Origin of the sequence: Acinetobacter sp. 22301, assembly GCF_052045285.1 — a bacterium.
GTDB lineage: Bacteria > Pseudomonadota > Gammaproteobacteria > Pseudomonadales > Moraxellaceae > Acinetobacter > Acinetobacter pittii.
Genome location: NZ_JBQEOR010000014.1, coordinates 1 through 57,318, shown reverse-complemented (window position 1 = coordinate 57,318; position 57,318 = coordinate 1). Strand labels below are relative to the sequence as shown.

The following is a 57,318-nucleotide window of genomic DNA, read 5'->3' as shown; positions in this document are numbered from 1 at the left end:
ACCGATTTCTTAATCAACCGCTTGCCCATGCTAAATCGGCAATGACTAAGGCAAAAGTACAATGAAAATTAAAATTATTAATCCCAATACTACTCAAAGCATGACTAACAAAATTGCAACATCAGCAAAGATAGTCGCAGGTTCTGATACTCAAATTATTGCAGTGAGTCCTCAAATGGGCCCTGCTACGATTGAAAGTTATTATGATGAAGCACTAAGTGCAGTAGGTGTGCTGGAGGAAATTCGTCAAGGTGAATTTGTAGGTGTAGATGCTTATGTTATTGCCTGTTTTGGTGACCCTGCGCTTTATGCTGCCCGTGAAATGACTTCGGCACCTGTGATTGGGATTGCCGAAGCAGCTATGCGAATTGCAAGTTATGTAAGTACTGGGTTTAGTGTAGTCACAACCTTACAACGCACAGTGAATATGAGCTGGCATTTGGCTCATCGCTATGGGGCTACGCCATTTTGCAAAAATATTCGAGCTTGTGATATTGCAGTTGAAGAGTTGGAGCTTCCTGACTCAGATGCCTATCGAACCATACGAGATGAATGCAAAAAAGCACTCGCTGAAGATAAAAGCGATGCAATTGTTTTAGGATGTGCAGGTATGAGTGATTTGTGTCTAAAGCTACAAAACGAGTTGGGCGTGATTGTTATTGACGGCGTTGCAGTAGCAGTTAAACAAGCTGAAATGTTAGTCCAGTTAAATTTAAAAACCAGCAAAGTTGGTGATTGGGCCTCACCTCCTGTAAAGAGTTACACAGGCATATTGTCAGGATTTGGAATGCGCTAAAGAGCTATTGTTTCAATTCCAACTCAAAACGCTGCGTCGGAATTGAAACGGCTGAAAACCAAAGAATTAAACTTCGGCTAACTCTGGCTGTTGTTCATTTTTATAAAATGGCACATCACCGTTAATAGTTGCACGGTGCATGATGCGATGAGCATCGCCATAATCAAATAATGCTTTATGTTGCGTACAACGGTTATCCCAAATCGCGATATCATCATCTTGCCACTTCCAACGCAAATGAAATTGCTCTTGGGTCGCATGTTCAAACAAGAAATTAAGTAACTGTTCACTTTCTTTTTTAAGTAACTCATTAATGCGAGTGGTAAAACCCTCGCTTACAAACAACAAAGGCTCACCTGTAACCGGATGGGTACGCACCACTGGGTGAACCACTGGTGGATTACGCTTAAATGTTTGCAAAAGCTTTTCACGTTCTTCTTCGTTATGAGCAAAACGTTCAAGCGGAAAAGACTTACGAATATCGTGGGTTGCAGTTAAGCCACGTAGTTTTTGCTGTAACTCAAGCGGAAGCCCTTTAAAAGCTGCTGTGTTGCTCGACCATAATGTATCTCCGCCTACAGGTGGAATTTTAATGGCTTGCAACACACAACCTAAAGGCGGGGTTTTACTAAAAGTCACATCTGTGTGCCAAAGTTCATTGTCACGCAAATCTTGTTTCCAGCTATCGAGTACCATCACTTCAGGTACATCTTCAATTGAAGGATAAATCGGGTGCACATGTAAGCTACCAAAACTGCGTGCCAAGTCTGCTTGTGCTTGCGGTGCTAATTGTTGCTTTCGAAAAAAAATGACCTGATGATCAAGCAAAGCCTGCTGGATTTGTTGCGTTGTCTGTTCATTTAACGCATTCAAATCAATTTCGTGAATAATTGCGCCAATGCTAGGCTTGATCACTTCAATATTTAAGTTTGCTACTACTGTATTCATCTTCTTTACTACAACTGCTGACCATACCAAGGAGAAAACTGTTTTTGTAACCAACGTAAAAACAGCTCAAAACTAACTGCGACAATCGCAATCACAATAATGCCCAGAATCACCGTATCGGTAATTAAGAACTGTGCTGCCGATTGCACCATAAAACCAATACCACGGTCCGCTGCAACCAATTCTGCTGCAACTAATGTTGACCAGCCCACCCCGAGACCAATACGAATACCGGTAATAATATGAGGTAAAGCTGTTGGTAAAATGACATGCCAAAATACTTGTGTCTGACTTGCCCCTAGCGACAATGCTGCACGCTCACGATTAAGTTGATGGCTTAACACACCATGCGCACTACTAATGATGACAGGCGCCAAAATCGAGAAGAAGATCAAAAGTACTTTTGTGGTTTCGCCAATACCGAACCAAATCACGAGTAAGGGTAAATAAGCTAACGGTGGGATTGGACGTAATAATTCAACTAAAGGATCTAGAACAGCGCGAACCCATTTGTTCAGACCCATCCATAAGCCTAGCGGAACTCCAATCACTACGGCAGCAATCAAAGCTAAAAATACACGTGAGATACTGGCTGCCAAGTGTTGCCACAAAGTCGCCTTCATAAAGCCTTCTTGGCTGACCGATATAAATTTTTGCCAGACTGCCTGTGGACTCGGTAAAAACAGTTCAGGTACGATATGCAAAGCAGTAATGAGGAACCAGAGTGCAACCACACTTCCCACACTAATTATGCTAACTGCCAAAGTGCGATGCTTCTCAAAAAATGACGATAGAAATGAAGCATTTTCTGTTTGCACATCTGACTTAAGTTTTAGCTCTGCTTTGTCATATTCATAGACGTTATCTTTAGTGTTCATGTAGGTAACGCCTCCTTACCGCTTTGTTTTTGTGCCCTTAAACTTTCAAATAACTGTTCTCTGAGCTGAATAAATTGAGAGTCCGATTTAATCGAGCGAATAGACTTGCCCTGACGATACCGTTGAGCAAAATCGAGATGTAGAGTTTCTACAATTTTGCCTGGATGTGCCGTCATCAGAACTAACTGATTGCTGAGCAATAATGCTTCTTCAATGTCATGAGTAATCAAAAAGAAGCTTTTATTTTGTTGAATCCATAAATCGAGCACTAATTGCTGCATGTTTTCACGCGTAAAAGCATCTAATGCCGCAAAAGGTTCATCTAATAAAATAAACGGCGCGTGACTGATCAAAGCTCTGGCAATACCAACACGTTGTTTCATACCACCCGAAAGTTCCCAGATATTGGCTTTTTCAACGTGACTTAAACCCACAATTTTTAAAATTGCACTCACTTGTTTCTCAATCTCTGCACGCTTTAAACCTTTTAACTGCAAAGCGAAGCCAACATTATCTGCAACATTCAACCAAGGAAGTAAGGCGTGATCTTGAAATACAACAGCACGAGTTACATCTGGTCCAGTTACGACTTCATGATTTACAAGCACATCACCAGAACTCGGCTTTTGAAACCCTGCCAAGATATTAAGCAAAGTTGTTTTGCCACAACCCGACTCACCTAAAATCACGGTTAAAGAACCTTCTTCAATGGTTAGGTTAATGTCTTGTAAAACTGGCTTTTGCTGTTTAGGAAAAGTCAGATGAATATGTTTGGCTTCAAGTACACTCATGACAACTCCTTAAGGCTGCAAAAATGAAGAATTCACATTGCCTTTATAATCGGCTTTCAGTTGATCGACTTTGCCCTGACCTTTTAAGAATTTCGCTGTATCAAAAATATTTTGCGCAAATTCACCATCTAACGTTTGTTTTTGCTGAGCGTGGTCAAGGTAAATATTTCCACTTAATAAAAGCGGGATATCTTTTGCATCAGAACCTGTGAGCTGCGCAATTTTTTGCACGTTATCAGCATCTTTAACGTAAGCGGCTGGGTCTTGGTTATATTTTTCGAGTTGCTCAAGTGTGGTTTGGACAAAAGCTTTCAAAAAATCAGGATTTTTCTCTGCAAAATCTTTACGTACAACCCATAAGTCATAAGTAGGCGCACCCCATTCACCGACTTGTTTTGAGTCGGTTAAAACCGTACCAGATGCTTTGGCTTTACTTAAAGCAGGTTCCCACACATAGGCAGCATCAATATCACCACGTTCCCAAGCAGCCGAAATTTCAGGTGGACGCAAGTTAATAATTTTTACTTTGTCTTCTGGAATGTTCCAATGTTTAAGTGCAGACAAAAGGCTGTAATGCGTGGTTGAAACAAATGGTACAGCAATGGTTTTGCCAATTAAATCTTGAGGAGTTTTAATACCTGATTTATTACTTACTACTAATGCTTCAGATGCACCAAGTTTTGAAGTAATTAAGAATACCTCAATCGGTAAATTACGGCTTGCCGCGGCAGCAAGTGGGCTTGAACCAATATTACCAAGTACCACATCACCTGAAGCAAGTGCATTGACAACATCTGAACCCGCATCAAATTTTTTCCATTGAATAGTACGTTGACTATGTTTTTCATAGTCTCCATTCGCCTGCGCCACTTTGCTTGGGTCAACCCCAGTTTGATAAGCAATCACAACAGGTTTGTTGTCACGAACTGAAGCACTTGTATTATTGTCTTTTTTATTTTGCCATACGATAAATGCAACAATTGCGACTATAACAATTGCCGTGATAATCAACGGTTTGGTCTTCGTGCTCATAATTTCATGATCTTTCAATAATATAAGCTCATGGTATGCAGCTGGCCTTATAATGAAAAATAAAAAAATATGAGTTGCTTATCTGGTTTTTATAAATAACTTTTCTTCATAAGTTTTTATCTTTTGGTAAAAAGCAAATATCAACCAATCTTACAGATTAGCCATAAAATTAAAATACTTATATATCAATAATTAAAAAGGATATTCAAAAAACACATGATGAGAAAAACCTGACATACCTACTCTAATTATTTTATCCTACTCATTTCGTCATTTTTATTTTTATCTCTATACCCAGAGGTTTGCATCTAATTAATTTTTACTCTTTTATATAAAGTTCAGATTTTATTATCTTTTTATCTTAAAACTTCTGCAAATATTAAGATTTGGATAAATCTTTTTCTGGTTTATACATGACGCAAATTTAATTTTTATTTTTAAGAGGAGAAAAATTCTTTTGTTTAAACATTCTCAAATTTTGAAAAAAACATTAATTACAACGTCTTTAATTACATTCAGCCTCTCAAGTCATGCAGCGCTTACCTTTGGCAATGCTGAAGAAGGTCAGCTTAAAGTAAGTGGTACTGTTCGGGCTAAATATGTTTATGATTTTGACTCTGAACCCTCTGCCAGTAAATTTTCTTTTAATGACGCCGTATTATGGCTAGATTACAACTCCCCGAAATGGATTGGCCGCTTAGATTATCGGGTTTATGAATATTACGGGCATTTAGGCGATGCCAATTGGCTCACCGATGCATGGATGGGTTATAAAATTAATGACAACAGTAAAATTATTGCTGGCTTAAACCCCGTTCCTTTTGGCTTGGGTCGCTTTTGGGGAAATACTTATTATTTAGGCATTGCCAATAGTGCCGGTTGGGAAGATGTACACAACCTTGGGGTGAAATATGATTTCAATGATGGAATCAATGAAGCACAACTCGCCTTTTATCCTACTGATGGTGGCACCTATAGAGGTAAAAGCAAAGACTCGAGTCGATTTAGTATCAACCCTGTCAATGCGGATGACTCAGTACCACAAGGCACCAATACTAAAGAAAAGAACTCCATTGTTGTTCGCGGTGCTCATACCTTTAAAAATGTCTTAGGCCAAGAAAATTTCTCTACCCAACTGGGCGCCTCTGCATGGTACTCCACCATTGAAAATAAACGTTCAGGGCAAGATGGCGATCGCCAAGTTTATTCGGTTTTTAGCAATACCAATTATAACCAATGGAATTTACAGCTTTTGGCTGGTTATCAAGACATTGATAATGCCGACAGTGAATATAAAGATCATCTGACTTTGGGCGGTTTCGATTATTCATTTAACTCCGCAACCAAAGGTCAGATTTACTCAGCCGAGCTCAGCTATTTATTTCCTCAGCAATTTGGCCCAATTACCTCTGTTCGCCCTTATCTAAACTATAGTTCTTATCGAAAAGAACAAGACGGGTTTAAAGACTCCACCCGTTTTATTCCCGGCATTGCCTTTAACTATCAAAAATTGACGGTACAAGCTGAATTGCTGATGGGTAAACACGATCCATATCTAGGAGACAGTGAAGGCCTTGCAGCTGGTGGAAGTAATGATAAATGGAACAAAAAAGCATTTGTGATTTTTGCTTATTACTTCTAATTCTAAAAATAAAGGCCAACAGATGTTGGCCTTTATTTTTATCTAGATATTTATTTTTACTCTAGTCGATTACTGGTGAATTATTGAGAGGAAGTTCTGTTTTATCCTCATCGATAACATCGACATCTTGGGCGGTAGGCTCAAACTTAATCAGTAGTCCAATCACAATTAAAGGAATAAACGCAAAAATAGAAATAATCAGATAAACATCAGTTTTATATCCCGCCATCCAGATTGGTAAAACAAACAAAGCAATTGCTTGAGCAACACCCGTTACTGCACGGTTAAAGCCAACACCAACGCCACGAATCGAAGCAGGATAAGCCATAGTTGGATAAACCATCATTTGTGCCCCTGGCCCAAAGCCTTCGGCAAAAAGCCATAAACCTAGCATGCCAATTGCGGTGTAGAGTAAAAAGCTATTATCCGGTTCACCAATGAATGCCAAGGCAATGAGGGCTATAAACTGGAGTAAAAAGCCTGTAAGCAACACATGACGAGATTTAAATCTGCTAGCAACAAATACGCCTAACAGTCCGCCCGTAAATGCAAACAGTAAATTAAGTCCGAGTGTGGTTGTAATGGTCGTCAAGACATCTGTATGAAAAAAACGCGTTAAAATAGAAGGTAAAAAGAAGGCAATGGTCGTGTACTGAAATGCCACCGAAATGTGAATCACAATTGCCACAATAGTTCTTGGCAAATAGGTTTTATTAAATAAAACCGCAAACCCCTCGCGCTTTTTCTTTTCAGCAGTTCTTTCTACTTTTTCAACTGTAGCAACTGCATGAATTGCATAGGATTCTTGTAGAACTTTAGCTGCACCTTTTAAATCGCCTTGATTTGCAAGCCAAATGGGTGACTCAGTTAAATATTTACCGCGAATAAAAATAATGAGTAACGCTGGCACTGCTCCAAAAATTAAAGATGCTCGCCATAACCAGTTGCTATGCTCAGGAGGTAAAAGAAAGTAAAGCACCAAAACCAGACCAAAACACACCGAAGAAGCGGCGTACCACATTGGGCACCATGCAGCTAAACGGGCTGCCTTGTTGCTCCTACCGTTAAACTTGGAAAACTCAGATAAGTATGACATTGCAACAGGCAGATCAATACCAACACTAATTCCCATAATAAATCGGGCTAAAATCAAAACCCAGACATTTGGTGCAAAGCCTGCGACAATTGCCGCAATGACAAAGAGCACCATGTCTGCCATGAAGACCCGATAACGGCCAATTTTATCTGTCAGCCAACCACCAATCAGGTTACCAACAATAGTTCCGCAGACAATTGCTGAAGCCACCACACCAGTCATCACAGGGCTTAAAGAAAACTCTGAGATAACTTGCTCAATACCAAAGGATAGTGTTGTTAAATCATAGGCATCAATAAACACCCCAATTAGTGCCAACCAAATAACTTTATTCGATTTACCCTTCCCTGCAAATTTTGAAATTAATTGTGAAACATCATCGGGAGATTTAATTTCATAACGATGGTTATGATCGAGTTCTTGTGTGCTCACTTAATAATTCCTGTATTTTAATCACAGAAACAAAATAATGATTATTCGCACTATACAAAAACAAATTAATCTGATGTTTTAATCTCAATTATAGAATTATCTTTTCATTATTAACTCAGCAATAAAATCGATATAAAACACAAAATAAAAGCTGGTATTTAACCAGCTATTTATTTAAAGGTTTTCTAAAATATTAACTCGCCTCAGCAAGTTTTAACTCTTTTAGATTACGATATTTTGCACCGCGGTGATTTTCAGGCAAATATGGCCCAGCACCAAATAGTTTTTCTCTTAATGTTCCTTGTGCATATGAGGTTTGATATACCCCTCGTTTTTGCAACTCTGGCACAATAAATTCAACCACATCGGCAAAGGTTTGATGCGCCAAAATATAGGCAAGGTTAAAGCCATCGACATCTGTATCTTCAACCCATTGCTGTAAAGCATCCGAAACGGTTTCTGCCGAACCCACTAACACAGGTCCATTCCCACCTAAGCTGTTCCAGTTTGCAATTTCTTCAATGGTCCAAACACGTTCTGGGTCCGCATTTACATAAGAATCTAATAAAGATTGAATGGCATTGGTTTGAATATATTCAACTTTATCCGTTGGCTGGTATTGTGAAAAATCTACACCTGACCAGCCAGACAGCAAGGTTAAAGCACCATCATAGCTTCCATAGCTTTGATATTCTTTAAACTTAGCCTGCGCTTTTGCATCGGTTTCATCAGTGACAATCGACAAAAGTGCATAAATTTTAACAGAGTACGGGTCGCGGCCTTCTTGAGCCAGTTTTTGACGAATACCCTGTACCACTTTTTTAGTGGCAATTTTAGACGGCGCCGCTATGAATACGCACTCCGCATTTTGACTAGCAAACTTCTGCCCGCGTGAAGAAGCACCTGCTTGGTAAAGTACTGGTGTTCTTTGCGGTGATGGTTCACAAATATGGATGCCCGGTACAGTAAAGTATTTACCCTCGTGCTGAATTGGATGCACTTTTTTATGGTCAGCAAAGATACCGCTTTCACGGTCACGGAGTACCGAACCTTCTTCCCAAGAACCTTCCCAAAGTTTGTAAAGAACTTCTAAGTATTCATCAGCAATATCATATCGATTATCATGATTAACCTGAGTTTTTAGACCTAAGTTTTTCGAACCACTTTCCAAATAAGACGTCACGATATTCCAACCAACTCGCCCTTTGGTTAAATGGTCTAACGTGCTAATACGTCTAGCAAAAGGATAAGGGTGTTCAAAGGAAATAGAAGTCGTGATACCAAAACCCAAGTGCTTTGTGACTGCTGCCATCGCAGGCACGATCTGTAGCGGATCATTGACTGGAACTTGTACTGCACCTGTTAAGGCATGTTCAGCACTTTGATGATAAACGTCATAAATACCAAGCACATCTGCAATAAAAATACCGTCAAAAAAACCACGCTCAAGAATTTGTGCTAAATCTGTCCAATATTCTAAATCTTTATATTCAACAGATCGATCTTGAGGATGTCGCCATAATCCAGGAGATTGGTGGGCAATACAATTCATTTCAAAAGCATTAAAACTAATTTTCTTAGTCATAAAATATTCGCCAGCATTTTATTTATTTTTATACTAAAGCAATTTTTAGGTTTTCTTTATAATATAAATCCCAAACAAAATATGATTTTATTCTAATAGATTTTTAAAATTTAATTTAAACAATCAAAATAATATTAAGCCGCTAAAAGCAGCAGCTTAATATCTAAAACTATAATTTATTGTTTAGCAACATTCCCTATTCGCCATTGATACGGAGGTAATGTGCCGTTCACACTAAAATCACCTACAATTCTATTTTTAAATACTCTCGGGTTATGTGAAGATAAAGTTCGTACATTACGCCAGTATCGATCTAGGCCTAAATCTTTGTCTGTTGCAGAAGCACCTAAAGCGTCAAATAAAATTGTAGAAGCATTTAAAATTAGATCGGTAATGACCGTTTGAGACTGTGCACTTTCAAGTTCGGCAAGTGCATTTTGCTCTTCTTCAAGCTGCTCATTATTTTGAAATGCAGCCAAGTAAGCACGTTGTAAGCTTTGTGCGACTTTTTCAACAATCGCCCCTGCACTGTAAGCTGCACCACGGATTTGACCTACTACTTGTAAAATTTGCGGATCCTGTTTTACAAATTGAGCATTTGCATGCGTGTAGTTTCGGGTACGTTTAGCAACAGCTTGAGAAACATCATAGGTTGCAGCACGTCCTAGACCTGTAATGATTGCCATTTGGACCAGTTGATAGTAAGCAGCCGAATATTTAAAACGGTCATCGTCAGGTAAAATTTCAGTTTCATCGACCAATACATCATTGAAATATGCTGTACCACTCGCGGTGAGTTGCTGACCATAGCCATTCCAGTCATCAACAATTTCAACACCTTCATCTTCTCGGCGAACAACGACCGAGCCAGATTCACCCTTTAAATCTGTTACACCAACGTCCACCCAGTCTGCATATAGACTCCCTGTGGTGTAATATTTTTTCCCTTTAACGCGAATTTTTCCTTCACTGTCTCGATACAAATGAGTTTCGAACTGATCAATTGACTCTTTCCCGCCTTCAGACCATGCACTACCGACTGTTTCCCCATTTGCAATTCGGCTAAGCCAACGCTGTTGAAACGCTTTGTCTTTACTCACCAACACATCTTCAGTGAAACCAAAATGCACACGCAAAGCTTGCGGTAAGTTTGAGTCAGCTTCTGCAAGTTCAACGAGTAATGCAAATAGTTCAGGAATGGTTGCATCAAAGCCACCATGAGCTTTGGGAAGTCTTAACCGTGTAAAACCAATATCTTTGAGCCACTGAAGTTGTTCATACGGCAAAATATGCTGTTGCTCACGGATTAAAGCCCCTTCTTTAATGCGGGCAAAAGTTGGTCTGAAATTTTTTGCCAATTCATCATAACGCTCAGTTGGCCCTTCACCCCACACGCGAGAAATAATTGAAGCCTGACTAAGTGCTGCATGCGTTAGTGAACCGAGATGATGCTCAAAATTTAAATTTGTCATGTAAGTAAAACCAATATTGCTTTGCTTTTACCATAAAATATTTATTTCACATGAAAACGATTATTTTTTTATAACTGTATTCATTCTTTATATAAGAACCCAAACACAAACATAAAAAGCCCATTTCTCAAGCCCTAAGATAACTCTTTTTGTCTAATGCTCTGCTGGCTTTGCAATAAGGTTTGTATATATTCTGAATAGACAGATAATTTTTCAAAAATATGCTCTGAATAAAACATATCATCAATTAAATGTGTCATTTGAGGCGTCGTAAAAGTGTCACAGAGTCCTACCAATTCAGCATTCATTTGAGCAAATTTCGCGCATAATTTGACATAAGTTTTATCTTTATTTTTGAATAATAATTTCCGCATTTCTAAGCCATTTAGGTTTTTCAAGTCATCATCTTTTGTCGTTTTAATCCAATAAATTTTGACCTTTAAAAATTGCTCCAGTGCTTCTAAATGCTCGATATCTATGTCTAAACTCGTAATTAAAAACACTGTAGAGAGATCACTTCGGCATAGTGCCTTGATGAGGCTTAAATAGATAAATTCAACTTCATTAAGCTCCGCCAGCTCCAAGTCGATATAAATTTTTAAGCTGTCTAAAACATCATCTACTTTGAATAAGGCTTTTTTTTCAGCTTGGTAATATTTATTAAGAATAGAAAGCACAGGCGCAGTTGCAGGCGTTGTATAAATAGCGGCCTTGTTTAAGTTAGCAAAAATAAATGGTGAAAATAGATAGGCCACACTACTTTGCTGTGCCTCAATATGAGATTGAATTAAATATACTGTTTCAGATTTAGAAAAGTCTCTGAGTACTTTCGCTCTAAGTAAGGTTGCTTCAAGGTTCACATACGTCTGTTCTAACTGATCTATTACCAAGGTAGAAATAGATTGATTTTTAATAATTTTATGTAGAACATTCAGTTGAGAAGTAATAAACATTTTTTAACATCCAAGCTATTTTAGAAGCGCTACACTTATACTCAGGTCTTTAAGAAACACGCAGCAACCGGACCCTACACAAAACAACAATGGAAATAGAAAAGAAGAACATAATCATGTGCTTTAAAAAAAATCTAAAGCAGCGTTCACATTGAGTCTTGAAGGTTGGTTTAGGTCGACGGTAAATCCTGTTCATTTTTATTGTGAACTTTAGAGGACTGAATATATAGCTACAGATGATCGAAAAAAAACTATAGCACCCCCTCGAAACAACACTGAACTGTTATAGTTTTATAAAAAATTTCTGTATCTACATATACAAATAGAGCGAGTGCATGATTAAGAAAACTTCTTAAGGTAGGTAGTTTTCATGAGACGATCTATTGCATATCGCCAGATATTTCATCAATGTTTCAATGCAACATGCATTTTTACAAATGCAACATCAAGCATAAACTTTGCTAACAGATTGAAAACAATCAATCGCACTATTCTATTGAAATATCAAGCAATTATATTGCTTTACCCTGTTGGCATTTTACTTGCTAAGAACATTTATCACAGAAGTAAGTTTAATCGCCAGAGTACTTTTTTGCCTGAAAATAAGTATTTAACTCATTTAATCATCATCAGCTAGTTCACAGGGGGAAAGTTTATGAGCCTCGGTCTAACCGCTCTAGAATTAGCGCGAATACAATTTGCTTTCACAGTATCCTTCCATATTATTTTTCCGGCCACTTCCATCGGTCTTGCCTGCTTTTTGGCAGTTTTAGAATGGAAATGGTTAAGAACGCAAAACCCAATTTATAAAGATCTATTTAAATACTGGATTAAGATCTTTGCTGTTGCGTTTGGTATGGGAGTTGTTTCCGGTGTCGTAATGAGCTACCAGTTCGGTACTAACTGGAGTGAATTTTCACGCGTTGCAGGAAGTATTACTGGTCCTTTACTTACCTATGAAGTGTTAAGTGCCTTCTTCTTAGAAGCAGGTTTCTTAGGCATTATGTTATTTGGTTGGGGACGTGTTGGTCCTCGAGCCCATTTCTTCGCAACACTTATGGTGGCCATCGGAACATGTATTTCCATGTTCTGGATTCTATCTTCTAATAGTTGGATGCAGACACCTCAAGGCTTTGCCATCGAAAATGGCATTATTGTGCCAAAAGACTGGTTTGCAATTGTCTTTAACCCATCCTTCCCTTACCGCTTTGCCCACATGGGTGCAGCCGCCTTCTTGGTTTCATCTTTATTGGTCGTAGGAACATCTGCATGGCATTTAGTAAAAGGCCGTCGTGATGAATTGGTGAAAAAATCATTCTCGATGGGTCTCTGGATGGTGCTTGTGACTTCATGTTTACAAGTAGTAATTGGTGATAACCATGGTTTAAACACCCGTGAACATCAACCAGCCAAACTTGCCGCAATGGAAGGTCACTGGGAAACCAATCACAATGAACCTATGCCATTATTGCTATTTGCAATTCCAGATATGAAAGAAGAACGTAACCACTTCGAAGTGGGTGTTCCTTATTTGGGTAGCTTAATTTTAACGCATAGCTTAGATGGCCAAGTGACAGGCTTAAAAGATTTCGCACCTGAAGATCGTCCAAATTCAACGATTGTTTTCTGGAGCTTCCGTGTGATGGTGGGTCTTGGTGTACTCATGGTCACTTTGTCACTCATTGCACTTTGGTTACGTAAGCGTGGAAAACTCTATGAAACTTCGTGGTTCCATAAATTTGCATTGGTGATGGGACCATCTGGTTATGTCGCTATGCTTGCAGGTTGGGTAACTACTGAGGTTGGCCGTCAGCCGTGGGTTGTATACGGCATTATGCGAACTAAAGATGGACTTTCACATACGGTTTCCGCAGATCAGGTCGGACTGAGCCTGTTTATTTTTGTGGTGGTCTATACCATCGTATTTGGTAGCGGTATTTACTACACCTTAAAACTCATTAATAAAGGCCCATCATTTATCGATACACCAAATATCGAATCTGGTGGTGTTGGACACTTTAAAACACCAATGCGCCCACTCAGTGCAGTTGATGAAAATATTGACAGCAACCAAAAATCTGGGGAGAACCGTCATGATTGATCTTTCTTTAATATGGGTCGGTATTATCGGTTTAGGTGTCATGATTTATGTGGTCATGGATGGTTTTGACTTAGGAATCGGGATCATGTTCCCCTTCATTAAGAACAGCCAAGAACGTGATGTGATGATGAATACCGTCGCCCCTGTCTGGGATGGTAACGAAACGTGGATGGTACTCGGAGGTGCTGGTCTATATGCAGCATTTCCACTGGTCTATTCAACAGTTTTATCAGCACTCTACCTGCCTATCATTTTCATGGTCATTGCCTTGATTTTCCGTGGAGTTGCTTTTGAATTCCGTTTTAAAGCTCATCGAACCAAACACCTTTGGGACTTGGCTTTCATTTGGGGTTCAGTTTTAACGAGCTTCCTTCAAGGGATTATTTTGGGTGCTTATATTCAAGGAATCAAGACCGAAAAAGGTATTTTTGCTGGTGGGTCTTTTGATTGGCTTTCCCCGTTTACCATCTTTACAGGTATTGGCGTAGTTGCCATGTATGCCACTTTAGGCTGTGGATGGCTAATTTTAAAAACCGAAAAAGGTTTGCAGCAACGTATGTATGAGCTTATGCCAAAGCTGATCATTGCACTGCTCATTATTTTTGGTGGTGTGAGTTTATATACGCCGTTGACTCATCCTGAAATTGCAGATCGCTGGTTCTCTTTACCAAACCTGTTTTATTTTAGTCCTGTACCTATTTTGGTCTTGTTATTTGTTGGCCTGATTTTATCGGCATGTAAAAAGCAAGATCACGACCTCAAACCATTTGCATATACATTGGCCCTCGTTTTCCTTGCATTTACTGGATTCGTAATTAGTTTATGGCCATATATTATTCCGCCATCAGTCACAATTTGGCAGGCCGCAGCACCACATTCAAGCCAAATGTTTGCTTTGGTTGGTGCACTTATTTTGATTCCAATCATTATTGCTTACACCATTGTGTCTTATTGGGTATTTAGAGACAAAGTTCGTGTAGGTGACGAAGGCTATCATTAAGTATGGAGGGTTTTATGAAAAAGTCATCCGTTAAACTCAATCAAACCCAATGGTTTATTCTGCTATGGATCGGTGGTTTTTTAGCCTTAGCTGTGATTGCGGGATTGTTTAAAGTTATCTTGATTTATGCAGCCCCTTACTTAAAGTAAATCTATTGTTCTAAACAAATGCCGTTTGTAGATTCTGCAAACGGCATTTATTATTGATTAAGTGCTTCTTTCATTTTGTTATTTCGTGCAGCTCATACATGTATAAATCAGAACAACTCGCTCATAGCATTCGCCAACTCATTGAGAGCGGCACTTTAAATGCACATGAAAAATTACCGTCATTGAGAGATCAGGTACAACGCTCTGGCTTTAGTTTAATGACCGTAATGAATGCTTATCAGGAGCTTGAATCACAAGGTCTGATCTATTCAAAAGAAAAATCTGGGTACTTTGTTGCCGAGCAAATTGCACTAAAGCCACTCGAACAATATTCAGTTGTTTCACTGAACTCTAAAATTGAAATTAATTCCTTAGTTTTTAAATATCTTAAGTCAATTCAACATGAATCTGTCGTACCTTTTGGTTCAGCTTTTCCAGACAGTCAGCTTTTAACAGCTCCCAAACTCATTCAAATTATGGGACAGCTTGCGCGGCAAAGACAAAGTTATGACCAAACCACAAGTCTACCACCAGGTAATTTAGCCTTAAGAAAGCTGATTGCTCAGCGCTACTGTATGCAAGGCATACAAACTGACCCAGATGACATTGTCATTACATCGGGAGGTTTAGACGCATTAAACCTTTCGCTGCAAGCCGTTGCTCAACCCGGCGATTATATTTTATTACAGCAAACCGTGTTTTATGGCGCTTGGCAAGCCGCCGAGCGTTTAGGGCTTAAAGTGATTACCATTCCTGAACATCCTCAACATGGTTTTGACTTAGAGGCTTTTGAACAGGTTATTCAAACATATCCAATCAAGGTCTGTTGGCTCATGCTGAATGCCCATAATCCGATTGGTTTTACTGTCAGTGATGACATTAAATATAAAATTGCCAAACTGCTTCACGAACACCAAATTTATTTGATTGAAGATGATGTCTATGAAGAACTTTTTTATGGCGGCCAAAAACCACTTTCAATGAAGTATTTTGATCAACAAAATCTGGTGCTTCACTGCTCGTCTTTTTCTAAAACATTAGGTGCTGGTTTTCGGGTCGGTTGGGTCTATGCGGGTAAATTTTCAGACCATATTCAACACTTGCAACTCATGAGTACCATTTCAGTCAATGCACTCATTCAAAATGCATTAGTCGAATTTTTGTCACATCATCATTATGAAAAGCATTTGCGTACACTTAGACTTTCACTTGAGCGTTATAAAAAGCAGTTTTATCACTATTTAAAGCAGCATTTACCTAGCTCTTGCGAAGTGTATTACTACCCGAGTGGCTATTTTCTATGGGTCAAACTTCCTAGTGCGCTAGACAGTATGCAAGTTTATGAAGAATTGATTCAGCAAGACATTGGTGTTGCGCCAAGCCCTTTGTTTAGTGTTTTACCCGCACAGCAGCATTATTTGAGAATCAATTGCTCTTTTGAATGGGACACTAAAATTCAAAGCGCATTAGATCAGGTTATCAAAACCATTCAACAAAGAGTTGAAGCAAGTCTCTAAAAAAAAGCTTCGACCTAAGCACAATTTTATAGACTTTATTTTGTGGTAACTTTATAGCTCAAATCTATAGTTTTTAGGGAAACAGGTTCAAAGGATTAATATGGAAATTGATGAAGAACTCACCCTGAAAAAAATACAGATTTTTTTAGCTTTCATGCGCTGTGGAAATTTGTCTAAAACAGCCACAGAAATGCAGTTGAGTAATGTCAGTGTTCATAAAGCCTTACATTCTTTAGAAAGTGCTTTACGTTGCCCTCTTTTTAAAAATGAAGGCCGTAACCTCATTCCTTTAAAAAGTGCTTATGTCTTTGAAGAACGGGCACAAAAAATCGTACAAGACATTTTTATTACCGTAAATAAAACCAGAGAAGCCGCAGGCTTTGCAGCCAAGGTTTTACATTTAGGTTCTCTTTATTCTTTAACTGTAAATACGATTCCAAATGTGATTAGCGGCCTTAAAATCAGACGCAGTGAGCTTGATATTCAACTGTTGCTGAGCTCGAATCAGGATTTGGTGAAAAAACTTAAAGCAACTGAGCTGGATGCCATTATCGTGGCTTTAAATGAAACCACTCAAGATGATGACTTTGAAATTTTGCCGATGTTTTCAGATGACATTTTTTTGGCCGTCAATAAAGATTCAAAATATGCCGATTTTAAAGATATTGATTTAAGCCTTTTAAAAGAAGAAACTTTTTTAACTTTAACTAAGGGTTTTGCAACTCATAACGACAGCGACATTATTTTTAAAAAAGCAGGTTTTTCACCAAAAGTTGCTTTACAGGTCAATGATATTTTTACCTTAATTAGTATGGTCAGCTCAGGTGTCGGTTTTGCTCTACTACCCGGTCGTATTTCTGCAGTTTATGAAAGCTCAGTCAAACTCATTCCGCTAAAACAGCAATATCATATGCAGCAAGAAATCGGTTTGGTCTTTCTAAAAAGCAAAGAACGAGACCCAAACTTACTTGCTCTGATTGCTGAATGTCGCATGTTCGCCACTAATTTTAAAAGATAAATATCGGCAACTTATTAAAGAATAATGAGTTGCCGTTATAGGATTTTCAAAAATTTATCCAAAAATCGCATTAACCGTTAAGAAAAATACAGAAGGTCCAAGTAAGCAACCTAGTCCTGTATAGAAGGTTGCAACTAAAGCGCCATAAGGTACCAATCGTACATCTGTACCTGCCAATCCAGCAGCTGTACCACTGGTTGTTCCTGCTAAACCGCCAAATACCATCGCTGAGCGTGGACTTTTTAAGTACATGAATTTAGCAAGCAGCGGCGTACCGACCATAAAGAAAACTGACTTGATTAACCCAATTGCAATAGAAAGTGCGATCACATCAGAGCTCGCGCCAATTGCGGTTCCTGTAATTGGACCGACAATATAAGTCATTGCGCCTGCACCGATCGTTGTCATCGAAATGGGATCTCGATAGCCCATGCTCCATGCAACCAAAACTCCAATTGCAAAAGGCACAACACAACCAAGCATTAATGCAATTAGACCAATTTTGCCTGCTTTCTTCACTTCTTTCACATCAACTTCAAATGCAGTTGAAGCGATAGCTAAATCACGAATCATGGCTCCGCCCAACAGCGCAAAACCAGAAAAAATAGCGATGTCCGAAACACCTTTGGTTCCTTGCGTATAAACTCCTGCAAAGTAAGCAACAACCAAACCTAAAGTAATCGCAATTGCAGAACTTTGTAGTTTCCCTTTCGTCAAATATTTTGAGAGTAGATGGGAAACGAACATCATTAAACCCGTTACTGCAAGAGCAGTAACTAATGCATTTTTTGATAACACAGCAATTATAGCGTCCATCATTTAAATCCTTTTTGATTGAACTTTTTGTAGTTTATGTTTGCTTAGGCTATTTTTTCTTTGGATTCTATCGTCCATTCATAGGTTTCATAGTCGCCACTAATTCTATTTAAATAACGGATGACTAAAACCGTACCGATTAACGATGCAATAGAGACAATCAGTCCTAACATGCCCCCTGATAAAGCGGCAACCACATTTTGACCTGCTGACATCGCAACTACGATCGGAATATACATACCTGACCAATACAAGACGCCAAATTGTGTGACTTGAGGTAAGTAACCTTTTTTTGCCAATAACTCTTTAGATAAGATTAACAGAATCATCGAAATAGCCACTCCACCGACATTGGCTTTAACGCCTAATACCATGCCTAAGGTGTTGCCAAGATAGTCACCTAATAAATGGCAGATCGCTAATATTGCTGTTCCATAAATAATCATTGTAAATCCCTCATATCCTTGGGTTATTACTCAATTTTTAATTTGTATTGTAATTACAAAGAAGCATTATTTTCGTTTTGCATTGCCAATTGAATGCTGTCTAAACGTGTTCCCTGAAATGACAATACAGTTCCTTCTTTAAACGTTCGACGTGCAAGTGTAGTAAGTACCGTTCCCGGCAAAGCTTCTATCTGTAACCTTACACCTCGCTCCCATGCAGCTTGGATGGTGCTTTCCCAATCTACAGTTCGACTCATATTAAAAGCCAAGTCATCACCAATTTGTTCTGGCCTGCCAAGCGTACGAGCCGTTGTTCCACTTAAATAACGTATTTTAGGCTGCTTTAAAGTCACTCCCTCCATAGATGCTGCAAGTTGCTTTGCTTGCTGGCTTAATAATTCACAGTGCGATGGTACCGATACATCTAATTTTTTTGCCACCACGCCTTGTTGCTTTGCCAAAACAGCAACTTGGTTCATGGCTTCAAAGCTTCCTGAAATAACGATCTGGTTATGTGCATTAATATTTGCGACAAAAACCTTTGGCGTTATTTCATAAATCTGTTTGACCCATGCATCGACAGCTGAACGATCTGTACCAATCAGAGCTGTCATGCCATATCCAGCGGGGTAAGCGTTTTGCATAAGTTCACCTCGATAGGCAACCAAACGAACGGCATCCTCAAAGGCTAAAACTTCTGCTACAACCGCAGCCGACCATGCACCAATTGATAGACCAGCCACATAGTCAGGTGTTAAGTTTTCCGCTGTTAATAAAGCTGAACTCACCACACCTGAAATCAGTAAACAAAGCTGTACTGCACGTGTCGATTGCAATTCAGCCGGACTATCTAACATCAAGACATCTTCTTTGAGTGCATCCGATGCACGCTCAAGGTATTCTTTAACCAGAGCGTTTTGAGGTAAGTCGTGCAGCATATTGCTTCGTTGCACACCTTGTCCCGGATATACCCAAATTGAAGCCATGATATCTATTTCCCTAATTCCATGGGTTTTCTACTAAAACAGCACCCTCAGGACGTTTCAATAGAACTTTTCCACTATTCCTGACCCATTCTTTTAAAGCCAACCCACCTTGTGAAAGTTGTAGCTGTACATCCACATTAAGTCCTGCTTGCTGAAAATTTTCGAGTAGCTCAATTGCCTGCATTTTGGCAAAAGGTTTTTCAGCTCGAATCAACAAATCTATGTCACTTTGCTGACTTACTGTTTCAATACCAGTTGCCAGTTCAAATCCGAAACTTCCTGTATATCCCCAACATCCTGAAAAGTTTTTCATGATGCTGGAAATGGTCTGTAAACGTTCTGCCAAGTGCTCAAACTGTTGCGTATCCACGCGAGTCATCGCTTCTGGCTTAAGCTGTCTGCTAATTGCAGATCGTGGCATTTGAGCTGCATAGCGTTGATGACGAAATTGCCCTCTTACACCCACAGCCACCTGATCTACAGGAGTAATTGCCCGTCGAACTACAACAGGATCACCTCGTTGCAATACCTCTTTCACCCAAAATGGAGCATCATCGGCTAAGCAATCGACCGTCATGCCCCACAGTAAATCATGGGCTTCGAGATTAAGTTTCATGACCATTGCTCGCGCAATAATTCACGGACTTTTTTAGACATCTGACGGTTTTGGCCGTGAAGTCTTTGTTCCAATCCTCTCGATTGATCAGCATTAATTTCTTTAAACGCTTGAGCGATCACCTGCTTCGCTGACAAAAGATCATCGGTTGTTGGTTGTTCAGGGTTTTCAACAGATAACAGTTCAGATAACAAACCTAGAGTTGCATAACTTTCAATGTCATAGGCCATTGGAGGAATGCTTGAGGCCAATTGCTCTAACTCATCAACCGATCGCAAGGTAACGCGTGCAGCAGATTCCTTACCCATCGCATGCACCATAACACCTGAATCTTTTAAGGCAATAATACGATTGGCTTGGTATCCATGCGCCAAGAAAGCACCCGACATCGACTTACCAAGCAATAAACTCACAATAGGATGACCTACCAATCTGGCTCTGGCATAACTATCTACTGCACCTGCTAAAGCTTGATGAATACCTAATAATTCTTCACGGCGCCCATAGGCCTGACTTGGCACATCAACCAAGCATAAAATGCCGCGTTTAGTTTCCGAATGAATATCGGCTTGAATCACGTCATCAACTGCTTTTGCCAAACTCCAGCCTTCCAGTAGCCCAACCTCACCTTGTCTCGCGCGTGGGAACAGATTATTGCTGTCTTGAACAACGGCAATCACACGTACTGCTTGCTGGTCAATCTGACCATCAGCTACCCAAACCGAAGCTGGAAAACCTTCAGCTGTCTTAAAGCCCTGTGTAAATGCTTTAAACCAATGTACACCACGTGTAGATGCTTTTAATGTATCAACGGCGATATTCATGCTTACTCTCCTTGATACAAAGCTTGAACTTGTGCTGGGGTAATCTGCTCAGCAGTATCGACTTGTTGTAGCTTCACTAAATAGAATGAATAATTTGAACTACGATGCTGCTGAGGCACGCCTTGAGTTAAATAATCGATGACTTGCTCACGAATTTTCTGGCGATCATCGTCAACATAAGCATCTGCCAAACCACTAGCGTAACGCTGATTACCACCAGCAATACTCCATATAAATGGACGATCTTTGGCGTTATATTCTTGTACACCAGCTTCTTGTTCAATTACTTGCGGGCCATTTAAGCCTAAACGTCCTTCTTTTGTCATTACAATGTAGCTACATAGGCCAGCCGCAATTGACATACCGCCGAAGCACCCTACACTGCCTGCAACTACAGCAATGACGGGTTGATACTGACGTAAGTTCACAATGCCAGCCTGAATTTCAGCAATTGCAGCCAAGCCTAGATTTGCTTCTTGTAAGCGAACGCCACCCGTTTCCAACAATAAAATTGCAGCTGTTGGAATGCCTTTAAGATTGTCTTCAACCGCAAGTTCTAAGGCACCCGCAATTTTGGCACCACCCACCTCACCTAAACTGCCACCTTGAAATAAACCTTCAATAGAAATTAAAACTACTGGCTGTTCTTGAATAGTTCCCTTTGCAATCACTACACCATCATCGGCTTGCGGCACAATATTCTGCTTAACGAGCCAAGGCGACATAATACGGGCAAATGGGTCGAGTAACTCTCGAAAAGTCCCTTCATCTAATAATGCTTTGGCACGTTCTCTTGCGCTGAGTTCAATAAAATCTTGTTTATTTAATAAGCTCTCAATATCAGTCATGAGCAATCTCCTCTAATGCTTGTTCCAGACGTAAGCGAACGACACCGGGAGTTGCACCAAAGTCATGAATATCAATATTGACCGCTGGTGGTATTTGAGCGGTAAAAATCCGTTCAAAAAGATTGTGCCAACGTGCTGCACTGCCATCTACCGAAGTTACTACCTGAATAGAAGTTTTTCCTGTTTCACCAGGTTCCATCAAAATTTCTAAATCGCCCGAGCCAACACATCCTACCAATGCTTTTTTTACAGGTGGCTCTGTCGCCACAAATTCAAAATGAAGTGTTTCCATCATCAAAATCCCTCTTTATTTTTTAAAGATGACTGCTGAGCACGATCTATAAACAAGGTTGCTGCCAACAAATCTGCACCACCACCAGCAGAAGCTTTCATCCGAAGCAGATCAATCTCTAAAAGATGTAAAGCACGTCGACCTTCCAAGCTTGAGCTACCGCCCAAATCGAGAACTTGCTGAGCACCTTGTTGCATACGCTTTAAACCATTTGTTCCAGATCGATAAAGCACACATGTATCGTTCAGATCGGTCATCATGGCAAGTAAGGCATCTAAGCGAGCGAACTCTTCTTTCATAGGTTTACTACGACTTTGGTAAAGCTGCTTTAAACCAAAATTCACAATAGTTGGAAAACCTTGTCGTGCCTGTTCTTTCGCACCTAAGATGCCTAATTTTTTCTGTACTTGTTGACCATGGCTTAAAGCCTGCTTCGGAATAAAGCGATCTTCAAGCTGGGCAATCTGGCCCGCTAACTGGCATAACTCAACAGCCGATAAGTACTGTTGATTCGTGCGCGACAATGCTGCTGCCGTAACCATTAAACCCAAGGCCCAAATTGCACCGCGGTGTGTATTTACGCCATTTGTTGCCAACATCATGGTCTTTTCACCTTGGCGGCCAATTTCTCCAATACCTTCACGTAAGGCTAAACAGACTTTTCCGTGATGTATGGCTGCTTGGGCCATTGCCTCAAACATTGGCCTTAAACTTTTTGCAGAGCGCTCCATTAATTCCAAAGTCAGGTCGTTGTGTGCACCACTGCCACGGCGATCAACCAAGGCGGGCTTCGGCGTTAGATTCACTTCATCAATTAACGCTTCGACCGCCATATCTGCCAAAAGCTGACTATCGCTGAGCGTTTGATATTGAACTTGTGCCATCATTACCAACTCCTGAATTTTGCAGGGGGTTGATATAAGCCATCTGACCATGTCACCAAGTCGGCAATATTTTTTGCAGCTAAAAGTTCACGTGTTGCATCGGTGCGCCGAATACCTAAATCTTCAGGGAATACCACCAAGCCTTCGCTTCTTAAGCGTGCTGTTGTTTTAGGGTCTTGAGTTAAACCAATACTGGTCACACCTGCTACCGCAGCAATCATAGCTTGACGTTCTTCTTGGCTGCTTGCTTTATATAGATAAGCAATGCCTTCTTCGGTGAGTAAATGGGTCACATCATCGCCATAAATCATGATCGGTGCTAAAGGTAGGCCTGCTGTTTTAGCCACATCAATCGCATCAAGACGTTCTACAAAAGTTGGCTTACCACCCTCTTGGAAGGTTTCCACCATTTGAACAACTAACTTTTTACCACGTGCCAAATAGGTCTCTGTTTCACTGGCACCTTGCAAACGCATATCTAACCATGCTGGCGTATCGTGACGACGTCCACGCGGATCATGCCCCATGTTTGGCGCTCCACCAAAACCAGCTAAACGTCCTTTGGTGACAGTTGAAGAATGCCCCATTCCATCAACTTGCAAAGTTGCGCCAATAAACAAGTCAACGGCGTACTGACCTGCAAGCTGACACATCATACGGTTGGAACGTAAAGCGCCATCACGACCTGTAAAGAACACATCAGGACGAGCTGCAACATATTTCTCCATACCGAGTTCGGTACCAAAACAATGCACGCTTTCAACCCAACCTGTTTCAATCGCAGGAATTAAGGTTGGATGTGGATTCAGAGTCCAGTTTCGGCAGATTTTTCCTTTTAAACCTAAAGATTCACCATAGGTCGGTAAAATCAGTTCAATCGCCGCAGTGTTAAAACCAATGCCATGATTTAACGATTGTACATTATGCTTTTCATAAATTCCGCGAATTGCCATCATCGCCATGAGCACATGCACTGGCTTGATATGTTTCGGGTCTCGAGTAAATAACGGTTCGATATAAAATGGCTGATCTGCGACCACCACATAATCCACCCAAGAGGCAGGAATATCGACACGGGGTAACTCTGAGACGTCATCGACCAGTTCATTGACCTGAACAATCACGATACCGTCACTAAAAGCAGCAGGTTCAATAAGGGCTGGAGAGTCTTCGGTACTTGGGCCTGTATAGATATTGCCTTGACGGTCTGCCATAAAGCCCGCTGAGAGCACCACATTTGGAATGAGGTCGACTACCAAACGTGAATATAGTTCGATATAGGTATGAATCGCACCAATCTCTAGTAAACCATCTTCAATTAACTGACTAATACGCAAACTTTGTGGGCCAGCAAAAGAAAAATCGAGTTTACGCGCAATGCCTTTTTCAAACAGATCAAGATGTTCTGAACGCCCTACGCTTGGCATGATCATATGCAAATCATGCAAAATATCTGGATTGGTTTGAGCCAAAGAGCGCGATAAAAAATCAGCCTGCTTTTGGTTATTCCCTTCGAGTACAACTTTGTCACCCGGTGTAATTAAGGTTTCCAAAACTTTAATAATTTCTTGAGTTGGAATCACCACACCATCGGTATATTGGTTTGCCATCTCTAGTTTTAGTTGTTTGGCATGACGCCGCTTTGTCCATAATCGTTCTTTATTCTGAACTGATCCTTCCATGTACTTACCTATAGATCGCAGTTTTGTTCTGAATCTATAAAAACGCTTTATGGAATTTCGATCAATCAACCTACTTCGTTAGTTATTAACTTCAGGTTAACGATTAATTTTATATTCGATGAATTTCTTCAAAAAACCAATCTAGACAGATTTTGACTTTGGGTAAATTTGCGTATTGTGGTCGGTACACCAAATAATAAGAAAAGGGCGATGAGAAGTGAATTTGAGGAAATAATCGTATCAAACGTCCGGTTTGTATATCTTTTTGCACCATAACACTACGCGCTAACGCAACACCATGTCCTTCCATTGCAGCCTGTAAAACTGCAGATGAACTGTTGATTTGCATACCACGGCTAATATTAATGTCATTCAAACCTACACTTTTTAGCCAAGATTGCCACCCCGGAAATTGTTGATGTTTTTCCATCGAAAGATCATGAATTAAAGTGATATTCTTTAGATCGTTCGGCGTTAAAAGCGATGAATGTTCATTTAAAAATGTAGGCGAACATACGGGATAAACCTCTTCATCCATAAGTTTAACGGCTTCTAAACCTTGCCATTGTCCTTGACCATATCTGACACCCACATCGACTTTTTGCTCTAAAAAATCTACGGCTTTAAGGTTAATGTCTAAACGAATATCAATATCTGGATATTGTTTTTGAAAATGATCAATTCTTGGTAATAGCCATTTTTCAGCAAATGCTGGACTGACCGCAATATTAAGCACACCTGATAGAGAATCTTGCTTTAATTTTTCTAAAGCCAAAGTGAGCTTATCAAAACCCGCACGAATATCCGGTAAAACCGATTCAGCCAGTTCAGTAGCGACCAGCCGATTTTTACCGTTAGTTTGCCGATGAAACAACGGAAAGCCTAACCAATCTTCGAGTGTACGTACCAATTGCCCCACTGCGGCCGGAGTAACATTTAACTCTTTTGCTGCAGCAGAAAAACTTTTGTGTCGTGCACTGGCTTCAAAAGCACGAAGTGCATTCAAATAAACTGGTGAATTCATAGCGCTAAAGTTTTTCTTTATTGGGTAAGTAGATTATCTCATTTGTACTTATAAATCTTTATTTCTAAAATACTCTGTAATCTCTTCATAACGATTAAATTTTTACATCTTGAGTAGGCTTGCTCACTCACTTTATTTATTTTGTTATTGAATAAAGAGAATTGCCTTTAGGAGGAGAGTATTCATGTTGATCCATGCCGATTTTTCACAGGCTGTGATTATCAAACCTGAAGACTATCACTGGGTGAAATCTCCCCGTGGGGAAGTTGATCGTGTCATGCTCGATCGTATTGGCGATGAAGTAGCCCGTGCAACCAGTTTGGTGAAATATGCACCCCATACAACCTTCCCTGAACATCGACATCATCATGGTGAAGAAATCCTCGTACTTTCAGGCGTATTTACTGAAAATCAAAATCAGCACTACCCTGCTGGATGGTATTTACGCAGTCCCCATCAGTCGGGACACCAACCATCGAGTGAAGAAGGTACATTGATTTTTGTCAAACTTATGCAAATTCCTACGTCAGAAACGCAAACCTTACGGATCAATACCAACGACCCAGCACAATGGCAAGAAATAGGTTCGCGTTTAATTTGCACATTGGTTGATGCAAGTTATGAACACACTTATTTAGAAAAACTTAAGCCGCAGCAACTTTTTACTGAAAAAGCTGAGGGTGGAATCGAAATTTTGATTACCCAAGGTCAATTAGTTGATAAAGAAATAGTTTATGAAACTGGCACATGGATACGCCTACCACCGAAAACACATGCACATTTTCAAACTGGTTTATCTGGCGCTTCTCTTTATGTAAAAACCGGACACCTAGCCTCAGCCATTGCTGAATATAATTAAAGGCTCTTTATGCTTCAAAATACCATGCACCGCCAAGTATTAATTTTGGCGAGTTCCCAATCACTTTTCCAAACCGTTTCTGTCATGGTCATGACCATTGGTGGCTTGGCTGGGGCAAATATTGCAAACACCCCCACACTTTCAACGTTGCCCATCGCCTCTATGTTTTTGGGTACGGCCTTAATGATGTTTCCGGCCTCAATATTAATGGCACATATTGGACGGCGTAACGGTTTTCTATTCGGTGCTTTTTTAGGTGTGCTCGGCGGCATTATTGCATCAATCGGCATTTTTTATAGCTCACTCATGCTTCTGGCTTTGGGTACGCTATGTGTCGGGGCCTATCAATCCTTTGCTCAGTTTTACCGTTTTGCTGCCAGTGAAGTGGCAAATGATGCGTTCCGCTCACGCGCTATTTCTTGGGTAATGGCAGGTGGAATTGTTGCAGCACTGATTGGCCCAACTTTAGCACGCTTCGGCGGACCTTTATTCCAGCATTTAGAATATATCGGTTCATTTTTAATTATTAGTATCATCTCACTTGTGGCAATGGGCATTTTATCTAACCTACATATTGCCGATACAGTTGAGCAGAAATCCAACTTTACTGCTGGTCGTCCATGGCAACAGATTGTCTTTCAACCTACCTATTTAGTTGCTTTATTTGGCGCAATAACAGGTTATGGCATCATGATTTTAGGTATGACTGCCACACCAATTGCTATGCGACATTCACACCACGAACTTGGATCGATTACGACAGTCATTCAGCTACACGTGCTTGGTATGTTCCTACCTTCATTCTTTACTGGACATTTAATCGCTCGATTTGGTGTGCTTAAAATCATGTTTGCAGGTCTTTTATTATTTGCCTGCTATATCGGATTTGCTCTCTCAGGTATTCAGTTCGCATCTTTTGCTATTTCTTTAATTTTATTGGGTGTGGGATGGAACTTTTTATTTATTGGCAGTACTTCTTTACTCACAGGAACTTATTCTGTGGCTGAAAAAGCTAAGGCCCAAGCCATTAACGATATGACGGTTTTTGTTGTCGGCTTAATTTGTTCTTTTAGTGCAGGTGCTTTTCTGGATTTATTTAGCTGGGAAGCAATGAATATAGCGTTAATACCATGGTTGGTGATTGCCGCAGCTTCTCTCTTCTGGCTAAGCCAAAAAAGAGAAAAACAGCTTGCTTAAAATTCCTTTTAGCGCGGTTTATTCAACATCCATTCCAGATTTTGGCGAACCGCAGGCCACTCATGTTTTAAAATGCTGTAAACGTGAGTGTCCCGCAAAATATCATCTTTTACAATTTGATGGCTTCTTAGCACACCGTCTAGCTTTGCACCCAAACGTACGATCGCGGCTTGACTTTGAACATTTAAAGAAGATGTGCGTAACTCAACCGCAATACAGTTTAAAGTCTCAAATGCATGAGCCAGCAATAGCTTCTTACATTCAGTATTTACAGGCGTACGCTGTGCAGACTTTCGGTACCACGTCGAACCAATTTCTACACGGCGATGTGCTTCTTCAATATGCATTAGTGTTGTCATGCCCAGCGCTCGTCCCGTTTTTCGGTCTTCAATATAAAATGGCAACATAGAGCCGGATTTTTGCAAATCAAGACGTCTTTCAATTTCAGCAGTCATCTGTTCAGGTCTTGGCACACGGGTATACCAAAGATTATGGAGTTCCCCATCGCAAACGGCCTCTTTGAGCGCTTCAGCTTGAGTTACATCTAGCGGCTTTAAAATAACGTGCTCACCCACTAATTCAACAGGTGTAGTCAAAGACATCTTTATCTCCTCAATTGATATTAAGCTTTTATATTTTCAAAATTATTTATTTAAATCAGCCACACTGTACATGGCATTCGCTATGGTTTGATGACCAGATTTCGATAGGCCATCTGCCGCGCCTAAAATGTCTCGGCGTTCTTTGTTTTGCCCAAGTTTTGATTTTCCTTGCAGCTTAGTAATTTCAATTTCTATTCCCACAATCGTCTTTAACATTGGTTCAAGATAGTCCTTTGGTGCATCGGACATTTTCCATGGTTCAGGTTGAGATGCTTCATGAGTACGGGTTAAACGAGCCACAACACCACGGACGTAACGTTCATCATCGCGAATCGTCACTTTGCCATATGCATGCACAACCCTATAGTTCCACGTCGGTACTTGTCTGTGCTGTTCATGTTTAGATGGATACCAGTTTGGTGAAATATAAGCATCGCCTGCTTGAAAAACGACCAATACCTCATCTCCATTTTTAATGTCCTGCCAAACAGAATTATTTCGTGACACATGGGCATGTAGCATGCCAAATTCCCCTTCATTTTCCTGCAACTCGAATGGAAGATGATTTGCATTTAAGCCATTACTTCCATGAGTAAAAAGCACTCCAAATGGATGTTCTGCAATAAGAGAATGCAACACATCCAAACGGTTTTCTGCAAAATCATCAGGGATATACATGACTAAAACCTCACTATAAATATCAGGGTTATTTATATTTTATGTTGTAAATTTTCTGGTTTCTGTGGTTTATTAAAAAGAACCACTTTGTATTTTATTAAGTAGACCAGAATTATGGCAAGAATGGCAAAAGTTGTTGAACTTCCGTCTATTGCAAAGATTGATAAAAGCCAAGGAAAGATAAGTGCTCAACTGACTCAAGCTTTACGCGAAGCTGTACAAAGTGGTGATTTACAGCCCGGCGATCCATTGCCTTCTTCACGCGAACTGGCTTTAACCCTAGGTGTCGCTCGCGGAACCATTATTGAAGCTTACGATCAGCTTTTAGCTGAAGGTGTGTTTGACTCTCAACCACGAACTGGCACTTATGTGTCTCATTCTTTGGTTAAAACATCTGTAATACAACATTCATCAAAAGAAAATAAACCTAACTCGATATCTTTGACCAAATCGGCACGTTCTTATGCCAAAGTGCTTGATGAATTTAAGCCACTTCCTCATGTTCCTTTTGCGGTATCTGTCCCCGTCGGTCGTACTCAACCGAGCGACATCTGGCGTAAATTTGGTAATAAATATAGATCACGAGGTGCAGGGATTCCTTCGGGTTATGGCGAACCTCAAGGCGTGTTATCACTAAGAGTCGCTATAGCAGACTATGTCCGACGGTCACGCTCTGTCCACTGCGAACCTGACCAAATTGCGATTACTCCCGGTATTCAGCAATCACTTTATATTTGTAGCCAGATTTTATTTGAAGCAAAAGATGAAGTCTGGATAGAAGATCCAGCTTATCGGGGTACAACAGCCATTTTTGAACATGCTGTACAAAATATTCGAATGGTGCGTGTTCCTGTCGATGAAGAAGGTATTCAAGTTGAAACCGGAATTAGACTTTCGAAAAATGCACGTGCCGCCTTCGTGACACCCTCTCACCAATATCCACTTGGCATGCCGATGAGTCTAGCAAGACGCACTGCTTTATTGGCTTGGGCAAAACAGCAAAATGCATGGATCATTGAAGATGACTATGACAGCGAACTCCGTTATAACGGTCAGCCCTTCCCATCTTTACAAGGCATGGCACCCGACCAAGTCATTTATCTGGGTACTTTCAGCAAAGTACTATTTCCTTCCCTTAGACTTGGCTATGCAGTATTACCTAAAGAATTGGTAGCACCTTTTTGTGGGCTTAGAGTCTTAATTGATCGACATCCACCTGCAGCTGACCAGCACGTTTTGGCTGCTTTTATTCAAGAGGGTTATTTGGAACGACATATTCGACGTACTCGAAATGTCTATGCAGAAGTTCGAGAATACATTATTGGCTTGATTGAAAAATACATACCTCGAGAACTGGCTTGGTTACAGCCAGGCGATCAAGGCATGCATATGGTGTTATGGCTTGCTCATCATATTAATGACATTAAAGTTGCAAGCTCGGCAGTCGATGCAGGCATTGCCATTAAAGCAATTTCACCGACATTTTCAAAAGAGCAACAACGTCCGGGTTTAATTGTTGGCTTAGGGGATTTTGAACCCGAACTAATGAAACAAGCCATAAAAAAACTATCAAAGATTATTCAACAACATGGCAAGCTGACTTAGACAAGACCTACAACAGCAACCATAGATGAATCGCAAATGGCCCAATCAGTACCATTAAAATACCGGCAATGACCATGGTTAAACTGGCAATCACCCCTTCTTCACTATTGCGCTGCTGTGCTCTAACTGTACCAAAACCGTGGGCTGCATTTCCGAAAGCTGCCCCATTTGCTACATTAGAACGGATTTTAGTAATCGCTAAAATTGCATCGCCGCAAATCATACCGACCAAACCAGTAATGACTGTAAATAGTGAAACCAAAGCTGCCGAACCGTGAATATCTTCCGCTAAAATCATGGCAAATGGAGTTGAAATAGAACGTGCCATTAAACTATTGGTCACTTCCGGGCTAAAGTGGAACCACTGTGCCATTTCATAGGCAGACATCACACCTACACTCATCCCCACAATAATCGCAATCGAAAGGACCCCAAGGTTTTTACGAATCGTTTCCCGATAACGATAAATCGGTACAGCAAACGCAACTGTTGCAGGCCCTAATAAATTAACAATCCACTGCGTATCTTCAGCATAAGTTTGATATGAAATTCCAAAAATCGTCATCAAAATGATGGTGAGTACAGGCACACTAATCGCGGGTGACAACCAAAGTTTTGGATTTTTCTGATAGATCCGCTTTGCCACAATATAGGCTGCCAAAGTCCAGATCAGACAAAGAATTGACCAGATATTCATGTCGTTTGCTCTTTAGATATGCTTATGTTGAAGACGTTTTCGAGCCTGTAAATAAGCTTTCAAACGATTGTAATAGTGAATCGTCAGGCACGTACTGAGCATGACCGAAATGGTCCCAACCGCAATGCTCAAAACAATTTGCCACCCTTCGGTCATAAACAAGGTCTTATACTGAACTACGGCAACGACTACAGGCACAAAAAACAGTAATAGCTCACCTAAAACAACAGTTGCTCCCATTGCCACCTGATCCATTTTGATAATTTTAAAGAACAGGCATAAAAGCAATAAAAACATACCTAAAATGCCTGCCGAGACAGGTACGCCAAGTTTTTGATGTAAGAGATATCCGACCCACCAAAATCCAGCCAAAATCAAAATTTGTTTAACTAACACGAATAGTGAAGGTTGTGTGGGTGTTCCAGAAGCAGATTCAGTACTCATTTTGCGAAATTAGATGGTTAACTACACTATTATGCTAGCTTGGTTAGACCTGCTAAATATGAATTATTCATGTTAATATTATTCCAAAATGGAATAATTTATTCTTTATTATGCTTTCTCTAAAATCACTACAGTGCTTCGTTACGCTGGTCAAAACTAAAAGCTTTACACGTACTGCTGAAGAGTTGTATCTGACTCAACCGACTATTAGTAAAATATTACAGCAGCTTGAAGAGCAGCTTCAGGTACAGCTTTTAGTTAAACCTGATCATGGACGAAAAAGACAAATTGAACTAACTGAAATTGGAGAGCGGATTTATCAACATGCGATTGAGCTTCTTCAGGCAGAACAGAACATCTTTCTTGAAATTGAAAACTATCAACAATTAAAAACAGGAACTTTAAAACTCGGCGTTCCACCTTTAGGCTCACAGCTTCTGACGACTGCCCTGTTTGATTATCATCAGCAATTACCAGATATTGAATTGGCTTTTATGGAGGTTGGTTCACGCGGTATTGAACAGGCTTTACTCAATAATGAGGTAGACGTTGGCGTTTTATTGCAGCCTTTTGATGAGCAAACTTTTAATAGCATCGAGTTATGTAACTACCCTTTAATGGTACTTTTACGTCGTGATGCGACTTGGGCAACCCGCAAAAAAATAAATCTAGAAGAGCTACAACACCAATCATTTTTAATGTTTCCAGAGAATTTTTCTTTAAACAGTATTATTCTCAATGCATGTAAGCAGCATGGTTTCTACCCAACCATTGCGTGCCGGACCAGCCAATGGCACCTCTTAGCAGACATGGTGTTACAACGTATGGGGATCGCGCTTCTTCCTCAATATTATACCGACATGCTTGACCCGACTTTATTTGCAGCAGTGCCACTCGAAAAACCAAATATTCAATGGCACTTAGTCATGGCTTGGAAAAAAAATCTTCCTGTTTCACCAGCAGTACAAGCTTGGCTTAGCATTGTCCGTCAACATTTTCAGCACATTAAGCCCTAACGTTGAAATAGCTTAATTCAAAAACCGATAAAGCTTTTCCACAAAAAAGCTACCCAATCTTGGATCAGCTCACTTAGACTAGATCCGATTGTTTTATGACATGGACAATAACAATGAATAACGAGCATTTTAAGCTGTATACAGATTCACAATTTCTAAGTCCCTATGCATTTACAGTTTTTGTAGGGCTACATGAAAAACAAATTCCATTTGAAATAGCGACCATCAACTTAGGCCAGCAAGGCCAGTTTGAAAAATCTTATGTAGAAAAGTCATTAACTGCCAAAGTGCCTGTACTCGAACATAACGATTTTGCCTTATCAGAATCTTCTGCCATTTTGGAATATCTTGAAGAACTTTATCCAAACACATCTATTTATCCAAAAGATATTCAAGCACGCGCAAGAGCAAGACAAATTCAGGCATGGCTCAGATCGGACTTAGTTGCATTAAGAACTGAGCGTCCAACCGATGTTATTTTTATTCAGCCCACCTTCACTCCACTTTCAGAAGAAGGCAAAAAAGCAGCCGAGAAACTTTTCTTTGTTGCAGAAAAACTTCTTGCGTCTGATGCTGAATTTCTTTTTGGTTCATGGAGTATTGTGGATGCTGAACTTGCCCTGATGTTGCAACGCCTTATTCAAAATGGTGATGCTGTACCACAGCGTTTAAAAACCTATGCATTACAGCAATGGCAACGTCCGAGCGTACAAAAATGGCTTGCCTTGCGAAATAACTAAGCCTTTTATTTACACCAAACATGAGATAAAAAATGAGTGATTCAAACTATATTCCTCCACAAGTTTGGCAATGGACTGGAGAAAAAACCGATTTAAACCAACCTAGCTCAGGTGCGCGTTACGAGCATACACTTCCAGTAGGAAAACATCCGCTCCAACTCTACTCTTTAGCAACGCCTAATGGTCAAAAAGTTACTATTTTGCTTGAAGAGCTTTTAGCGTTAGGACATAAAGATGCTGAATATGATGCTTGGCTGATTAAAATCGGAGAAGGACAGCAATTTGGCAGTGGCTTTGTAGAAATTAATCCCAACTCTAAAATTCCAGCATTGGTTGACCATAGCCAAAACCCGCCATTAAGAGTATTTGAATCTGGCTCAATTTTGCTTTACTTGGCTGAAAAGTTTAAAGCGTTTATTCCGACTGATATTGCTGCACGTACTGAATGCCTCAATTGGTTATTCTGGCAAATGGGCAGTGCACCTTACTTAGGTGGTGGTTTTGGACATTTTTATGCTTATGCCCCTGTTAAAATTGAATATGCGATTAACCGCTTTGCAATGGAAACAAAACGCTTACTTGATGTATTAGATCAGCATCTGGCAAAAAACGAATATTTGGCTGGTTCTGAATATAGCATCGCTGATATTGCAGCGTTCCCTTGGTATGGCGGTCTTGTTAAAAACTGGGTATATAACGGCGCGGAGTTTTTAGGTGTCGATCAATATAAAAATGTTCAACGTTGGGCAGATGCGATTTTAGAGCGCCCTGCGGTACAACGTGGCCGTATGGTCAATCGTACTTTTGGTGATTTAACTACGCAGTTGCATGAACGCCATGATGCGAGTGATTTTGAGACCAAGACTCAAGATAAATTGCAGAATCAGTCTTAAAAATATCATTTAGTTTTTGACTTACCCGCAAGATATTTCATTTTTGCGGGTATTCAAAGTTGGCAAAATAGCCCGTGTATAACTCACTCAGCCAAGCGACAAAAACGCGTACGCGTGGCGAGAGCTGCCGATGCTGCGGATATAAAGCAGAAACTGACATCTTCGGGATTTCCCACTCCGATAAGACCTCAACTAGTTGCCCGTCTTTTAACTCATTTGCCACATGATAGCGTGGGACCTGAATTAAGCCAGCCCCTTGTAAGGCAGATAATACATAGTTTTCAGCGTCATTTACCGCGATCCAGCTTTTCAAAAAATAATCTTGTTTTTTGCTATTCACCATCAATTCAAATGGGTAATTTCGCCCGCCTGATGTTGAAAAGAAATTGACACAATAATGTGATAATAAATCTTCTGGTTGCTGTGGCGTTCCATGTTTATTTAAATAGTCAGGACTTGCACAAATGACTTGTGGCATATCGACCAAATGTCTAGCAATTAAAGTGGAATCATCTAAACGGCCCGCTCTCACCACACAGTCTATCCCTTCCCTAATCAGATCAACCAAGCGATCACCTGTACTGATTACCAGTTCAATGTCGGGGTATAACTCGTGAAATTGATCGATATTGGGTAAAACAATTTTAGTCGCATGAGCGCCTGATAAATCGACACGTAATAAACCACGGGGCTGAGCAATTACATTGCGTAAAGATGATTCGGCATCATCGAGTTCCGATAATATTTGTGTGCAGCGTTCATAAAATGCCTGTCCATCTAGTGATGGCCTTACATGCCGAGTCGTCCGCTCTAGTAAACGGCACTGTAAATTACTCTCTAACTCTTTAATGGCATTACTTGCTGTAGCACGTGGGATATTTAGCTGATCGGCTGCCTGACTAAAACTACCCAGCTCTACGATGCGGGTAAAAAGTTGCAAGGTATCAAATTTATCCATGGTGCTCGCTTTTAACTCTACCTATTATTAATTTATATGGAATTATCTTATCTAATTTTGATGATTTATCCCATATTTCTATATTATTAAAATAAGCCATACTTACTCAAACAGGCAATCTAAAAATGAATATTTCAAGAAAAACAGCTCTGGTTACTGGCGCATCACGTGGTATTGGCCGTGCTATTGCAGAACGCTTAGCTCAAGATGGGTTTTATGTAATTATTAATTATGCTGGCAATAAAGCGCATGCCCAAGCCACTGTAGAACACATTATTGAGCAAGGTGGTCAAGCCTTAGCTATTCAAGCGGACATTGCAAATGAACATGAGGTGAGCCGTTTATTTCAAGAGGCAAAGGCCATTAATGGTCAAGTAGATGTGGTAGTTCATAGTGCCGGTATTATGCCTATGGCAAAAATTACACCTGAAAGCCTGCCAGATTTCGATAAAGTGATTCATACCAATTTACGTGGCTCGTTTTTAATATTGGCGCATGCGGCCGAAACAGTGCCAGATGGTGGTCGGATTATTGCGCTTTCAACCAGTGTAATTGCCAAATCTTTTCCGGCATATGGTCCTTATATTGCTTCAAAAGCAGGTGTCGAAGGTTTGGTACATGTGTTAGCAAATGAGTTACGTGGACGAAATATCACTGTAAATGCAGTTGCACCCGGCCCGACAGGCACTGACCTTTTTTACAATGGAAAAACTGAAGAGCAAGTGGCAGCTATTGCAAAACTTGCTCCATTGGAACGAATCGGAACACCTGAAGAAATTGCTGGCGTAGTGGCCATGCTGGCTGGTCCAGATGGGGGCTGGGTAAACTCTCAAGTCATTCGGGTAAATGGTGGGTTTGCTTAATATTTAAAACCGTGTAGGTTATTTTAATCTGCACGGTTTTTACTAAATAATAAAATTTCTTAAATCTATTTTATTTTAATAACTTTATAAGATTAACTAATACTATTTTATATAAAATATTTACCGCTCTTATTTATCAAAATAATATATATAAATAGATATTCCTTATTTTTGCTTATATTTAAAAACGCGTAAATTGAACCTTAACAATCTGAATCAAAGATAAGGATATATTCAATGAACGCTAAATTAAATACTGAAACTCCGCAAAGTTTTATCTCAAATGGTTCAAATACGTCCTTTTCAGCCGAAGATATCCTTGCTAAAGCACAGCAATATGCACAAGAACACGAATTAAATTTTAGTGGCAGTTTATCACCTGTTGATGCATGGCAGCTCGTACAACAAGGCGAAGCTGTTTTAGTTGATGTACGTACCAATGAAGAACGTAAATTTGTGGGTTATGTCCCTGAAAGTGTTCATGTCGCTTGGGCAACAGGCACATCGTTTAACCGTAATCCACGCTTTTTAAAAGAACTTGAATCAAAAGTTGGCAAAGACAAAACCATTCTTTTGTTATGTCGTAGTGGCAACCGTTCAGCACAGGCAGCAGAAGCCGCATTTAATGCAGGTTTTGAGCACATTTATAACGTTCTTGAAGGCTTCGAAGGCGACCTAAATGATCAGCAACAGCGTAATCAGAAAAATGGCTGGCGCATCCACCAACTTCCTTGGCAACAAGACTAATACTTCAATCAATTTTCAGTGAATCAAGGAAAGCTTGTGACTCAATGGAACATTAATGCGGTTGTACAAGGTTTACAACAAGCAAGGCATGACTGGCGTCAGCAACAGCACAGAACAAAAGAATTTGGAGGCCGTGAACTTCCATCTAAAGAAGCTTTAAAAGTCATTTTAGATGACTTGTGTGGAATTTTATTTCCAATGCGTTTAGGCCCTGCTGACTTACGTCAAGAAACTGAAGATTCTTATATTGCCTATACTTTAAATCGGGTGCTGACAGCCTTACATGCTCAAGTGCAACTGGCTTTGAATTATGAAGCAAAACGTCATTTAGGTCATTCAAGCCCAGTGCAGCACCCACAAGAATTTGCTCAAACAATTGTGCAGGATTTTGCCAACACCTTGCCCTCTATACGACGTCTTTTAGACGGCGATGTGCGTGCTGCTTATGAAGGTGATCCAGCAGCACATAGTGTAGATGAAGTATTACTCTGCTATCCGGGCATATTTGCGATCATTTATCACCGAATTGCGCATCAACTCTATGCCCAAGTGCCTTTATTGTCTCGCATTATTTCCGAGTTGGCTCACTCTGCAACGGGTATTGATATTCATCCGGGTGCGCAAATTGGCAAAGGATTCTTCATCGATCATGGTACGGGTGTAGTGATTGGTGAAACTAGTGTCATTGGGGAACGTGTTCGTATTTATCAAGCAGTGACTCTTGGAGCAAAACGCTTTGAAACCAATGATGATGGCGCTTTGAAAAAAGACTATACACGCCATCCAATTGTTGAAGATGATGTCGTGATTTATGCAGGCGCCACTATTTTAGGCCGTATTACCATTGGCCGAGGGTCAATTATTGGGGGGAATGTCTGGCTTACACATAGTGTTGCTGCAGGTAGTCAGATTTTACAGTCTCCTAATGAGTCTTATCAAAAAAATCATATAGCCGGTTAAAAACTATAGATGTGAAATAAATAGATAAGGAGATAAATAAACAAAGAACGTGCAGATTAATAAAATGCTTATTTCTAGTTTAAATATATTTTTATTTAGAAAATAGATAACTCATTAATAAGCTCTCTATTTAAAAAATTTATAACGCTATTTTAATTTTAAAACCAGAACTAATTCTAGTTTATATGCATCCTAGAATTTTTATTTTCAAAAAGCCAATGTAATAAGGAAAAATGATTCATGGCGAAAAATACTGACAAAGCCCAACTTGCGCTGGGGGACCACGCAGCCCGTCAACTGGCCAATGCAACAAAAACAGCTCCCCAACTTTCTACAATTACTCCCCGATGGCTGACTCATTTACTGCAATGGATTCCTGTTGAAGCAGGTATCTATCGCCTAAACCGTGTCAATAATACCGATGATATTCAAGTGGCTTGCACACAACGTGATGAAGCAACTTTGCCACAAACTTTTGTCGATTATGATCCAGAGCCACGTGAATACTTTTTAAACGGTGTATCTACTGTTTTAGATGTACATACACGTGTTGCTGACCTTTACAGCAGCCCACACGACCAAATTAAAGAACAGCTCCGTTTAACGATTGAAACCATTAAAGAACGTCAAGAAAGTGAGCTTATCAATAACCCTGAATATGGTTTACTGGCAAGTGTGACAGATGACCAACGTATTTCGACTTTAAATGGCCCACCGACGCCAGATGATCTTGATGATTTGCTACGTAAAGTCTGGAAAGAACCGGGATTTTTCCTAGCACACCCTGATGCGATTGCAGCATTTGGACGTGAATGTACACGCCGTGGTGTACCGCCTCCAACGGTTAGTCTGTTCGGTTCGCAGTTCATTACATGGCGCGGAATTCCACTTATTCCATCAAATAAAATTCCTGTAGAAGATGGCAAAACTAAAATCTTGCTGCTTCGTGTTGGTGAAAAGCGTCAAGGAATTGTTGGTTTGTTCCAACCGGGTCTTGCTGGTGAACAGTCACCAGGGCTTTCAGTACGTTTTATGGGCATTAACCGTAACGCAATTGCGTCATATCTAATCTCGTTATATTGCTCACTTGCAGTATTAACAGACGATGCTTTAGCAGTGTTAGATGATGTGGAGGTGGACAAATATCATGACTACCCAGTTAACTACAAGTAATCTGCAAGGTAGTTCAACGGGGCCTAAAGTGACTGGTGTTAACCCACCAGCCAACTTCCCTGATGAGTCCACCATTGCTCGACTTGCTAATGAGTTTTTTTCAGCAGTGCCAAGCTCAAGCAGTTCAGCTTCTCCATCGGGCCTTAACTTGGACTTACCAGTCGGAGCGCCACCGCATCCACCACAACCGGGTGAACCATTTTCTGCACTCAGTGGTCGTGCGCCCAATATCGCCTTTCAGAAAAGTCTCAATCCGGAATATCCTGAGCATATTCCAAATTTGCCAGACTACCCTGAACGCCGAATTGTAGCGTCTGCGCCTGTGGTTGGTGGAGCTAATTTGCCACGCCCACCATTTGAACCATATTTGCCACAAGCTGCTCATAGTGAACCCAATGTGCCACGCATTGAACCAAACTTACCCACTGGTGCAGGTGAATCACCTTATTATTTTTTAAATGATTTTTCTGCTCCCAATACAGCAGAACCGTCTGTTAAAGGTGTTGAAGATAATTATTCAGTTGCACAGTCTTTTCAGTTACCACATGGTGATCAGCTGAAATCATTGCTGACAGAAGATCGTTTTGCAACGAACACGCCTCCCCAAAGTTCGGCAAGCTCTGCATTTTATTTTTTAGACTTGCCTCAAACTGGACAAAGTTATAGTCACTATCAACCATCGCAACCCACTTTTGTAGCAAGCAGTGCTCAACCACTCGATGTACATGCCATACGTCGCGATTTCCCAGTTTTACAGGAACGCGTCAATGGTCGCCCTCTAGTTTGGTTGGATAATGCTGCGACCACACAAAAACCGCAGCGTGTGATTGACCGGATTGCTTATTTTTATCAGCATGAAAACTCAAATATTCACCGTGCTGCCCATGAGTTAGCGGCTCGTGCAACCGATGCCTATGAGCATGCAAGAAATGTAGTTGCCCGATTCATTGGTGCACCCTCTTCTAAAGAAATTATCTTTGTTCGAGGAACAACCGAAGGCATTAACCTGATTGCAAAAACATGGGGTGAGCAAAATATTGGTGAAGGTGATGAAATTATCGTTTCTCACTTAGAACACCATGCCAATATTGTGCCTTGGTATCAACTCACTAAAAAAACTGGAGCAAAATTAAGAGTCATTCCTGTGGATGACACAGGCCAGATTATTTTAGAAGAGTTGCCAAAACTGATTAATGAACGCACTAAACTGCTGTCGATTACTCAAGTTTCGAATGCTTTAGGAACAGTCACACCTGTTGCTGAAGTCATTAAAATTGCGCATGCCAAAGGTGTACGTGTTTTAGTTGATGGCGCGCAATCTGTTTCGCACATCCCTACTAATGTACAAGCTCTTGATGCAGACTTTTTTGTATTTTCTGGACATAAAGTGTTTGGGCCAACGGGTATTGGTGTGGTCTATGCAAAACCAGAGTTGCTAGAAAGCATGCCTGTTTGGGAAGGCGGCGGTAACATGATTCAGGATGTGACCTTCGAACAAGTAGTTTACCAACCTGCACCAAACAAGTTTGAAGCTGGAACAGGAAACATTGCCGATGCTGTCGGATTAGGCGCTGCACTTGAATATGTCGAAAGTCTAGGCATTCATAACATTGCTCGCTATGAACATGATCTACTCGAATATGGTCAAAATGCTCTGAGCAGTGTGTCAGGTTTACGCTTGATTGGAACGGCGCATCACAAAGCCAGTGTGATGTCCTTCACTTTACAAGGCTATTCAACTGAGCAAGTCGGTAAAGCTTTAAATCAACATGGCATTGCGGTACGTTCTGGCCACCATTGTGCACAGCCAATTTTACGTCGTTTTGGTGTAGAACAAACCGTGCGTCCGTCTTTGGCTTTTTATAACACAACTGAAGAAATTGATTTATTGGTGTCAGTGTTACATCAACTGACGCGTAATAGGCGTAGCAACTAAATCTATTTTTAGACTAGAAAAGACTGCTTTTGAGCGGTCTTTTTTATGGATTATTTATTAAAACTACTTGAGCTCAAAAGTTATATATGAAGTAACAAGTCAAAGTAGCTATTACAGTGGAGTCTTATTATTTTAAATTCGATTTCTGAATTAGCCTTCGGCTAGACTTACTTTGGTTTCGCCCAAAGTAAGCAAAAGCATTTTCATCTGCAAAACCTGTCCTCTTCTTATATCTAATCGATATATCGCAGAAACATAAACTATTTAATACCACGCAGGTTGCAGATGATTTTAGCTCGAATTAAGAGTCATCAATAGTTCGGACAACTCAAAGTAGTTATCACTACGGAGTCTTGTTATTTTAAATTCGATTTCTGAATTAGCCTTCGGCTCGTGCTAAGAGTCATCTACAGCCTGCCCATAATTTATAAAAATAATGTTTTTGCAACATTTCCTGATAGATGAAAAACAGTGAACAGGTTCTGTAGATGACAAAGTTTTTTGGTTACTTTTTCCAAAAAAAGTAACAGAATTAGCTACTTTATTATGACGTATAAACGGTAAGACTCCGTCGTGCTACCCCATCCACTTATAAATACAACCAACTTAAACAAACAATCCCCAAATCAATCTCAATGCAATTCCAATTAATAACACCCCCATCACCCGCTCAAAATAAACCCCAAACTCCAAAAATCTTTTACGTACGATAGGCTGTGCAAACAGTACGCTCACCACCATAAACCAAATGGCATTAACCATACACATCCAGACCCCATAAAAGACCTGAACTTTCATTGGTGTAGTTGTACTCACAATCGTTGTAAAAATTGCCAGAAAAAAGATAGTGGCTTTTGGGTTTAATGCATTGGTAAGAAAACCCATAGTAAAAGCTTTAAATAAACTTGGCGTATCACCGTTTGCTTGGCCATTAATTTCAATATTAGTATTCGGCTGGCTACGTAAACACTGCCATCCTAAATAAATCAAATAAGCTGCCCCTGCTGTTCTGATCAGTGACATGAGCCATTCACTTTGCTGAATCAAAAAGCCAATACCAATAAGTGTATAAAACACATGCACTGAAATCCCGACACCAATACCAATTGCGGTTAGACATCCAATCAGATAGCCATAACGTACACTTTGCCTTACCGTAATCACAAAATCTGGTCCCGGTAAAATCACCGCCATAAAGTGAATAAGAGCTAGCGTTAAAAACTCATGTCCATACAACTGCCACATAACAATTTAGTTTCCTGAAAATCACCTAAAAGATTGTATTGCGATTTTTTAGACGCGATAATCCAATTAAAATCCAAATAACTTTTGCCTCATGAGCACAAATCAAAGTCCGGTTCTGTTAAATGAAATGGCGACTTTCGTTAAGGTTGTCGAGTCGGAAAGCTTTTCTGAAACTGCACGCCAGCTTGGTACAACACCTTCTGCTGTGAGCCGCGCGATTGCCCGTTTAGAACGAGTTTTAGGCACCCGCTTACTCTATCGGACTACACGAAAACTTCGTTTAAGTGAAAGTGGGCAACAGGTTTATCAGCGTTGTTTAGATATGGTGAATGCTGCACAAGCAGTCATGGAAAGTTCAGGACAATTTCATGTCGAACCAGAAGGTGTTATTCGCATGAGTGTTCCGAAAGCTGTGGGGCATTTTATGATTCACCCTCATTTACCCGAGTTTTTAGAACGCTACCCGAAAATTGATATACAAATGCTTTTAGAAGATCGCTATGTAGACCTGATTGATGATGGAGTAGATTTAGCACTTCGAATTACAGAGCAACCACCGGGTGGCCTTATGGGTCGAAAGCTGATTGATATTGATCACTTGGTTTGTGCTACACCTGAATATTTGTCCAAGCACGGTACACCGAACCACCCTCATGATTTAAAGCAGCATGAATGTATTTACTTGGGCGAACAAGCCAGTGACTCAAAATGGAAATTTCAGCAAGGAAACAAATCGATCAGTGTGGCTGTGCGTGGGCGTTATGCAGCAAACCATACAGGTGTGCGTTTGAGTGCGGCATTACAGCATTTAGGTATTGCGAGCTTACCTTACTTCGTTGCACGCCATGCTCTACAACAAGGTACCTTAGTCCAGGTTTTACCAGATTGGTATTTTAAAACCTATTACAGTGGTGGGCTGTGGTTACTTTATCCACCGACAAGGCATGTCCCGCCTAAATTAAGTGTATTGATTCAATATTTGGCAGATAAATTAGCAGCAGAGCCGACTTTATTTAAATTAAAGTAATATAAAGTCAAGGAGTTAGCACGATGAAATCCTACCTTTTAACCTCTAAAGCACTCAGCTAATTCTGTTACTTTTTTGAAAAAAGTAACCAAAAAACTTTCTCATCTACAGAACCTGACCACTGTTTAGATCTATAAAAAAATATTGCAAAAACATTATCTTTATAAATTATGGGCAGGCTGTAGATGAATCCTAGCTCAAGCAAATACTATCTAGAATCCTAGTCATTAGAGGCTCTGAGTAAAACTACTCAACCAACAAATCTTTTGGATTAATCGTATCGCCATAGACTGGTTTTAACGTTTTTTCATAAGCCTGATGAATCACGCCGTCTTTAGCCAGTTTCTCTAAATCTTGGTTCAACCAGTCCAGCAACTCTTTATCGCCTTTTTTCACTGCTGGTGCAATTAAGTCCTGCTCACCTAAATTGGTAATGCCAACAGTGTAATTTGGATTTTCTTTAGCCCAAGCTAAAACCAGCAAGTTATCATGTGCAAGCGCAGCACCACGACCATCTTTTAAAGCATCAAAAGTTTCAGTGTTTTGTTCATACTTTTGTAGTTTAATTTCAGGATGAGTCTTGGTGAAGAATGAATCAGCCGTTGTACCTTTATTTACCAACAAAGTTTTATCTTTAAGTTGAGCAACATCGGTAATCGGATGACTTTTTGGAGAAACCACACCTAGTGCCACTTTTAAATAAGGCTTTGCAAAATCGACAACTTCCTTACGTTCTGGCGTAACAGTAAAGTTGGCAAAAATAATATCCACTTTATTGGCTTTTAAGTATTCGACACGGTTAGCCGCTTCAGTTAAAACAAACTCAACTTTGTTTTCATCACCCAGCAGATCTTTCGCAACATGCTTAGCAATTTCTACATCAAAACCTTGATTTTTACCTTGAGCATCTAAATATCCAAACGGCGGTTTATCACTAAATACGCCAATTCGTACCACGCCATTCTTTTTGATCTGTTCAATACTCGACACAGTTTGTGTGGTATCTGCTGTTTTTTCAGTAGACTGAGTTCCTTTGTCACATGCAACTAAACCTAAACTCAGTAAAGACGCAGCTAAAATATGCTTCACGTTTTGAAATGTTAATGTTGTCATTATTTCATCCTATCGTTCTTGTAAAAGTCTTATTTAAAATCGCAGCGCCTACTTTTAGACACTGCTCTAGCGATATTGAAAATTATTGGCCTACATCTAAAAACACATTCGGATTGACCGATTCACCGTAAATTGGCTTCAAGGTTTCATCATAAATTTTATTAATTTCACCACTTGTTCTTAGCTGCTTAATTTCAGTATTGAGCCAATTCAATAATTGGGTATTGCCCTTTTTAACTGCTGGTGCAATAAACTCTTGATCACCAATAGACTGAATACCTGCAACATAACTTGGGTTCTTCGCGGCCCATGCCAAAGCATAGGTACTATCTTGTGAAATCGCGTCACCACGACCGTCGGTTAAAGCTTTGAAGGCATCCGAGTTTCTTTCAAACTTGAGTAAGTTCACTTTCGGATAATGCTTAGTAAAGTAAGTATCTGAACTTGTGCCTTTATTTACGATTAAGGTTTTACCTTCTAATTGGGCAATGTCCGTAATCGGCTTGGCTTTAGGTGAGACAATCCCAAAAGCCCCTTTTAAATAAGGCTCGGCAAAATCGACAACTTCCTTACGTTCAGGGGTTACTGTAAATGTCGCAAACACCACATCGGCACGATTTGATTTTAAAAACTCCACCCGATTTGAAGCTTCAGTCACAATAAACTCAACTTTCTTTTCATCACCGAATAAATCTTTAGTCACCCGTTTTGCTAGAGCCACATCAAAGCCCTGGTTATTCCCCGCACTATCTACATAACCAAACGGCGGATCATCTGCAAAAACGGCAACGCGTAGAACCCCATTTTTTTTGACTTGTTCTAAAGAATGGTCTTCTTGAGCATTACTTGCCTGTTCAGTTGATGGCGTTTTACTACATGCAGTTAATAAAACCCCAGCAACGGCAAGACTGCTTAATATTTTTATTGAATTACGTTTAAACATTCACTTCCTCATGATTCAAATAATAAAAATTTAGTACGACAAAATATTTAAGAAGGCTTTCGCTCGTTCTGTTTTTGGCTGTTCAAAAAATTCTTCTGGTGAAGCCTGTTCAATAATTTTGCCCTTATCCATAAAAATAATGCGGTCGGCAACCTTGCGTGCAAAGGACATCTCATGTGTCACAATCAACATGGTCATTCCTTCATTTGCCAATTTCAGTACGACATCGAGTACTTCCCTAACCATTTCCGGATCAAGCGCAGCAGTAATTTCATCAAGCAAAATGACTTTAGGTTGCATGACCAGTGAACGCACAATGGCAATACGCTGTTTTTGTCCGCCTGAAAGCTGTCGTGGATAATCAAGTTTTCGCTCAAACAATCCCACTCGCTTTAGCAATTCATCTGCTACTTGTTCAGCTTCATCACGGTGGCGTTTTTGTACTTTAAGTGGCCCAAGCAAAATATTGTCAATAACGTTCATATGCCCAAATAGCTCATAGTTTTGAAAAACCATGCCAATTTTTTGACGAGCATTAGTCCAGTCCACATCTTTGCCCAAAACACCTGAGCCAGTTAAACGAATTTCGCCACCCTGAATCGGTTCTAAGCCATTAATACAACGCAGTAAGGTACTTTTACCGCAGCCCGATGGACCTAAAATAACAACCACCTCTCCTTGTTCTACATCCAGATCAATGCCCTGTAAAATATGACTTTGTGCAAATGATTTCTGTAATTGTTGTATCGATAACAAAGGCATAATTACTCCCAGACCTTTTCTAAATGTGCCGCCAAACGAGATAAGGGATAGCAAATCAGAAAATACAAAATAAAAATAAAGCCATAAATCCAAAGAGAAGCGCTCGGCACGGTCAACAGCGAATTTTCAATAATTTGCTGGCCAACTTTAATGACCTCAACCACACCAATCAGGACTGCCAAAGAGCTGGTTTTCACCATTCGGGTAAATAAGTTAATCGCGCCTGGTGTTACTCGTTTTAGACTTTGCGGAAAAATGACATAGATCAAAGCTTGAACATGAGTTAGTCCGAGCGCATAGGCCGAATCGCGTTGATGTTGATCAATCGAAGTAATGGCTGCACGAACCAAATCGCCCATTTCTGCCGTACCCCATAAAACAAACACAACAATGCACACCCACATTGCAGAAAACTGCCAGTTAAACCATGTCGCAAAGCCGAAATAAAACACAAACAGCAAAACTAAAATCGGAATGATTCGAATGGCTTCTAAGTACAGGCGGCACAGTGCTTTAACGACTATATTTTTTGAGGTCATAATGACGCCGAAAACTGTGCCGAAAATTGCAGAGAAAAACACCGAAATAAAAGCAATTTTTGCAGTTGCCCAAAGTCCCCACATTAAACGTTCGAGGTGACTCGCTTGAAATAGATAATCAAGTTCCATGGCTCACCTTCCGACTTCTGTACTCCAGATAGCTGGTTAAAATAGACACGGGCAATAAAATAATGAGATAGGCCATGATGAGTAAAAACAAAGCTTCTGTGGTTTTATAGTCCATGCCAATTAAGTCTTTGGTGACAAAAAGCAGTTCAACGACAGCAATTGCACTGACCACAGAACTTTCTTTAATCAAAAATAGGCAATTTGCCCCTATTGCCGGAATTGAAATGGCAAGTGCTTGAGGAAAAATGACATATCTAAAAATTTGAATCGGTTGTAGACCAATACTTTTTGCTGAGTCAATCTGCCCTTTAGCAACAGACTGCAAACCTGCTCGGAAAGCTTCAGCCATATAGCTTCCGCCTAAAAAGGTCAATCCGATCACACCACAAGCGAAACCATCGATTTTTATACCGAGTTTTGGCAAACCGTAATACAAAAAGAACAGTTGAATTAATAAAGGGGTATTTCGAGATAACTCAATATAGAACTGGGCAATTCTATTTAGCACCCGCACGCGATATGTGATTAAAATGCTGCAAATTAGCCCTACAATAATTGCCAAAATAATACTGATAATTGAAATTTGCAGCGTGGTCAAAGTTGCAGAGAAAAATTGCGGCAACACACTATGGATATACTGCCAGTTCAAGGAAAATTCCAAAAAATAATATTAAAACGTTATAAATATTTAGCTTTCGTCAGCCATTAAATATTTGTGCAAAGAGTTTATTTTTTTCCCAATTGGTCTAAAACTATTTTTATTAGATAAGCTTTTCTATAAGTTTGATAAATTCGATTTGGCAATCGAAAACCTTCAAATCAGTTGAATACAACTGCTTAAAACATATTCACTAAAACAAAGATGAATAATAAAGCCAATAAAAAATCGGACACCAACGCCCGATTTTTATAAAATGATTTTTAATCTATTGTTTATTTTCTAAGTACATCACCAATGCTTGGGTCTTTATCAAAAACCGATTTTGCATATGGGCAAAGTGGAATTACTTTTACGTCTTTTTCACGAACAAAAGCCACCAAAGCATCAAGTAATTGGCGACCTACGCCTTGTCCCCGATAATTTTCATTTACATCTGTAGCGTCAATAATCAGCATGCCTTCGCCTGCCCATGTATAAGTCATTTCACCCGCAACGGTTTCACCATCAAGTAAGCTAAAGCTGCCGTGTTTTGCATCATCTTTTTGTTGAATATTCACAATGAATTCCTCGTATTATGGCTCAAATTTATTTAAAAATGACTTTATATATCTTTATCTATAAGAACAAATTTAAGTGTAAAAAAATAGACTATTTTTAGCAGTGAGTCTGTATGCTTTTTAAATACAATCGTCAATTAAATTAGTGAAACTCTTGTACCAGACTATTAATGTGTGCCACAGCAGCAGTTCGGTTTTCAACACAAAGTTTTTCAAAAATATGCTCTAAATGCTTGTTTACCGTCCGTGGACTAAGCTCCAAAATTTCTGCAATATCTTTATTGGTTTTTCCTAACAACAACCAATGCATGACTTCTGCCTCACGTTGAGTCAACTGCGGGCAATATTTTAAAATATCAGCCATTTCTAAAGCTGGCGTAGAAGTCTTAATCTGTATCAGATAATTTTTTGCCACACTTGGTTCAGTTTGCCACGGCGTAAGCAATAAAAGCTGTAATTGCTGAGATGGCGTTGAATAAGAACAGCTTGTTAATTTTTTGGGGTCTTTTTCATGTTCCAAATCTGAAAACCAAGCTTTTAAGCCTGCTTCAAAGCCCTCTAATTCAGGTAAATATTGATTCAGTAGATCATTAGCCTTTTGGGTTTTCCAAACAATTTTACCGTGAACATCTAGCGCAAGAATGGCTGTTTCCGTTGCATCAATTACCTGTTTCTGTTGTTGCAATAGTTTGGCATGTGCCAAATGTGTTTTTACCCTTGCTAATACTTCTTCAATATTCAAAGGCTTGGTCACATAGTCCACCCCGCCGACCTGAAAACCACGCACTATATGCTCTGTCTCAGACAAACCTGTCATAAAAATGACGGGAATAAACTGCGTAATTGGGCTCGCTTTAAGCTGAATACAACTTTCAAAACCATCCATATGTGGCATATTGCCATCGAGTAAAATCATATCTGGTAAGCATCGGTGGGCAATTTCAATTGCACTTAACCCATCGGTTGTGACAAGCACGCGATAACCTGCCTGATCCAGACTTTCATGTAACAAGCCTAAATTTTCCGGCACATCATCTACAATCAGAATAACAGCCTGCTCGTTTGGTGAAGCTTGCTGAAAAGAAACATGTTGCGTACTCATTACTTATCCTGAATTAATCGTTGGGCGTGTTTTAAATCAAACTTTTGAATAGCCTGTTCCAGCTGTTCCCATAACTCTTTATGCTCCGGAAAATTTTGACGACATTGCGTTAAAGTCTGTTGAATTCCACGAATGTAGCCCTGTCCAATTAAATCATTTAATTGCTGCAAGCTTTGCTGTAAATCAAGCAGATCATTATTTTCTGGTTGCTGGACTGGTGTATGAACAGTGGCTTGCTCTTGTTTAAACACCTTTACATCAAGTGCTTGAACTTCATTATTTTCAAAATGAGTATCCGATTTGGAATCAATCCATATCAAACCTAACTTATCTCCAATTTTACTGAGCAACAAATTCAGGTCGATTGGTTTTAACATAAAGTCTTCACTTAAGACGGCATCTTGTGGATTGACTTCACGCTCACCTGCATTGGCCGAAATAATTAGGATCGGCACATTGGTAATATTATTTTGACGTAATAATCGCGCTGTTTCCCAGCCGCCCATCAACGGCATATTTAAATCCATCAAGATCAGATTAGGCTGAAAAATAGGTACACGTCTTAAACAGTCAATGCCCGACTCGGCTTCTTCAATCATAAATCCTAACGGTTTTAGAAAATTAGCGACTAAACCTCGGTCCACCGCTTCATTATCGACAACCAAGATTCGTTTTCGCTCGCCTTGATAACCCGTAATCTGGTTGGAGTAAACATTAGAAATTGGATGAACCACTTCTTTTGAAGGTAAATAAAACTTAATCTTAAACTGTGAACCCTGATTAAGCTGGCTAGTCACAGATAGCTGGCCACCGAGTAAATCGACTAATAATTTTACAATTGGTAGCCCGAGCCCTGTTCCGGTAAATCCGCCTTGAACCACATTACTGCCCCGTTCAAATGGGTTAAAGATTCGCTCTAAATCTGCCTCGGCAATACCACAGCCCGTATCTCTAATTTCAAAATAAGCCGTTTGAAAACGGTACTCGACTTTTAAAGTAATTGTGCCACTCGTTGTAAACTTTAAAGCATTGCCCAATAAATTAATAAGTACCTGTTCTAAGCGTTTTTTGTCAGTACGGACATAGTGCGGCAGGTTCTCTCCAATTTCATAAATAAACTGTAAATTCTTCTGTTCAAACTGTGGCTGAAACATTTGAATAATTTGTTCAATAAAATTTGGGAAATGAACGTCCACTACATTTAAAGAAATCTTGCCTGTTTCAATTCGCGCTAAATCTAGTAAACCATCAATCAGTGAAGTTAAATGCTGCCCACTACGGCTAATCACGCCGAGCGCCATTTTGCCTTGTTCTGAGAGCTGCTCTTGTTTTTGAAGCAATTGGCTATAGCCCAAAATACTATTTAGGGGTGTTCTTAATTCGTGGCTAATACCAATGACATAACGGCTTTTTGCATCATTTGCCCGTTCTGCTGAAATTCTGGCGTCTTGTAAGTCTTTTGAAGTGACTTCATGGGCAGCAATTTCATCAATCAATAATGCTGTTTGCTGGTGTGTTTCGATTTCAGCATTACGACGGCTTTCATCGTTTAATACGAGCCACCAAGCAGCAACACTCATCAATAGAAATAAAATGGTATAAATTTTGACAAATAGCGTAAATAGCTGAGGAACGGCTGCCGCATTAATGGTTTCTAAATAGGTTTTTTCCTGGATATAAACCAGACTTAAACTCACTGCCAGAACAATAGACAACCCCAGAGTCAGTAGTAAATATAAACTGACTCGACTATTTAAACGGCTAGCCCAACGTTCTGGTAAATAATGCCAGATGGCTTTTTTGAGTTGTACTGACCAGCGTGCATCAGGTTTACATAAATCGTGACAGCGTGCTTCAAGTGAACAGCATAGAGAGCAAATCGTACCGTTATAGGCTGGGCAACCCGCCATATCAGCAAGCTCATAGTCCCGTTCACACACGACACAGTTAGCAACCAAAGTCGCCTGAATTTTTTCAGGCTGACGTGCAATGTAATATTTGCCTTTGGTTAGGTAAGCAATAACAGGAACGCATAGCACCGCACTCCCCAAAGCAATAAAACTCGCCAAGCCTTTCGCCATGAATCCGAAAAAGCCCAAGTAACTCAGCATCGATAACACTGAAGCGATGAGTAACGCGCCTACACCTACGGGGTTGATGTCATATAAATAAGCACGGCGAAATTCAATTCCTTTCGGGCTTAGACCTAAAGGCTTACAGATAATTAAATCGGCAACGACGGCACCAATCCATGCCAAAGCAATATTGCTATATAATCCCAAAATACGTTCAACCGCATGGCTAATTCCCATTTCCATCAAAACAATGGCAATAAAAACGTTAAAAAGAAGCCAAACTATTCGCCCCGGATGGCTATGAGTTAAACGGGCAAAAAAGTTTGACCATGCCAATGAGCCAGCGTAGGCATTGGTCATATTAATTTTAATTTGCGCTAAGCAAACCAGTACTAATGTGAGAATTAATGCAAGCTGAGGATTTGGAATAAATTGTTGATAGGCAACCCAATATAGATAAGTCGGATTGTCTAGTTCAGAGACAGGAATAAACAGCTGAAAAGCCAACACCATCAGCAGCATGCCCATCAAAACTTTTAGAAATCCAAAAATAATCCAAGATGGACCACCTAGAAAAACGGCAAAACGCCACGCGGTTCTGTTCTTTTCTTTTTGCGGTAAGAAACGTAAATAGTCGGCTTGCTCACCAATTTGGATCACAAATGAAAAAATAAGAGTGCACGCCGCACCAAAGTAATACAGATTAAAATCGGTTGAGTTTGAAACTGCCCCAACAAAATGCAAGCTACTACTTAAAATTTGTGGTTGTTTCCAAAGTACAAAAAACCACGGTAATAACAGCAATAAGAGCCAGATGGGTTGTGTGATCGCCTGAACTTTATTAATAAAACCAATACCTTTGACCACTAAAGGCAAAATCACTAATGCAGAAATTAAGTAACCGATAACTTGCGGAATGCCTAAAGCCAGCTCAAGTGCCATTGCCATAATTGCGGCTTCAAAGGCAAGCAAAATAAAGGTAAAGCTGGCATAAATTAGAGATGTAATGGTCGAGCCAATGTAGCCAAAACCTGCACCACGAGTAAGCAGATCAACATCTACATTATATTTTGCGGCGTAGTAACTAATCGGCCAACTGGTCAAAAATATGATGGTACATACGACAATTGCTGCCCATACTGCATTGCTAAAGCCATATTGCCAAAGCATGGTTGCCCCAATGGCTTCCATAGCCAAAAAGCTAACTGTAGAAATTGCAGTATTGGTAACGGTCCAAGGTGACCACTTACGTACCGAGGTGGGTGCATAGCGGAGCGCATAATCTTCGATACTTTCATCTGCCACCCAAATATTATATTCACGGCGTGTTTTGATCACACGTTGTGGGGCTTGTTGTGGGTGTGAAGAATCTGGCATAACACTCATGTTTGGCTTGTGGCTGCATTAAACCCAGCAATCCTTATGCCAAAAGTCATTTATCATGGCGATTTTTTCTAATGCGCACATATACGCAAAATAACGTATTTTCAATTTTTCCCAAAAATCACACACTCAAAACCATCAAAAAACAATGATCAATATTTGTGTTGATTGACCGAAAATGATTGGGAGATTGATGTTATGAGTGTATCTGAACATCCAAATCTGGACACTGTGCAAGGTACAGATTCACAAAAAGCAGTGAATGAAACCTTAGAAGATTATACTTTACGTTATGCTCCACACAGCTTTCGGCGCTGGAGTCCCAAAGTTGTCGCTATTACTGCACTTGGTGGTATTGCCTATCTTGCTGACTTTTCTATTGGCGCCAGTATTGGTATGTCTTATGGAACAACCAATGCTGTTTTCTCCATTCTATTTGCAGCGATTATTATCTTCTTAACCGGCATTCCTTTAGCCTACTACGCAGCTCGCTATAACATCGACCTTGACTTGATTACCCGCGGTGCAGGTTTTGGTTATATCGGTTCGGTCCTGACCAGTATCATTTTCGCCAGTTTCACGTTTATTTTCTTTGCCCTTGAAGGTTCAATCATGGCGCAAGGATTATTGCTCGGTTTAGGTATTCCGCTTTGGGCAGGTTATCTCATTTCAACAGTTATGGTTATACCGCTAGTGATTTACGGCATGAAAGCCTTAAGTAAATTACAAGTCTGGACTACCCCGCTTTGGCTCGTTCTGATGATTGGTCCTGTGGCTTATCTGATTTATCAAGAGCCTACTTTAGTCAGCCAGTTTGCAACTTTTACTGGTAACGAAGGTTTCGCAACTGTAGACATGGCAGCAATCATGTTAGGTGCTGGTATATGTTTATCGCTAATCATGCAAATTGGTGAGCAAATTGATTACTTACGTTTCATGCCTGCTAAAACAAAAGAAAATAGCAAAGCATGGTGGGCTGCGGTTATTTCAGCGGGTCCGGGTTGGGTGATTTTAGGGGCAATTAAACAAATTATTGGGGCATTTTTAGGTTTCTATTTACTTACTAAAATACCGGGCGTAAACAGTACTGAACCTGTTCAACAGTTTAATGCGGCGTTTCATGACATGCTTCCAGGCTGGGCAGCTTTAACACTTGCAGTGATTTTGGTGGTCATTTCTCAAATTAAAATTAATGTGACCAATGCTTACTCTGGTTCCCTTGCATGGACAAGTGCCTACACACGTATTAGCAAACATTATCCTGGTCGTATTGTGTTTGTGATGGTGAACTTGGCAATTGCGCTTGCTTTAATGGAAGGCAACATGTTCGCGGTACTGGGTAAAATCTTAGGGTTCTATTCAAACTTTGCGATTGCTTGGGTTGTGGTTGTTGCAACAGATATTTCAATTAATAAATATGTATTAAAACTTTCACCGAAAGAACCGGAATACCGCCGTGACATGCTATACAACGTAAACCCTGTCGGCATGGTTGCGTTCCTTGTATCAGCAGGCTTATCAATTGCAGCATTCTTCGGATTACTGGGTAGCTTCTTGGCGCCTTACTCACCGCTTATCGCACTTGTACTTGCCTTTGTATTAACACCAATCATGGGCTTATTAACCAAAGGAAAATACTACATCAAGTCACACGATGACGGTATTAAAGAACCACGTTATGATGCTGAAGGTACTCCTGTAGCAACTGTTTATCACTGCCGCGTATGTGAGCAAGGTTATGAACGTCCAGATATTATGTTCTCTCACAAACATAACGGTACAATCTGTTCTTTGTGTAAAACACTCGATGCTTAAATATTCTTAAAACTAAAAAAGAAGCTTTAAAGCTTCTTTTTTTATATCTGATGATTCTTAGCCAATCGGGAATAAACGTTCAGGCACTACATCTTTCATCACAATGGTTGAGATGAGTCGTTGCACACTTGGAATAGCTGATAATTTTTCATCGTACAAACGCTGAAAAGCAGGTAAATCTTTAGCCACCACATGTAGCAAATAGTCAGGTTCACCAAACAAGCGCTGGGCCTGAATAATTTGCGGGATATCAATTACAGCATTTTCAAACTTCTCGACTGCCTGTTTATCACCTTCTTTAAGCGTAATAAAAACAATCGCTGAAAATTCAAATCCAACTAAGTTTGGGTCGAGCTCTGCCCGATAACCTTTGATAGCTCCTGACTCTTCTAAAGCCTTCACTCGTCTATGACAAGGTGAAATGCTCAAACCGACTTTTTCTGCCAATTCAGTAATAGATAATCGGCCATTTAATTGCAATTCAGCAAGAATCTTTTTATCTGTGCGATCCATTTAGAAAAATTTACCCCAAATGAGTGTGATATGAGCAAACATTTAAAAGCACATTCTAAATACATGAGCATATTATTTTCAACAAGCTCGAATAAATAGGGATTTTTTCTAAACCACGAGCGAAACCTTTGGAAAATAATTTGCTGAGATAAGCATATGGCTTTTAACATTTTTATTGCATTTTGGAGTGTCTCCATTCTTTTTATTATTACGCCAGGGGCAGACTGGGCCTATGCCATTTCAGCAGGGATTAAAGGCAAAGTCGTCGTACCCGCCGTCGCAGGTATGCTATTTGGACACTTTATTACGATTTTATTGGTAGCGGCTGGTGTTGGTCTGCTTGTAGCAAATAATCCAACTGCTCTAATGATTCTTACTGTTGCGGGTTCTGCTTATTTGTTATGGATGGGAATAAACTTATTACTTACCCCTCCTACTCCGAACGAATCTGGTTCTGAAAAAGCTCAGTCATGGTTGAGCTGGGCAACCAAAGGCGTTTACGTGAGTGGATTAAACCCGAAAGTTTTTTTACTCTTTTTAGCCCTGCTTCCTCAGTTTATTGATACTACTGCTTCATGGTCAGTAACAACACAAATTCTTGCCTTTGGTGTTGTCCACATGATTAGCTGCGCGATAATTTACTTAATGGTGGGTTATGGTTCAGAGGCTATTTTGAAAACCAGACCACAAGCAGCACAATTAGTCGGCCGTTTTTCAGGTGGTTTGATGGTTGTTATCGCAACATGTTTATTGATTGGACAAATTTAAAAGTCATTCAGCAAAAAGTTACTGACTCACTTTTCGGGTCAGTAACTTGAATAATAAAATATAAGAAAAATTATCTCATTCGTTTGAGGTTATAAGTCACGACTCCCCAAATAACCAGTTCTTGCCCCTCTTCAATATAAATATTCTGATAATCAGGATTTTCTGCTTTTAGCCAAACTTTAGGTGGATGAAATTGACTATCAATCATTAAGCGCTTCACAGTGAAATCATTATCGATGAGTGCAATCACAATATCACCCGATTTAGCGGAAATGCTACGATCCACAATAAGCGGATCATTAATATCAATTCCAGCATCTAACATTGACAAAGAGTTGGCTTTGACAATAAACGTGGCATTTTCATTTCTAATTAAATATTCATTTAAATCGAGTGCTTGCTCAATATCATCTTGTGCAGGTGAAGGAAAACCTGCCGCAACACGTTCAGTTGCCAAAGGAATGTGGTAAATTTTATCGTTATTCGGGTGGACCTGTTGGACATTAAGTTTTGAGTTAAAGTCAGTCAAGTTATTGGTTTTGACATTATTCAGTAACCAATTTTTGATAAAGTTAACTTGAGACTCGGGAACACGAATGACTTTGGTGGGTTCATTGAACTGTGCTTTACGTCCGGCATTTTCTCGTACACCGCCATGCTCGAACTCTTTTTTCTTTGGCATATTGCCTCCATTCCACTGTTCAAATCCTACACAAACAATGTAACTTGAAAAAGTTACATTTTCAAGTTGACGAAATATTTTTTTTGCATAACAATAAATCTCATGATCAGATTTTAATCCATTTTGTTTTTAACAGGGATGTTTTAACCAAAATGGCAATTTGAAGAAAATCAAAACCTATTTCGAAATAGTCGTTATCGCTGACTGTTTTTTGATTTTTATCAAATGAGATTCTGAACACTTAACATTCTGGTTAAATTCAGTTTTTGGTATGGAGACATGCGAAATGAAAAATCAACGTGATGCGGTTTTAGGTTATGCAAATGAGCAACATGCTTACTATATCCGCCTAATTGAAAATGATGCGGTTTTAGGTGAAAGCTACGGATTATTTTGTGAAAATCCAGATAGCGAAGCAGCCGAAAGTATTATGACGACACTTTTTTTGAAAAAATCTTTTTGGTTAAACGGTTCTGAATACCTTGATATTGTAAAAGGCCTACAACCTCTCCCTCAGTAAATACAGTAAGTAAGCTAAAAAACAAAGGAGGCAAAAGCCTCCTTTGTTTTTAAAACATTCTGCTTAAGACGTAAAACGTCCGTAGGCATCACGTTTTTGATTACGAGAGTTTTGACCACGGCCATCATAATCATCGTCGTCATCACGGCTGCGACCACGACCTCGTCCGCCTGAGCGACCACCGCGATCGTCATCGTCGTCATCATCACGGCTGCGACCTCGGCCTCGACCACCTGAGCGGCCACCGCGATCATCATCATCGTCGTCATCACGGCTGCGGCCACGGCC

At 40.0% G+C, this 57,318-nt stretch carries 58 protein-coding genes and 1 pseudogene (1 of these 59 only partly in view); 24 read left to right on the top strand and 35 right to left on the bottom strand.

Features of this window, described 5'->3' with window-relative positions; genetic code table 11:
- Both ACTJJH_RS16725 and ACTJJH_RS16720 read left to right on the top strand, forming a co-directional pair.
- Nucleotides 1-65: the 3' end of an NCS1 family nucleobase:cation symporter-1 gene (locus tag ACTJJH_RS16725; RefSeq protein ID WP_440601484.1), read on the top strand. 1,405 nt of this gene lie to the left of the window's left edge; 65 of the gene's 1,470 nt are visible here — the last part of the coding sequence; its start codon lies off the left edge, out of view; it ends in the stop codon at nt 63-65.
- Nucleotides 62-796 carry an aspartate/glutamate racemase family protein gene (locus ACTJJH_RS16720; protein WP_440601483.1) on the top strand — a complete coding sequence of 245 codons (735 nt, stop codon included), beginning with the start codon at nt 62-64 and terminating at the stop codon, nt 794-796. Before ACTJJH_RS16725 ends, ACTJJH_RS16720 begins: the two co-directional genes overlap by 4 nt.
- Before the next feature lie 66 nt (nt 797-862).
- Here ACTJJH_RS16720 and tauD read toward each other — a convergent pair whose 3' ends face one another.
- The 4 genes from tauD to tauA are packed head-to-tail and all read right to left on the bottom strand — an operon-like array spanning nt 863 to nt 4,463.
- Complete coding sequence (gene tauD / locus ACTJJH_RS16715) at nt 863-1,744, bottom strand: taurine dioxygenase (RefSeq protein WP_440601482.1); 882 nt, start codon at nt 1,742-1,744, stop codon at nt 863-865.
- An 8-nt stretch (nt 1,745-1,752) separates the two neighbouring features.
- Nucleotides 1,753-2,622 (bottom strand): taurine ABC transporter permease TauC, encoded by an 870-nt coding sequence (gene tauC / locus ACTJJH_RS16710; protein WP_309166613.1) that lies wholly within the window; start codon nt 2,620-2,622, stop codon nt 1,753-1,755.
- Entirely contained in the window at nt 2,619-3,413 is a 795-nt protein-coding gene (locus ACTJJH_RS16705; protein ID WP_440601481.1) for a taurine ABC transporter ATP-binding protein, read from the bottom strand. The genes tauC and ACTJJH_RS16705 overlap by 4 nt, the downstream gene beginning before the upstream one ends.
- Nucleotides 3,414-3,422: 9 nt before the next feature.
- Nucleotides 3,423-4,463: a taurine ABC transporter substrate-binding protein gene (gene tauA / locus ACTJJH_RS16700; protein ID WP_000651495.1), complete on the bottom strand. Its 1,041-nt coding sequence runs from the start codon at nt 4,461-4,463 to the stop codon at nt 3,423-3,425.
- 439 nt (nt 4,464-4,902) lie between these two features.
- Here tauA and ACTJJH_RS16695 point away from each other — a divergent pair, with 439 nt between their 5' ends.
- Nucleotides 4,903-6,087, top strand: a complete 1,185-nt coding sequence (locus ACTJJH_RS16695; protein WP_440601480.1) for a hypothetical protein — start codon at nt 4,903-4,905, stop codon at nt 6,085-6,087.
- A 61-nt stretch (nt 6,088-6,148) separates the two neighbouring features.
- Here the strand turns inward: ACTJJH_RS16695 and ACTJJH_RS16690 are convergent, their stop codons facing one another.
- From ACTJJH_RS16690 to ACTJJH_RS16675, 4 genes are all read right to left on the bottom strand, one after another.
- A complete protein-coding gene (locus tag ACTJJH_RS16690; RefSeq protein WP_440601479.1) occupies nt 6,149-7,615 on the bottom strand; it encodes an MFS transporter in 1,467 nt (488 codons plus the stop codon).
- Nucleotides 7,616-7,808: 193 nt separating this feature from the next.
- Complete coding sequence (locus tag ACTJJH_RS16685) at nt 7,809-9,200, bottom strand: LLM class flavin-dependent oxidoreductase (RefSeq protein WP_440601478.1); 1,392 nt, start codon at nt 9,198-9,200, stop codon at nt 7,809-7,811.
- 176 nt (nt 9,201-9,376) lie between these two features.
- A complete protein-coding gene (locus ACTJJH_RS16680; protein ID WP_440601477.1) occupies nt 9,377-10,672 on the bottom strand; it encodes an acyl-CoA dehydrogenase family protein in 1,296 nt (431 codons plus the stop codon).
- 134 nt (nt 10,673-10,806) lie between these two features.
- Nucleotides 10,807-11,625: a hypothetical protein gene (locus ACTJJH_RS16675; protein ID WP_440601476.1), complete on the bottom strand. Its 819-nt coding sequence runs from the start codon at nt 11,623-11,625 to the stop codon at nt 10,807-10,809.
- A 655-nt stretch (nt 11,626-12,280) separates the two neighbouring features.
- Here ACTJJH_RS16675 and ACTJJH_RS16670 point away from each other — a divergent pair.
- The 5 genes from ACTJJH_RS16670 (at nt 12,281) to ACTJJH_RS16650 (ending at nt 17,410) form a co-directional block, all read left to right on the top strand.
- Complete coding sequence (locus ACTJJH_RS16670) at nt 12,281-13,726, top strand: cytochrome ubiquinol oxidase subunit I (RefSeq protein ID WP_440601475.1); 1,446 nt, start codon at nt 12,281-12,283, stop codon at nt 13,724-13,726.
- Nucleotides 13,719-14,726 carry a cytochrome d ubiquinol oxidase subunit II gene (cydB, locus tag ACTJJH_RS16665; RefSeq protein WP_440601474.1) on the top strand — a complete coding sequence of 336 codons (1,008 nt, stop codon included), beginning with the start codon at nt 13,719-13,721 and terminating at the stop codon, nt 14,724-14,726. The genes ACTJJH_RS16670 and cydB overlap by 8 nt, the downstream gene beginning before the upstream one ends.
- A gap of 14 nt (nt 14,727-14,740) precedes the next feature.
- On the top strand, nt 14,741-14,875 hold the full coding sequence (locus ACTJJH_RS16660; protein WP_005076466.1) for a hypothetical protein: 135 nt from the start codon (nt 14,741-14,743) through the stop codon (nt 14,873-14,875).
- 98 nt (nt 14,876-14,973) lie between these two features.
- Complete coding sequence (locus ACTJJH_RS16655; RefSeq protein WP_440601473.1) at nt 14,974-16,392, top strand: PLP-dependent aminotransferase family protein; 1,419 nt, start codon at nt 14,974-14,976, stop codon at nt 16,390-16,392.
- A gap of 100 nt (nt 16,393-16,492) precedes the next feature.
- Nucleotides 16,493-17,410 (top strand): LysR family transcriptional regulator, encoded by a 918-nt coding sequence (locus tag ACTJJH_RS16650; RefSeq protein WP_069140328.1) that lies wholly within the window; start codon nt 16,493-16,495, stop codon nt 17,408-17,410.
- Nucleotides 17,411-17,464: 54 nt separating this feature from the next.
- Here ACTJJH_RS16650 and madM read toward each other — a convergent pair whose 3' ends face one another.
- From madM to gcvA, 10 genes are all read right to left on the bottom strand, one after another.
- A complete protein-coding gene (madM, locus tag ACTJJH_RS16645; protein WP_000338775.1) occupies nt 17,465-18,226 on the bottom strand; it encodes a malonate transporter subunit MadM in 762 nt (253 codons plus the stop codon).
- 44 nt (nt 18,227-18,270) lie between these two features.
- Complete coding sequence (gene madL / locus ACTJJH_RS16640) at nt 18,271-18,672, bottom strand: malonate transporter subunit MadL (RefSeq protein WP_002114391.1); 402 nt, start codon at nt 18,670-18,672, stop codon at nt 18,271-18,273.
- A 53-nt stretch (nt 18,673-18,725) separates the two neighbouring features.
- Nucleotides 18,726-19,658, bottom strand: a complete 933-nt coding sequence (gene mdcH, locus ACTJJH_RS16635) for a malonate decarboxylase subunit epsilon (protein ID WP_017481602.1) — start codon at nt 19,656-19,658, stop codon at nt 18,726-18,728.
- Nucleotides 19,659-19,671: 13 nt separating this feature from the next.
- A complete protein-coding gene (locus ACTJJH_RS16630; protein ID WP_440601472.1) occupies nt 19,672-20,280 on the bottom strand; it encodes a malonate decarboxylase holo-ACP synthase in 609 nt (202 codons plus the stop codon).
- Nucleotides 20,271-21,098, bottom strand: a complete 828-nt coding sequence (mdcE, locus tag ACTJJH_RS16625) for a biotin-independent malonate decarboxylase subunit gamma (RefSeq protein WP_440601471.1) — start codon at nt 21,096-21,098, stop codon at nt 20,271-20,273. The genes ACTJJH_RS16630 and mdcE overlap by 10 nt, the downstream gene beginning before the upstream one ends.
- Nucleotides 21,099-21,100: 2 nt before the next feature.
- Entirely contained in the window at nt 21,101-21,946 is an 846-nt protein-coding gene (locus tag ACTJJH_RS16620) for a biotin-independent malonate decarboxylase subunit beta (RefSeq protein ID WP_032034693.1), read from the bottom strand.
- Nucleotides 21,939-22,238, bottom strand: coding sequence for a malonate decarboxylase subunit delta (locus tag ACTJJH_RS16615; protein ID WP_019458882.1), 300 nt, complete (start codon nt 22,236-22,238; stop codon nt 21,939-21,941). The genes ACTJJH_RS16620 and ACTJJH_RS16615 overlap by 8 nt, the downstream gene beginning before the upstream one ends.
- Before the next feature lie 2 nt (nt 22,239-22,240).
- Nucleotides 22,241-23,125 (bottom strand): triphosphoribosyl-dephospho-CoA synthase, encoded by an 885-nt coding sequence (locus ACTJJH_RS16610; RefSeq protein WP_440601470.1) that lies wholly within the window; start codon nt 23,123-23,125, stop codon nt 22,241-22,243.
- Entirely contained in the window at nt 23,125-24,804 is a 1,680-nt protein-coding gene (gene mdcA / locus ACTJJH_RS16605) for a malonate decarboxylase subunit alpha (protein WP_440601469.1), read from the bottom strand. Before mdcA ends, ACTJJH_RS16610 begins: the two co-directional genes overlap by 1 nt.
- Nucleotides 24,805-24,913: 109 nt before the next feature.
- The gene (gcvA, locus tag ACTJJH_RS16600; RefSeq protein WP_001087994.1) at nt 24,914-25,828 is read right to left on the bottom strand and encodes a transcriptional regulator GcvA; all 915 of its coding nucleotides are present in this window, start codon (nt 25,826-25,828) and stop codon (nt 24,914-24,916) included.
- A gap of 184 nt (nt 25,829-26,012) precedes the next feature.
- Here gcvA and ACTJJH_RS16595 point away from each other — a divergent pair, with 184 nt between their 5' ends.
- Together ACTJJH_RS16595 and ACTJJH_RS16590 are read left to right on the top strand one after the other, a co-directional pair.
- Nucleotides 26,013-26,687, top strand: a complete 675-nt coding sequence (locus ACTJJH_RS16595; protein WP_000905130.1) for a cupin domain-containing protein — start codon at nt 26,013-26,015, stop codon at nt 26,685-26,687.
- Between the two features lie 9 nt (nt 26,688-26,696).
- Nucleotides 26,697-27,884 (top strand): MFS transporter, encoded by a 1,188-nt coding sequence (locus ACTJJH_RS16590; RefSeq protein ID WP_078220666.1) that lies wholly within the window; start codon nt 26,697-26,699, stop codon nt 27,882-27,884.
- Nucleotides 27,885-27,892: 8 nt separating this feature from the next.
- On the opposite strand, the gene ACTJJH_RS16585 is transcribed toward ACTJJH_RS16590, so the two are convergent.
- Both ACTJJH_RS16585 and ACTJJH_RS16580 read right to left on the bottom strand, forming a co-directional pair.
- Entirely contained in the window at nt 27,893-28,486 is a 594-nt protein-coding gene (locus ACTJJH_RS16585) for a GNAT family N-acetyltransferase (protein WP_440601468.1), read from the bottom strand.
- Nucleotides 28,487-28,528: 42 nt separating this feature from the next.
- A complete protein-coding gene (locus tag ACTJJH_RS16580; protein WP_440601467.1) occupies nt 28,529-29,164 on the bottom strand; it encodes an FMN-binding negative transcriptional regulator in 636 nt (211 codons plus the stop codon).
- Between the two features lie 114 nt (nt 29,165-29,278).
- On the opposite strand from ACTJJH_RS16580, the gene pdxR reads away from it, so the two are divergent.
- Nucleotides 29,279-30,769 carry a MocR-like pyridoxine biosynthesis transcription factor PdxR gene (pdxR, locus tag ACTJJH_RS16575; protein WP_320124855.1) on the top strand — a complete coding sequence of 497 codons (1,491 nt, stop codon included), beginning with the start codon at nt 29,279-29,281 and terminating at the stop codon, nt 30,767-30,769.
- Between the two features lie 7 nt (nt 30,770-30,776).
- Here the strand turns inward: pdxR and ACTJJH_RS16570 are convergent, their stop codons facing one another.
- A complete protein-coding gene (locus ACTJJH_RS16570; RefSeq protein WP_032062653.1) occupies nt 30,777-31,466 on the bottom strand; it encodes an LrgB family protein in 690 nt (229 codons plus the stop codon).
- A gap of 12 nt (nt 31,467-31,478) precedes the next feature.
- The gene (locus tag ACTJJH_RS16565) at nt 31,479-31,910 is read right to left on the bottom strand and encodes a CidA/LrgA family protein (RefSeq protein WP_019458873.1); all 432 of its coding nucleotides are present in this window, start codon (nt 31,908-31,910) and stop codon (nt 31,479-31,481) included.
- Nucleotides 31,911-32,020: 110 nt separating this feature from the next.
- Between ACTJJH_RS16565 and ACTJJH_RS16560 the strand changes: the two genes are divergently transcribed.
- The 3 genes from ACTJJH_RS16560 (at nt 32,021) to yghU (ending at nt 34,559) form a co-directional block, all read left to right on the top strand.
- Nucleotides 32,021-32,926, top strand: coding sequence for a LysR family transcriptional regulator (locus ACTJJH_RS16560; RefSeq protein ID WP_440601466.1), 906 nt, complete (start codon nt 32,021-32,023; stop codon nt 32,924-32,926).
- Nucleotides 32,927-33,039: 113 nt separating this feature from the next.
- Nucleotides 33,040-33,666, top strand: a complete 627-nt coding sequence (yfcF, locus tag ACTJJH_RS16555) for a glutathione transferase (RefSeq protein WP_032034672.1) — start codon at nt 33,040-33,042, stop codon at nt 33,664-33,666.
- A gap of 32 nt (nt 33,667-33,698) precedes the next feature.
- Nucleotides 33,699-34,559 (top strand): glutathione-dependent disulfide-bond oxidoreductase, encoded by an 861-nt coding sequence (yghU, locus tag ACTJJH_RS16550; protein WP_440601465.1) that lies wholly within the window; start codon nt 33,699-33,701, stop codon nt 34,557-34,559.
- Nucleotides 34,560-34,596: 37 nt separating this feature from the next.
- Here yghU and ACTJJH_RS16545 read toward each other — a convergent pair whose 3' ends face one another.
- Entirely contained in the window at nt 34,597-35,517 is a 921-nt protein-coding gene (locus tag ACTJJH_RS16545) for a LysR substrate-binding domain-containing protein (protein ID WP_440601464.1), read from the bottom strand.
- Nucleotides 35,518-35,642: 125 nt separating this feature from the next.
- Here ACTJJH_RS16545 and ACTJJH_RS16540 point away from each other — a divergent pair, with 125 nt between their 5' ends.
- The 5 genes from ACTJJH_RS16540 to ACTJJH_RS16520 all read left to right on the top strand — a co-directional run bounded on the left by ACTJJH_RS16540 (nt 35,643) and on the right by ACTJJH_RS16520 (nt 41,196).
- Nucleotides 35,643-36,380 carry an SDR family oxidoreductase gene (locus ACTJJH_RS16540; protein WP_057085939.1) on the top strand — a complete coding sequence of 246 codons (738 nt, stop codon included), beginning with the start codon at nt 35,643-35,645 and terminating at the stop codon, nt 36,378-36,380.
- A gap of 237 nt (nt 36,381-36,617) precedes the next feature.
- A complete protein-coding gene (locus ACTJJH_RS16535; protein WP_000992245.1) occupies nt 36,618-37,127 on the top strand; it encodes a rhodanese-like domain-containing protein in 510 nt (169 codons plus the stop codon).
- Nucleotides 37,128-37,145: 18 nt separating this feature from the next.
- Complete coding sequence (gene epsC / locus ACTJJH_RS16530) at nt 37,146-38,087, top strand: serine O-acetyltransferase EpsC (protein ID WP_080631121.1); 942 nt, start codon at nt 37,146-37,148, stop codon at nt 38,085-38,087.
- Nucleotides 38,088-38,327: 240 nt separating this feature from the next.
- Nucleotides 38,328-39,260, top strand: coding sequence for a family 2A encapsulin nanocompartment shell protein (locus tag ACTJJH_RS16525; RefSeq protein WP_001107594.1), 933 nt, complete (start codon nt 38,328-38,330; stop codon nt 39,258-39,260).
- Nucleotides 39,235-41,196, top strand: coding sequence for a family 2A encapsulin nanocompartment cargo protein cysteine desulfurase (locus ACTJJH_RS16520; RefSeq protein ID WP_440601463.1), 1,962 nt, complete (start codon nt 39,235-39,237; stop codon nt 41,194-41,196). Before ACTJJH_RS16525 ends, ACTJJH_RS16520 begins: the two co-directional genes overlap by 26 nt.
- A gap of 606 nt (nt 41,197-41,802) precedes the next feature.
- Here ACTJJH_RS16520 and ACTJJH_RS16515 read toward each other — a convergent pair.
- Nucleotides 41,803-42,441, bottom strand: coding sequence for a LysE family translocator (locus ACTJJH_RS16515; protein WP_320124847.1), 639 nt, complete (start codon nt 42,439-42,441; stop codon nt 41,803-41,805).
- A 91-nt stretch (nt 42,442-42,532) separates the two neighbouring features.
- Here ACTJJH_RS16515 and ACTJJH_RS16510 point away from each other — a divergent pair, with 91 nt between their 5' ends.
- A complete protein-coding gene (locus ACTJJH_RS16510) occupies nt 42,533-43,468 on the top strand; it encodes a LysR family transcriptional regulator (protein WP_440601462.1) in 936 nt (311 codons plus the stop codon).
- 246 nt (nt 43,469-43,714) lie between these two features.
- Here ACTJJH_RS16510 and ACTJJH_RS16505 read toward each other — a convergent pair whose 3' ends face one another.
- From ACTJJH_RS16505 to ACTJJH_RS16485, 5 genes are all read right to left on the bottom strand, one after another.
- Nucleotides 43,715-44,581 (bottom strand): cysteine ABC transporter substrate-binding protein, encoded by an 867-nt coding sequence (locus tag ACTJJH_RS16505; RefSeq protein ID WP_000209984.1) that lies wholly within the window; start codon nt 44,579-44,581, stop codon nt 43,715-43,717.
- 82 nt (nt 44,582-44,663) lie between these two features.
- Nucleotides 44,664-45,524 carry a transporter substrate-binding domain-containing protein gene (locus tag ACTJJH_RS16500; protein WP_440601461.1) on the bottom strand — a complete coding sequence of 287 codons (861 nt, stop codon included), beginning with the start codon at nt 45,522-45,524 and terminating at the stop codon, nt 44,664-44,666.
- A 30-nt stretch (nt 45,525-45,554) separates the two neighbouring features.
- On the bottom strand, nt 45,555-46,286 hold the full coding sequence (locus tag ACTJJH_RS16495) for an amino acid ABC transporter ATP-binding protein (RefSeq protein WP_001130360.1): 732 nt from the start codon (nt 46,284-46,286) through the stop codon (nt 45,555-45,557).
- Nucleotides 46,287-46,288: 2 nt separating this feature from the next.
- Complete coding sequence (locus ACTJJH_RS16490) at nt 46,289-46,954, bottom strand: amino acid ABC transporter permease (RefSeq protein WP_000418064.1); 666 nt, start codon at nt 46,952-46,954, stop codon at nt 46,289-46,291.
- Entirely contained in the window at nt 46,944-47,603 is a 660-nt protein-coding gene (locus tag ACTJJH_RS16485; protein WP_440601460.1) for an amino acid ABC transporter permease, read from the bottom strand. Before ACTJJH_RS16485 ends, ACTJJH_RS16490 begins: the two co-directional genes overlap by 11 nt.
- 64 nt (nt 47,604-47,667) lie before the next feature.
- On the opposite strand from ACTJJH_RS16485, the gene ACTJJH_RS16480 reads away from it, so the two are divergent.
- The gene (locus tag ACTJJH_RS16480) at nt 47,668-47,781 is read left to right on the top strand and encodes a hypothetical protein (protein ID WP_079381051.1); all 114 of its coding nucleotides are present in this window, start codon (nt 47,668-47,670) and stop codon (nt 47,779-47,781) included.
- 106 nt (nt 47,782-47,887) lie between these two features.
- On the opposite strand, the gene ACTJJH_RS16475 is transcribed toward ACTJJH_RS16480, so the two are convergent.
- From ACTJJH_RS16475 to ACTJJH_RS16465, 3 genes are all read right to left on the bottom strand, one after another.
- Nucleotides 47,888-48,172 carry a GNAT family N-acetyltransferase gene (locus tag ACTJJH_RS16475; protein ID WP_005069864.1) on the bottom strand — a complete coding sequence of 95 codons (285 nt, stop codon included), beginning with the start codon at nt 48,170-48,172 and terminating at the stop codon, nt 47,888-47,890.
- Between the two features lie 142 nt (nt 48,173-48,314).
- Nucleotides 48,315-49,274, bottom strand: coding sequence for a response regulator transcription factor (locus tag ACTJJH_RS16470; protein WP_017386113.1), 960 nt, complete (start codon nt 49,272-49,274; stop codon nt 48,315-48,317).
- Nucleotides 49,274-52,735, bottom strand: coding sequence for a hybrid sensor histidine kinase/response regulator (locus ACTJJH_RS16465; RefSeq protein ID WP_440601459.1), 3,462 nt, complete (start codon nt 52,733-52,735; stop codon nt 49,274-49,276). Before ACTJJH_RS16465 ends, ACTJJH_RS16470 begins: the two co-directional genes overlap by 1 nt.
- A 195-nt stretch (nt 52,736-52,930) precedes the next feature.
- Here ACTJJH_RS16465 and ACTJJH_RS16460 point away from each other — a divergent pair, with 195 nt between their 5' ends.
- Nucleotides 52,931-54,547 carry a purine-cytosine permease family protein gene (locus tag ACTJJH_RS16460; RefSeq protein WP_002114289.1) on the top strand — a complete coding sequence of 539 codons (1,617 nt, stop codon included), beginning with the start codon at nt 52,931-52,933 and terminating at the stop codon, nt 54,545-54,547.
- Between the two features lie 57 nt (nt 54,548-54,604).
- Here ACTJJH_RS16460 and ACTJJH_RS16455 read toward each other — a convergent pair whose 3' ends face one another.
- A complete protein-coding gene (locus ACTJJH_RS16455) occupies nt 54,605-55,060 on the bottom strand; it encodes an Lrp/AsnC family transcriptional regulator (protein ID WP_000376211.1) in 456 nt (151 codons plus the stop codon).
- A 156-nt stretch (nt 55,061-55,216) separates the two neighbouring features.
- On the opposite strand from ACTJJH_RS16455, the gene ACTJJH_RS16450 reads away from it, so the two are divergent.
- A complete protein-coding gene (locus ACTJJH_RS16450) occupies nt 55,217-55,828 on the top strand; it encodes a LysE family translocator (RefSeq protein WP_000885232.1) in 612 nt (203 codons plus the stop codon).
- Nucleotides 55,829-55,898: 70 nt separating this feature from the next.
- Here ACTJJH_RS16450 and ACTJJH_RS16445 read toward each other — a convergent pair whose 3' ends face one another.
- Entirely contained in the window at nt 55,899-56,510 is a 612-nt protein-coding gene (locus tag ACTJJH_RS16445) for a LexA family protein (protein WP_032003407.1), read from the bottom strand.
- Between the two features lie 286 nt (nt 56,511-56,796).
- Between ACTJJH_RS16445 and ACTJJH_RS16440 the strand changes: the two genes are divergently transcribed.
- Complete coding sequence (locus ACTJJH_RS16440; RefSeq protein ID WP_002114518.1) at nt 56,797-57,030, top strand: hypothetical protein; 234 nt, start codon at nt 56,797-56,799, stop codon at nt 57,028-57,030.
- A 63-nt stretch (nt 57,031-57,093) separates the two neighbouring features.
- Here the strand turns inward: ACTJJH_RS16440 and ACTJJH_RS16435 are convergent.
- Nucleotides 57,094-57,318 (bottom strand): annotated as a pseudogene (locus tag ACTJJH_RS16435) (KGG domain-containing protein); the annotation flags it as partial.

What these genes read in the sequence shown, in the direction of transcription:
- ACTJJH_RS16590 (WP_078220666.1), top strand. Translation starts at nt 26,697, where the DNA reads ATGCTTCAAAATACCATGCACCGCCAAGTATTAATTTTGGCGAGTTCC.
- tauD (WP_440601482.1), bottom strand. Translation starts at nt 1,744, where the DNA reads ATGAATACAGTAGTAGCAAACTTAAATATTGAAGTGATCAAGCCTAGC.
- ACTJJH_RS16615 (WP_019458882.1), bottom strand. Translation starts at nt 22,238, where the DNA reads ATGGAAACACTTCATTTTGAATTTGTGGCGACAGAGCCACCTGTAAAA.
- ACTJJH_RS16535 (WP_000992245.1), top strand. Translation starts at nt 36,618, where the DNA reads ATGAACGCTAAATTAAATACTGAAACTCCGCAAAGTTTTATCTCAAAT.
- mdcA (WP_440601469.1), bottom strand. Translation starts at nt 24,804, where the DNA reads ATGGAAGGATCAGTTCAGAATAAAGAACGATTATGGACAAAGCGGCGT.
- ACTJJH_RS16460 (WP_002114289.1), top strand. Translation starts at nt 52,931, where the DNA reads ATGAGTGTATCTGAACATCCAAATCTGGACACTGTGCAAGGTACAGAT.
- ACTJJH_RS16660 (WP_005076466.1), top strand. Translation starts at nt 14,741, where the DNA reads ATGAAAAAGTCATCCGTTAAACTCAATCAAACCCAATGGTTTATTCTG.
- ACTJJH_RS16685 (WP_440601478.1), bottom strand. Translation starts at nt 9,200, where the DNA reads ATGACTAAGAAAATTAGTTTTAATGCTTTTGAAATGAATTGTATTGCC.
- ACTJJH_RS16560 (WP_440601466.1), top strand. Translation starts at nt 32,021, where the DNA reads ATGCTTTCTCTAAAATCACTACAGTGCTTCGTTACGCTGGTCAAAACT.
- ACTJJH_RS16545 (WP_440601464.1), bottom strand. Translation starts at nt 35,517, where the DNA reads ATGGATAAATTTGATACCTTGCAACTTTTTACCCGCATCGTAGAGCTG.
- yfcF (WP_032034672.1), top strand. Translation starts at nt 33,040, where the DNA reads ATGAATAACGAGCATTTTAAGCTGTATACAGATTCACAATTTCTAAGT.
- ACTJJH_RS16490 (WP_000418064.1), bottom strand. Translation starts at nt 46,954, where the DNA reads ATGGAACTTGATTATCTATTTCAAGCGAGTCACCTCGAACGTTTAATG.
- madL (WP_002114391.1), bottom strand. Translation starts at nt 18,672, where the DNA reads ATGATTATTTATGGAACAGCAATATTAGCGATCTGCCATTTATTAGGT.
- cydB (WP_440601474.1), top strand. Translation starts at nt 13,719, where the DNA reads ATGATTGATCTTTCTTTAATATGGGTCGGTATTATCGGTTTAGGTGTC.
- madM (WP_000338775.1), bottom strand. Translation starts at nt 18,226, where the DNA reads ATGGACGCTATAATTGCTGTGTTATCAAAAAATGCATTAGTTACTGCT.
- mdcE (WP_440601471.1), bottom strand. Translation starts at nt 21,098, where the DNA reads ATGAATATCGCCGTTGATACATTAAAAGCATCTACACGTGGTGTACAT.
- pdxR (WP_320124855.1), top strand. Translation starts at nt 29,279, where the DNA reads ATGGCAAGAATGGCAAAAGTTGTTGAACTTCCGTCTATTGCAAAGATT.
- ACTJJH_RS16675 (WP_440601476.1), bottom strand. Translation starts at nt 11,625, where the DNA reads ATGTTTATTACTTCTCAACTGAATGTTCTACATAAAATTATTAAAAAT.
- ACTJJH_RS16585 (WP_440601468.1), bottom strand. Translation starts at nt 28,486, where the DNA reads ATGTCTTTGACTACACCTGTTGAATTAGTGGGTGAGCACGTTATTTTA.
- ACTJJH_RS16520 (WP_440601463.1), top strand. Translation starts at nt 39,235, where the DNA reads ATGACTACCCAGTTAACTACAAGTAATCTGCAAGGTAGTTCAACGGGG.
- ACTJJH_RS16515 (WP_320124847.1), bottom strand. Translation starts at nt 42,441, where the DNA reads ATGTGGCAGTTGTATGGACATGAGTTTTTAACGCTAGCTCTTATTCAC.
- ACTJJH_RS16445 (WP_032003407.1), bottom strand. Translation starts at nt 56,510, where the DNA reads ATGCCAAAGAAAAAAGAGTTCGAGCATGGCGGTGTACGAGAAAATGCC.
- ACTJJH_RS16455 (WP_000376211.1), bottom strand. Translation starts at nt 55,060, where the DNA reads ATGGATCGCACAGATAAAAAGATTCTTGCTGAATTGCAATTAAATGGC.
- ACTJJH_RS16505 (WP_000209984.1), bottom strand. Translation starts at nt 44,581, where the DNA reads ATGACAACATTAACATTTCAAAACGTGAAGCATATTTTAGCTGCGTCT.
- ACTJJH_RS16450 (WP_000885232.1), top strand. Translation starts at nt 55,217, where the DNA reads ATGGCTTTTAACATTTTTATTGCATTTTGGAGTGTCTCCATTCTTTTT.
- ACTJJH_RS16470 (WP_017386113.1), bottom strand. Translation starts at nt 49,274, where the DNA reads ATGAGTACGCAACATGTTTCTTTTCAGCAAGCTTCACCAAACGAGCAG.
- ACTJJH_RS16510 (WP_440601462.1), top strand. Translation starts at nt 42,533, where the DNA reads ATGAGCACAAATCAAAGTCCGGTTCTGTTAAATGAAATGGCGACTTTC.
- ACTJJH_RS16440 (WP_002114518.1), top strand. Translation starts at nt 56,797, where the DNA reads ATGAAAAATCAACGTGATGCGGTTTTAGGTTATGCAAATGAGCAACAT.
- ACTJJH_RS16705 (WP_440601481.1), bottom strand. Translation starts at nt 3,413, where the DNA reads ATGAGTGTACTTGAAGCCAAACATATTCATCTGACTTTTCCTAAACAG.
- tauC (WP_309166613.1), bottom strand. Translation starts at nt 2,622, where the DNA reads ATGAACACTAAAGATAACGTCTATGAATATGACAAAGCAGAGCTAAAA.
- ACTJJH_RS16465 (WP_440601459.1), bottom strand. Translation starts at nt 52,735, where the DNA reads ATGAGTGTTATGCCAGATTCTTCACACCCACAACAAGCCCCACAACGT.
- mdcH (WP_017481602.1), bottom strand. Translation starts at nt 19,658, where the DNA reads ATGGCTTCAATTTGGGTATATCCGGGACAAGGTGTGCAACGAAGCAAT.
- ACTJJH_RS16570 (WP_032062653.1), bottom strand. Translation starts at nt 31,466, where the DNA reads ATGAATATCTGGTCAATTCTTTGTCTGATCTGGACTTTGGCAGCCTAT.
- gcvA (WP_001087994.1), bottom strand. Translation starts at nt 25,828, where the DNA reads ATGAATTCACCAGTTTATTTGAATGCACTTCGTGCTTTTGAAGCCAGT.
- ACTJJH_RS16565 (WP_019458873.1), bottom strand. Translation starts at nt 31,910, where the DNA reads ATGAGTACTGAATCTGCTTCTGGAACACCCACACAACCTTCACTATTC.
- ACTJJH_RS16655 (WP_440601473.1), top strand. Translation starts at nt 14,974, where the DNA reads ATGTATAAATCAGAACAACTCGCTCATAGCATTCGCCAACTCATTGAG.
- ACTJJH_RS16680 (WP_440601477.1), bottom strand. Translation starts at nt 10,672, where the DNA reads ATGACAAATTTAAATTTTGAGCATCATCTCGGTTCACTAACGCATGCA.
- ACTJJH_RS16630 (WP_440601472.1), bottom strand. Translation starts at nt 20,280, where the DNA reads ATGGTCATGAAACTTAATCTCGAAGCCCATGATTTACTGTGGGGCATG.
- ACTJJH_RS16670 (WP_440601475.1), top strand. Translation starts at nt 12,281, where the DNA reads ATGAGCCTCGGTCTAACCGCTCTAGAATTAGCGCGAATACAATTTGCT.
- ACTJJH_RS16540 (WP_057085939.1), top strand. Translation starts at nt 35,643, where the DNA reads ATGAATATTTCAAGAAAAACAGCTCTGGTTACTGGCGCATCACGTGGT.
- ACTJJH_RS16620 (WP_032034693.1), bottom strand. Translation starts at nt 21,946, where the DNA reads ATGACTGATATTGAGAGCTTATTAAATAAACAAGATTTTATTGAACTC.
- ACTJJH_RS16525 (WP_001107594.1), top strand. Translation starts at nt 38,328, where the DNA reads ATGGCGAAAAATACTGACAAAGCCCAACTTGCGCTGGGGGACCACGCA.
- yghU (WP_440601465.1), top strand. Translation starts at nt 33,699, where the DNA reads ATGAGTGATTCAAACTATATTCCTCCACAAGTTTGGCAATGGACTGGA.
- ACTJJH_RS16650 (WP_069140328.1), top strand. Translation starts at nt 16,493, where the DNA reads ATGGAAATTGATGAAGAACTCACCCTGAAAAAAATACAGATTTTTTTA.
- ACTJJH_RS16595 (WP_000905130.1), top strand. Translation starts at nt 26,013, where the DNA reads ATGTTGATCCATGCCGATTTTTCACAGGCTGTGATTATCAAACCTGAA.
- ACTJJH_RS16500 (WP_440601461.1), bottom strand. Translation starts at nt 45,524, where the DNA reads ATGTTTAAACGTAATTCAATAAAAATATTAAGCAGTCTTGCCGTTGCT.
- ACTJJH_RS16495 (WP_001130360.1), bottom strand. Translation starts at nt 46,286, where the DNA reads ATGCCTTTGTTATCGATACAACAATTACAGAAATCATTTGCACAAAGT.
- ACTJJH_RS16720 (WP_440601483.1), top strand. Translation starts at nt 62, where the DNA reads ATGAAAATTAAAATTATTAATCCCAATACTACTCAAAGCATGACTAAC.
- ACTJJH_RS16610 (WP_440601470.1), bottom strand. Translation starts at nt 23,125, where the DNA reads ATGATGGCACAAGTTCAATATCAAACGCTCAGCGATAGTCAGCTTTTG.
- ACTJJH_RS16580 (WP_440601467.1), bottom strand. Translation starts at nt 29,164, where the DNA reads ATGTATATCCCTGATGATTTTGCAGAAAACCGTTTGGATGTGTTGCAT.